The 57671-nt window shown below is 38.9% G+C and carries 48 protein-coding genes, 2 tRNA genes, 1 pseudogene and 1 CRISPR repeat array (1 of these 52 only partly in view); of the genes and pseudogenes, 22 read left to right on the top strand and 29 right to left on the bottom strand.

Features of this window, described 5'->3' with window-relative positions:
• Window positions 1-251 carry the 5' portion of a DUF3144 domain-containing protein gene (locus tag E0H82_RS05410; protein WP_116762576.1) on the bottom strand. The gene continues 139 nt to the left of window position 1, outside the view, so only the first 251 of its 390 coding nucleotides appear in the window; it begins with the start codon at window positions 249-251; its stop codon lies off the left edge, out of view.
• 110 nt (window positions 252-361) lie between these two features.
• On the opposite strand from E0H82_RS05410, the gene E0H82_RS05405 reads away from it, so the two are divergent.
• On the top strand, window positions 362-994 hold the full coding sequence (locus tag E0H82_RS05405) for a hypothetical protein (protein WP_131263694.1): 633 nt from the start codon (window positions 362-364) through the stop codon (window positions 992-994).
• A 7-nt stretch (window positions 995-1001) separates the two neighbouring features.
• Here E0H82_RS05405 and E0H82_RS05400 read toward each other — a convergent pair whose 3' ends face one another.
• Window positions 1002-2462 (bottom strand): CHAD domain-containing protein, encoded by a 1461-nt coding sequence (locus E0H82_RS05400; RefSeq protein WP_131263693.1) that lies wholly within the window; start codon window positions 2460-2462, stop codon window positions 1002-1004.
• Window positions 2463-2638: 176 nt separating this feature from the next.
• Window positions 2639-4102 (bottom strand): inorganic triphosphatase, encoded by a 1464-nt coding sequence (locus tag E0H82_RS05395; RefSeq protein ID WP_131263692.1) that lies wholly within the window; start codon window positions 4100-4102, stop codon window positions 2639-2641.
• A 380-nt stretch (window positions 4103-4482) separates the two neighbouring features.
• Here E0H82_RS05395 and E0H82_RS05390 point away from each other — a divergent pair, with 380 nt between their 5' ends.
• Window positions 4483-4866, top strand: a complete 384-nt coding sequence (locus tag E0H82_RS05390) for a DUF962 domain-containing protein (RefSeq protein WP_131263691.1) — start codon at window positions 4483-4485, stop codon at window positions 4864-4866.
• Between the two features lie 508 nt (window positions 4867-5374).
• On the opposite strand, the gene gloB is transcribed toward E0H82_RS05390, so the two are convergent.
• Window positions 5375-6106: a hydroxyacylglutathione hydrolase gene (gene gloB, locus E0H82_RS05385; RefSeq protein WP_131263690.1), complete on the bottom strand. Its 732-nt coding sequence runs from the start codon at window positions 6104-6106 to the stop codon at window positions 5375-5377.
• Window positions 6107-6248: 142 nt separating this feature from the next.
• On the bottom strand, window positions 6249-7679 hold the full coding sequence (locus tag E0H82_RS05380) for a pyridoxal phosphate-dependent aminotransferase (protein ID WP_131263689.1): 1431 nt from the start codon (window positions 7677-7679) through the stop codon (window positions 6249-6251).
• A gap of 229 nt (window positions 7680-7908) precedes the next feature.
• On the opposite strand from E0H82_RS05380, the gene msrB reads away from it, so the two are divergent.
• From msrB to E0H82_RS05360, 4 genes are read left to right on the top strand one after another with little or no spacing between them, the layout of a single operon-like run.
• The gene (msrB, locus tag E0H82_RS05375; RefSeq protein ID WP_131263688.1) at window positions 7909-8328 is read left to right on the top strand and encodes a peptide-methionine (R)-S-oxide reductase MsrB; all 420 of its coding nucleotides are present in this window, start codon (window positions 7909-7911) and stop codon (window positions 8326-8328) included.
• Window positions 8325-8807: a glutathione peroxidase gene (locus E0H82_RS05370; protein ID WP_131263687.1), complete on the top strand. Its 483-nt coding sequence runs from the start codon at window positions 8325-8327 to the stop codon at window positions 8805-8807. Before msrB ends, E0H82_RS05370 begins: the two co-directional genes overlap by 4 nt.
• Before the next feature lie 20 nt (window positions 8808-8827).
• Entirely contained in the window at window positions 8828-9697 is an 870-nt protein-coding gene (locus E0H82_RS05365) for an AraC family transcriptional regulator (protein ID WP_213073957.1), read from the top strand.
• Window positions 9698-9739: 42 nt separating this feature from the next.
• Window positions 9740-10354 (top strand): LysE family translocator, encoded by a 615-nt coding sequence (locus tag E0H82_RS05360; protein WP_131263686.1) that lies wholly within the window; start codon window positions 9740-9742, stop codon window positions 10352-10354.
• A gap of 379 nt (window positions 10355-10733) precedes the next feature.
• Here E0H82_RS05360 and E0H82_RS05355 read toward each other — a convergent pair whose 3' ends face one another.
• The 6 genes from E0H82_RS05355 to E0H82_RS05330 form a co-directional block, all read right to left on the bottom strand.
• A complete protein-coding gene (locus tag E0H82_RS05355) occupies window positions 10734-11429 on the bottom strand; it encodes an alpha/beta hydrolase (protein ID WP_131263685.1) in 696 nt (231 codons plus the stop codon).
• A 434-nt stretch (window positions 11430-11863) separates the two neighbouring features.
• Window positions 11864-13033 carry a succinyldiaminopimelate transaminase gene (dapC, locus tag E0H82_RS05350; protein ID WP_131263684.1) on the bottom strand — a complete coding sequence of 390 codons (1170 nt, stop codon included), beginning with the start codon at window positions 13031-13033 and terminating at the stop codon, window positions 11864-11866.
• Between the two features lie 25 nt (window positions 13034-13058).
• Window positions 13059-15725, bottom strand: a complete 2667-nt coding sequence (gene glnD, locus E0H82_RS05345; RefSeq protein ID WP_131263683.1) for a [protein-PII] uridylyltransferase — start codon at window positions 15723-15725, stop codon at window positions 13059-13061.
• 26 nt (window positions 15726-15751) lie between these two features.
• Complete coding sequence (purT, locus tag E0H82_RS05340) at window positions 15752-16966, bottom strand: formate-dependent phosphoribosylglycinamide formyltransferase (protein ID WP_171458261.1); 1215 nt, start codon at window positions 16964-16966, stop codon at window positions 15752-15754.
• A gap of 238 nt (window positions 16967-17204) precedes the next feature.
• Window positions 17205-17552, bottom strand: coding sequence for an L-valine transporter subunit YgaH (gene ygaH / locus E0H82_RS05335; protein ID WP_131263681.1), 348 nt, complete (start codon window positions 17550-17552; stop codon window positions 17205-17207).
• Window positions 17542-18300 (bottom strand): AzlC family ABC transporter permease, encoded by a 759-nt coding sequence (locus E0H82_RS05330; RefSeq protein ID WP_131263680.1) that lies wholly within the window; start codon window positions 18298-18300, stop codon window positions 17542-17544. Before E0H82_RS05330 ends, ygaH begins: the two co-directional genes overlap by 11 nt.
• 101 nt (window positions 18301-18401) lie before the next feature.
• Between E0H82_RS05330 and E0H82_RS05325 the strand changes: the two genes are divergently transcribed.
• Together E0H82_RS05325 and E0H82_RS16520 are read left to right on the top strand one after the other, a co-directional pair.
• Window positions 18402-18887: a hypothetical protein gene (locus E0H82_RS05325; protein WP_131263679.1), complete on the top strand. Its 486-nt coding sequence runs from the start codon at window positions 18402-18404 to the stop codon at window positions 18885-18887.
• 178 nt (window positions 18888-19065) lie between these two features.
• Complete coding sequence (locus tag E0H82_RS16520) at window positions 19066-19239, top strand: hypothetical protein (protein ID WP_165492922.1); 174 nt, start codon at window positions 19066-19068, stop codon at window positions 19237-19239.
• An 89-nt stretch (window positions 19240-19328) separates the two neighbouring features.
• Here the strand turns inward: E0H82_RS16520 and E0H82_RS05320 are convergent, their stop codons facing one another.
• Window positions 19329-20030, bottom strand: coding sequence for a Crp/Fnr family transcriptional regulator (locus E0H82_RS05320; RefSeq protein ID WP_228258627.1), 702 nt, complete (start codon window positions 20028-20030; stop codon window positions 19329-19331).
• A gap of 94 nt (window positions 20031-20124) precedes the next feature.
• Here E0H82_RS05320 and E0H82_RS05315 point away from each other — a divergent pair, with 94 nt between their 5' ends.
• Window positions 20125-20664 (top strand): DUF962 domain-containing protein, encoded by a 540-nt coding sequence (locus E0H82_RS05315; protein ID WP_131263677.1) that lies wholly within the window; start codon window positions 20125-20127, stop codon window positions 20662-20664.
• A 200-nt stretch (window positions 20665-20864) separates the two neighbouring features.
• Here E0H82_RS05315 and E0H82_RS05310 read toward each other — a convergent pair.
• From E0H82_RS05310 to E0H82_RS05270, 9 genes and pseudogenes are all read right to left on the bottom strand, one after another.
• Window positions 20865-21023: pseudogene (locus tag E0H82_RS05310) on the bottom strand (Fe-Mn family superoxide dismutase); the annotation flags it as partial.
• 116 nt (window positions 21024-21139) lie between these two features.
• Window positions 21140-22231, bottom strand: a complete 1092-nt coding sequence (gene ychF / locus E0H82_RS05305; RefSeq protein WP_131263676.1) for a redox-regulated ATPase YchF — start codon at window positions 22229-22231, stop codon at window positions 21140-21142.
• A 113-nt stretch (window positions 22232-22344) separates the two neighbouring features.
• Window positions 22345-23004 carry a methionine ABC transporter permease gene (locus E0H82_RS05300; RefSeq protein ID WP_131263675.1) on the bottom strand — a complete coding sequence of 220 codons (660 nt, stop codon included), beginning with the start codon at window positions 23002-23004 and terminating at the stop codon, window positions 22345-22347.
• The gene (locus E0H82_RS05295) at window positions 22985-24055 is read right to left on the bottom strand and encodes a methionine ABC transporter ATP-binding protein (protein WP_131263674.1); all 1071 of its coding nucleotides are present in this window, start codon (window positions 24053-24055) and stop codon (window positions 22985-22987) included. Before E0H82_RS05295 ends, E0H82_RS05300 begins: the two co-directional genes overlap by 20 nt.
• Window positions 24056-24066: 11 nt before the next feature.
• Window positions 24067-24909, bottom strand: a complete 843-nt coding sequence (locus E0H82_RS05290) for a MetQ/NlpA family ABC transporter substrate-binding protein (RefSeq protein WP_131263673.1) — start codon at window positions 24907-24909, stop codon at window positions 24067-24069.
• 9 nt (window positions 24910-24918) lie between these two features.
• A complete protein-coding gene (locus E0H82_RS05285) occupies window positions 24919-25761 on the bottom strand; it encodes a MetQ/NlpA family ABC transporter substrate-binding protein (RefSeq protein WP_131263672.1) in 843 nt (280 codons plus the stop codon).
• A 31-nt stretch (window positions 25762-25792) separates the two neighbouring features.
• On the bottom strand, window positions 25793-27208 hold the full coding sequence (locus tag E0H82_RS05280; RefSeq protein WP_131263671.1) for an LLM class flavin-dependent oxidoreductase: 1416 nt from the start codon (window positions 27206-27208) through the stop codon (window positions 25793-25795).
• Window positions 27208-28431: an SfnB family sulfur acquisition oxidoreductase gene (locus tag E0H82_RS05275; RefSeq protein ID WP_131263670.1), complete on the bottom strand. Its 1224-nt coding sequence runs from the start codon at window positions 28429-28431 to the stop codon at window positions 27208-27210. Before E0H82_RS05275 ends, E0H82_RS05280 begins: the two co-directional genes overlap by 1 nt.
• 10 nt (window positions 28432-28441) lie before the next feature.
• Window positions 28442-29644: an SfnB family sulfur acquisition oxidoreductase gene (locus E0H82_RS05270; protein WP_131263669.1), complete on the bottom strand. Its 1203-nt coding sequence runs from the start codon at window positions 29642-29644 to the stop codon at window positions 28442-28444.
• A gap of 372 nt (window positions 29645-30016) precedes the next feature.
• On the opposite strand from E0H82_RS05270, the gene E0H82_RS05265 reads away from it, so the two are divergent.
• Together E0H82_RS05265 and E0H82_RS05260 are read left to right on the top strand one after the other, a co-directional pair.
• Entirely contained in the window at window positions 30017-30787 is a 771-nt protein-coding gene (locus E0H82_RS05265; RefSeq protein WP_131263668.1) for a glutathione S-transferase family protein, read from the top strand.
• 255 nt (window positions 30788-31042) lie between these two features.
• Window positions 31043-31513: an Lrp/AsnC family transcriptional regulator gene (locus E0H82_RS05260; protein WP_116762633.1), complete on the top strand. Its 471-nt coding sequence runs from the start codon at window positions 31043-31045 to the stop codon at window positions 31511-31513.
• A gap of 107 nt (window positions 31514-31620) precedes the next feature.
• Here E0H82_RS05260 and E0H82_RS05255 read toward each other — a convergent pair whose 3' ends face one another.
• Window positions 31621-32370: a YebC/PmpR family DNA-binding transcriptional regulator gene (locus tag E0H82_RS05255; RefSeq protein WP_131263667.1), complete on the bottom strand. Its 750-nt coding sequence runs from the start codon at window positions 32368-32370 to the stop codon at window positions 31621-31623.
• 116 nt (window positions 32371-32486) lie between these two features.
• The gene (locus E0H82_RS05250; RefSeq protein WP_131263666.1) at window positions 32487-33047 is read right to left on the bottom strand and encodes a 1-acyl-sn-glycerol-3-phosphate acyltransferase; all 561 of its coding nucleotides are present in this window, start codon (window positions 33045-33047) and stop codon (window positions 32487-32489) included.
• A 659-nt stretch (window positions 33048-33706) separates the two neighbouring features.
• Here E0H82_RS05250 and cas1f point away from each other — a divergent pair.
• The 5 genes from cas1f to cas6f are packed head-to-tail and all read left to right on the top strand — an operon-like array spanning window position 33707 to window position 40225.
• On the top strand, window positions 33707-34666 hold the full coding sequence (cas1f, locus tag E0H82_RS05245; protein WP_131263665.1) for a type I-F CRISPR-associated endonuclease Cas1f: 960 nt from the start codon (window positions 33707-33709) through the stop codon (window positions 34664-34666).
• The gene (locus E0H82_RS05240; protein WP_131263664.1) at window positions 34663-37611 is read left to right on the top strand and encodes a CRISPR-associated endonuclease Cas3''; all 2949 of its coding nucleotides are present in this window, start codon (window positions 34663-34665) and stop codon (window positions 37609-37611) included. Before cas1f ends, E0H82_RS05240 begins: the two co-directional genes overlap by 4 nt.
• A gap of 15 nt (window positions 37612-37626) precedes the next feature.
• Complete coding sequence (cas7fv, locus tag E0H82_RS05235) at window positions 37627-38607, top strand: type I-Fv CRISPR-associated protein Cas7fv (RefSeq protein WP_131263663.1); 981 nt, start codon at window positions 37627-37629, stop codon at window positions 38605-38607.
• Between the two features lie 11 nt (window positions 38608-38618).
• On the top strand, window positions 38619-39629 hold the full coding sequence (gene cas5fv, locus E0H82_RS05230; protein WP_131263662.1) for a type I-Fv CRISPR-associated protein Cas5fv: 1011 nt from the start codon (window positions 38619-38621) through the stop codon (window positions 39627-39629).
• Between the two features lie 8 nt (window positions 39630-39637).
• Window positions 39638-40225, top strand: a complete 588-nt coding sequence (cas6f, locus tag E0H82_RS05225; RefSeq protein WP_131263661.1) for a type I-F CRISPR-associated endoribonuclease Cas6/Csy4 — start codon at window positions 39638-39640, stop codon at window positions 40223-40225.
• 131 nt (window positions 40226-40356) lie between these two features.
• Window positions 40357-45425: a CRISPR direct-repeat array (repeat unit 28 nt; unit sequence GTTCACTGCCATGCAGGCAGCTTAGAAA).
• Between the two features lie 95 nt (window positions 45426-45520).
• On the opposite strand, the gene E0H82_RS05220 is transcribed toward cas6f, so the two are convergent.
• The 3 genes from E0H82_RS05220 to E0H82_RS05210 form a co-directional block, all read right to left on the bottom strand.
• The gene (locus E0H82_RS05220) at window positions 45521-46939 is read right to left on the bottom strand and encodes an NAD(P)/FAD-dependent oxidoreductase (protein ID WP_165492924.1); all 1419 of its coding nucleotides are present in this window, start codon (window positions 46937-46939) and stop codon (window positions 45521-45523) included.
• A 32-nt stretch (window positions 46940-46971) separates the two neighbouring features.
• The gene (locus E0H82_RS05215; RefSeq protein ID WP_131263660.1) at window positions 46972-48297 is read right to left on the bottom strand and encodes an APC family permease; all 1326 of its coding nucleotides are present in this window, start codon (window positions 48295-48297) and stop codon (window positions 46972-46974) included.
• Between the two features lie 209 nt (window positions 48298-48506).
• Complete coding sequence (locus E0H82_RS05210; protein WP_131263659.1) at window positions 48507-50003, bottom strand: APC family permease; 1497 nt, start codon at window positions 50001-50003, stop codon at window positions 48507-48509.
• A 673-nt stretch (window positions 50004-50676) separates the two neighbouring features.
• Between E0H82_RS05210 and E0H82_RS05205 the strand changes: the two genes are divergently transcribed.
• The 3 genes from E0H82_RS05205 (at window position 50677) to E0H82_RS05195 (ending at window position 53456) form a co-directional block, all read left to right on the top strand.
• Entirely contained in the window at window positions 50677-52113 is a 1437-nt protein-coding gene (locus E0H82_RS05205) for a gamma-aminobutyraldehyde dehydrogenase (RefSeq protein WP_131263878.1), read from the top strand.
• 63 nt (window positions 52114-52176) lie between these two features.
• Window positions 52177-52653: an ester cyclase gene (locus E0H82_RS05200; protein WP_131263658.1), complete on the top strand. Its 477-nt coding sequence runs from the start codon at window positions 52177-52179 to the stop codon at window positions 52651-52653.
• A 347-nt stretch (window positions 52654-53000) separates the two neighbouring features.
• On the top strand, window positions 53001-53456 hold the full coding sequence (locus E0H82_RS05195) for a DUF2147 domain-containing protein (protein ID WP_131263657.1): 456 nt from the start codon (window positions 53001-53003) through the stop codon (window positions 53454-53456).
• 583 nt (window positions 53457-54039) lie between these two features.
• Here E0H82_RS05195 and E0H82_RS05190 read toward each other — a convergent pair.
• The gene (locus tag E0H82_RS05190) at window positions 54040-55314 is read right to left on the bottom strand and encodes an integrase family protein (protein ID WP_131263656.1); all 1275 of its coding nucleotides are present in this window, start codon (window positions 55312-55314) and stop codon (window positions 54040-54042) included.
• Between the two features lie 160 nt (window positions 55315-55474).
• Here E0H82_RS05190 and E0H82_RS05185 point away from each other — a divergent pair.
• Window positions 55475-55551, top strand: a tRNA-Ile gene (locus E0H82_RS05185).
• Window positions 55552-55837: 286 nt separating this feature from the next.
• Window positions 55838-55909 (top strand) — tRNA-Arg (locus tag E0H82_RS05180).
• Window positions 55910-56189: 280 nt separating this feature from the next.
• Here the strand turns inward: E0H82_RS05180 and E0H82_RS05175 are convergent.
• Complete coding sequence (locus tag E0H82_RS05175; RefSeq protein WP_131263655.1) at window positions 56190-56480, bottom strand: hypothetical protein; 291 nt, start codon at window positions 56478-56480, stop codon at window positions 56190-56192.
• A 295-nt stretch (window positions 56481-56775) separates the two neighbouring features.
• Between E0H82_RS05175 and E0H82_RS05170 the strand changes: the two genes are divergently transcribed.
• On the top strand, window positions 56776-56973 hold the full coding sequence (locus tag E0H82_RS05170) for a hypothetical protein (protein WP_131263654.1): 198 nt from the start codon (window positions 56776-56778) through the stop codon (window positions 56971-56973).
• 99 nt (window positions 56974-57072) lie between these two features.
• On the opposite strand, the gene E0H82_RS05165 is transcribed toward E0H82_RS05170, so the two are convergent.
• A complete protein-coding gene (locus E0H82_RS05165; protein WP_131263653.1) occupies window positions 57073-57558 on the bottom strand; it encodes a hypothetical protein in 486 nt (161 codons plus the stop codon).
• Between the last annotated feature and the right edge of the window lie 113 nt (window positions 57559-57671).

Genomic DNA, 57671 nt, shown 5'->3' with positions numbered 1-57671 from the left:
TGTTCTTTGGCATCACGCATTTCATTGCCATCTTTGAAGTTATTCGCTGCAACCCAAGTATTGAAACGTGCCGTTGCAAACAGCATAGAAGCGCTGACTTGACCACGAATTTCATTGGGTTTGACTTGTTGTCCTTTGGCTGGGCGACAAAATTCATTGGCATGTTTAATAAATTCATCTGCACGTTCAAAAAAAGCAGCATTCAAAGCTTCTTCTTCGGTGACATCAGTAGCGTCAATCTTTTGAACCATGACTGTTCCTAGCTAAAATTTCATTCTGCATTATAGGCAAAGCCTTGCAGAAACAAAACCTTTGACTTAATCTAAAAATAGCCTAAGCATTATTAAAATTGGAACGCGTTATGTCAGATGCTATTGCAATTCAAAATCTTAAACATGATATTGCACTTTTGCGCCAACAAATTTGGCCACCCCAATCTTTGGCAAATGTCGAAGGATTACCCATTTATTATGGTTCGGCAGAGGATGTCGCACACTATTATCAACAATGGCAAGACTTAATTGAGCGGGCGCAACTGTTGAGCCAACCTTTTTTAAGTGATGAGGTCGTGGATGCTATTCACTTACCCAGTCATCTTAATTTACCTTTGTTTTATTTTCATGTAGACCGAATTCGGATTAATAAAACTCGGGCTAAAGAATCAAAGACTTTTAGAGGAATTGCAAGTTTATTAGATAAATGCGGTGAATTTTCTGCCGAGCAAGTCGCTGTAATGCAAGCTTGGCTGAATAGCGATGAACAAGCAGCATTGGTCGCACACCGTGAGTTTATTGATTTAAGAACCTATGTGTTTCAGCATGGGCAAAGTGAATATACGCGAACCCGATTTTATGTGAATGGTATTGTATTAAGCACCGAAGAACACTTTAAACTGGTCGATGCACGGGATAAGCCACGTAAGCAGCGTAGCGATAGTTATAGCGACCCACTTGCAGACAACGAGGTATGGAAGGTTTTTGGAAAATATCGCTAAGCCCGTTTTATGCCCAGAATGGTTTGATTTTTTTAAATGCTTTCAACTGTTTATCGATGTGTTTGAGTTGTTGTTTTTCCTGCTGTTTAAGCCAGTGTATGGCACATGTGATCTCTTCATTTTCGGGCAGCTCATGGAAGAATTGCTCGGCAACCAAGAGGTCATTATATTGTCCTAAAATCTCTTGAATGGGTTTAATGGCTTGTAAATAGTGCTTTACAGCTTTATTATGGTATAGACTACGCACAAATTCAATGTTGTAACGTAAGTGTTTAAAACGTTTACGCAGTTGGTGTTTTTCTTCATCTTCTAGCTGCGAAAAATGTCCAATGTCATCTGCAATGCGCTGATGGGTTTTATTTAAGTTTTTTTCTGCATATTTTAGAAATGGTTTTTTCTTTTTATTTTTAAGATTCGGTTCAGATGTCATGTAGTCCATAAGTTCCAGTATCAATTGATTGGTTTCTACGGATTGGAAAATCCACATGACTTGATTGTGAAAGTTCTCTGCTGTAGGAAGGTCTAAATGTGTACAACCTGCCTGTTGCAGTTGCGGGAGTAAAGTTTCACGAATAGCATCGGTATCTCGTGCATGACCTAAAGATTGAAAAATAACACGGAGCTGAGCTGCCCAGTGTGGAGAGACATTATCTACTAAGTTGGTATAACTTTTTAAAGCACTACGCATACGCCGTATTGAGACACGTGCTTGATGTACATGTTCGCTATGATATGACCCACTAGCGAGGGCAGTAGCATTGGGTAAAAAATGTTTAAAGGTGTTATTTAAGATGATCTGTACAGCACTATTGGTTGTCATTTCCTGATCTAAAAGAATCGGTTCAGCATACTGTGGTAATAACACATCTTGTTGTTGTAGATGCAAATCGCCCCGCTGAGACTTGCTGCGAGTATCCAACCAAAGCTGGTATTTATTCATCCATGGTTCTATACAGCGAATTAAGTCATGAATGGTGCCTTGTACCAGTTCAAATTCAAGTTCAAATATTCTTAATTTTTCATTTTGAAAAACCAAATGACCAATGTCCAGACAAACCTCAATTTCAGATTGATTAAACAACAGTATTTTGGAGACGCGTTCTACATCGGTAGAAAATTTAATTTGAAAGTTCTGAGCAGCATCAGGAGTAGTTAATAAGGTGGGAAGTTCATCAAAATGATCTTGATATACGCCTAAATTAAGTTTGGGCTGCTTTTTTTTGCCCAAGTCAGATTCAAACTCAAAACGTTCAATATGCTGCTCGGTTTTATATTTTAAGGTTTGAATCCAGTGACCTTGCTCCAAACGTAATCGGAGTGCAATGGATTGCTGTGCCAATTGAAAATCTTCGGTGTCGTAATAATGGGCGAGCAAACGTTGCTTATAGACTTTGGAAGCACAGAAATCTTGATAAATCATGTCCTGAAAAGCTTCTGGAATTTGAAATTTGAGTTCAATTTCTGACATGTTCTAGCCCTCGCACTGGAGTTTTTAAAATTATTTTAATGGCGCTAAATTTATATCTTGGCTAAAGTGACTGAAGAAGTCCAGTAAAAATATAATTTGTCTATTTCTAGATGTGGCAATGAGGTACATCCACAAACTGAATTTGTGGATGTAGATGTATTGGGGTATCAAGCAGCTTAGAATTTAAGGAATTTACGACTTACCATAAATTGTTCAGTCGCATCTAAAAGTGCTTGAGCATACACTTCTTGTTTCGCGGTCAACCAACCCAAAATAAACCAGTCGCTTGCTTCTAATTCGGTTTGCTGAATATAGGCAGCAGATGAACTGAGCGTTAAGTATTCTTCGGCAGCTTGATGTGCTTCATTTAATGCCTTGCTATATTTTTGCAGATTTTTCACATCGTAAATTGAGGTGAGTATAGGGAAGCTAAATTTGAGTTCGCGAATACGTTGCGAAAGTTGCTCAAGGCTTTCAAATTTTGTGACTTCAGTTTCTAAAAGCTGCTCGTGGATCTGTTTATATTGCTGTTGCAAGGTATTTTGTGCATAAGCTTTTAAGTCCAACTCTTGTGTAGCAGTGCTACTTTGCAAGCTAAACATTAAAAGCTCTAAAAAATGATGGACATTGAGTGTTGAGCGCACCAAATTATTTAGCTTTTCTTGTGCATATAAAATATCTTGGGTTAGGCTAGCGACAGTTGTTGGGTTTTGAAGTAATGCGCCCAAAGTACTTTGCATGTGCTCAAGCTGCTGTAAATTTTCAAAATGATGTTTAAAAGCCGCCAACTGATATGCCCATTTATCTGAAACGTCTTTGCTCCACGTTTTAAATAAGGCAGAAGTTAAATAGAGGTGATCCAAAGCCAAATAAGCTTGTTCAAGATGCTCTTTTTCGGCAACGCCTGCAGAAATGGCTGCAATATTTGGAAGTAGGTGCTGTAACTGTTGCGCGATGAGCGAGCGGACATTACTGTCAGCACTGTCTTTTTTGACTAATTGAAAAGTTTTGCTCTGTTGAGCAGGGCTAACGTGTTGCTGAGTAGAGAGTAGATGTCCCATTTCTGCTTTACTGCGTACATCTAACCAAAGTTGATATTTTTTAACCCACTCAAAACTAAAGGCAAGTAAAGACTGAATAGAACCTTGTTTGAGTTCAAATTCAACTTCATGAACTTCTCTTTCTTCAGTTTCAGTGGCTAAGCGACCAATATCGAGGCTGACTTCAATTTCAGCATCTTCGAAGTGAATCACACGATAAGTACGCTGAATATCAGATTCAAACTGTAATTTTAATGAACTAAGTTGATCACCCAAAGCATTTTGCAAAATGGCTCGTGCTTCGGGTTCATGTTCATAAATCGTTAAATCTAAAGCAGGGGCATGTTCAGAAATACCGAAATCATGATTGTGCTCGAAACGGTGCAAATGGCTTTTTCCAGCCGCTTTTAAGGTTTGAACCCAATGCTCACCCTCAAGGCGCAAGCGTAGGGCAACGCCATGTTGTGAAAGTCGTTTATCTGGTGTGTCGAAGTATTTTGCTTGCAGCTGAATCAGATTTGATTTTTTTGGGTCTAAGGCTTTAAGAAGCGTTGTTCTTTTTGCTGTAGGAATTTGAAATTTTAATTCAACTTCAATCATAAATTTGCCTTAGATTATGGTTCAAAAAAGGGGAAGTCTTGTGCAGCTTTTGCTCAAAACTGATGTGACGCTTTAATATTAAATTCTAGCTGAAAAATTCTATGCTGTACGCGTTGATGAGTGAAATTATCGGCAGTTAATGCATTCTAAATTTTGAGTGCTGATGAAATGCTTCTAGCAAACCCATAGGAGATGTTTTTGCAGTACGAGACCTGATCTGATGTTATAGGTTGATCATTAAATCGTAAGGACCAACATTATTTTGCCAACTTAAAAGCTTGAACATAAGCAAAAATGTAATTGACCCATTTAAAGTAAAGCACAATGATATGGGTGCAAAATCAAAAGTTATAATTTAAAACAATCAGGATAATTTAAATATGAATGCAACTATTCAAACCACTGAAAATTTGGAGCATGTTCAAGCACCGCAATTACCCATTCAAAATTATAATGAATTTTATCGTTTTTATTTGACCGAGCACCGTAATATTACGAGTCGGCGTCTACATGTTTTAGGCAGTACTATTGGCGCATATTGGATAGCGAAAGCCATTCGCCATCGTAAACCTAAATATGTATTGTATGGTTTAATTCCAGGTTATGCATGTGCATGGGTCGGACATTTTCTGTATGAAAAGAATAAGCCAGCATCTTTTAAACAGCCACTTTACAGCTTTATTTCGGATTGGCGTATGTTGTCTGATATTGTCCGCGGCAACTTAAGTTTAAAATGCCGTTCATTCGATAAAATTCCAAGTTAATTTTTATCCAAATTAAAGTACACTTGTCTAGTAATATTAGGTCATAACGCTTATATATGTATTTGTTATACATGATTTTTAATTGTGCAATAAAGTGTAATCTTCAAATATATTCATGAAAATGGCTAGGATGTTCAATCCTTCTGATGTAGTATAAGTTTCAGAATTTTAGATGTTCTTGGGTTTACTCAAGATACAGCAAGTTTCCAATGCCTAGAGTGACCTTTCTCTGGGCTTTTTTTATTTGAGATGTAAATAAACAAATACCTATAATTAAAAATTGGGATGATGAATTGAAAGACTCTCTAATTTTTTGCCCACATTGCCCGTGTGGTTAGTGCAAAAAATTAGAGAGTCATGTTTATTTTCAGTTGTTATTATAATTATTGAAAATAAACGAAATCTTTCAGTTTTATCGTTGTATTTTATTGCTTTTGTGTCTTTATTAAACCGTGATTTTGGTACTTGCTCTATCCCCAGAACTAGGGATTTTTGTTAAATGCAAAAATTAAAAGTTATCTTTTAATTCACGTAATTTTTGAAACTCTTCGACGCTTTGTACTCTTAAAAAGGGGTTGGTCTCTAGTTCAATGGCAATATTGCTAGGGAGTGTGGGTTGACCAACCATCCGCAAGGCTTCAACTTGTTCAAAGCGTTGCTGAATTTCTAGATTATCGGGTTCTACATGTAGCGCAAATTTGGCATTGGAAAGGGTGTATTCATGAGTACAATACACTTGGGTTCTTGGGGGTAATGCCGCTAAGCGATTCAAGGAATGGTACATCTGTTCAAAAGTCCCTTCAAATACCCGACCACAGCCCATTGCAAATAAAGTATCCCCACAAAAAACCAGATCAAGTGCATCACTAAAATAGACAATATGACCTAAGGTGTGTCCTGGAACGGCAATCACATCTATACGAATATCATGAAAATTAAAATGCTCACCATCTGCGAGTGGGTGGGTAATAAACGGAATTTTACTTAGTTCATCACGAGGGCCATAAACTGGAATATTGCGATTGACCAATAAACCGTGTACACCACCTATATGGTCTTTATGCCAATGTGTAAGCCAAATTTGATTAAGGTGCAATTGATGTTCTTGACAATAATCTTCAACCAATTGTGCTTCGGTTGGGTCTACGGCAATTACTTCATGGGTTTCGGTATGTTCAAGTAACCAAATATAGTTTTGTAATTGATTTTTTACATCAATGATATGTACTTGATAAGTCATGTTATTCGCTCGTTATCTCTTGTTATCAAGTTTAGCATTGAATGCCTTAGGCTCACTATTTCAACGTTGTAATTAAAAAGTCATGGGTGTGAGAGAAATACAAAAAAGCCGCATCAAAATGCGGCATTTTCAAATATTAGAATTAACGTAACTTTGCCAAGAAACGACCCACTCGGGTAATGGCTTCGCGCAGTTCATTTTCTGCTGGCAAGAACACTACACGGAAATGATCTGGCGTTGGCCAGTTAAAACCAGTACCTTGAACCAATAAGACTTTCTCTGCGCGGAGTAAATCGAGCATGAGTTTCTCATCATCTTGAATTGGATACACGTTTGGATCAAGTTTAGGGAAGCAATACATTGCACCTTCAGGTTTGACACAAGACACACCTGGAATCTCATTCAGCATTTGCCATGCGATATTACGTTGCTCATACAAACGACCACCTGGGCGAATTAAATCATTAATCGACTGGTAGCCACCTAATGCAGTTTGAATCGCATACTGCGCTTGATGATTGGCACATAGACGCATAGACGCAAGCATGTCTAGCCCCTCGATGTAATCCATTGCGCGTGATTTATCACCAGTAATGGCCATCCAACCTGAACGATAACCCGCAATACGATAAGCTTTTGATAAACCGTTGAATGAGATACACAGTTGATCACCTGCTAACGCAGCAACGGAAACATGTTCGATACCGTCATAAATAATTTTGTCGTAGATTTCATCTGCAAATAAAATCAGGTCATATTTTTTGGCTAAAGCGACAATTTGCTCTAAGACATGGCGTGGATAGACTGCACCCGTTGGATTGTTTGGGTTAATAATGACAATACCACGCGTATTTGGCGTGATTTTACTTTCCATATCTGCGATGTCTGGATACCAGAAATTTTCTTCATCGCATTTATAGTGAATTGCTGTACCACCCGATAAGTTTACTGCCGCAGTCCACAGCGGATAATCTGGCATTGGCACCAGCATTTCATCGCCATCATCCAATAAACCTTGCATTGCCATGACGATGAGTTCAGATACGCCATTGCCGATATACACATCATTGACATGCATATCGAAAATGCCTTTTTGCTGGTAATACTGGCAAATGGCTTTACGTGCAGGGAAAATTCCTTTTGAGTCGGTATAACCTACAGCATTGGGCAAGTTTAATGCGACATCATTAATAATTTCTTGTGGGGCTTCAAAGCCAAAGGGAGCTGGGTTGCCAATATTTAGTTTAATAATTTTATGGCCAGCTTCTTCCATCTCGATGGCCGCTCGTAACACTGGTCCACGGATGTCGTAGCATACATGCTCGAGCTTAGACGATTTTTTTATTTCGCGTGGGGTTTGGGTAGTGTTCGGCATTTTGATGTTCTCGGAAAGAGTGGGGGTCACTTTTGCATAACGGTATAAATAACTTTTAAATGTTTCAGTTGTTACCAAATCGAGATCATGTTCATCTCGGAGTAAAGCAACAATTTTTTCATGCGTAAATCCCGCCTGTTGATATTCTTTAATCACAGGCAGTAGATGTTTAAAAATAACGCTCTTTTTCTGCGACATTTTTTAATCCTAAGTAAGCACGTTCACAAGAATAACACCAATTTTGCTCACAAAAAAGCATTGGATTAATAAAAATGCTTACTATGTTTTAAGAATTTGCTTACTTTTTGCTTTTGTTGAAATTATAAGTCTTTTGTAAATTGTTAAGTAAAGACTAGAAATTTTAGGATGAATGACGTAAATATAAGATTATCTTATTTTAAACAGCAAGATAGAAAGGGAAATAATCATGGGAAAACTCAGTAAAACAGACCGAGAATGGCAAAGAGAGTTATCACCAGAAGAATTCCGTATAACTCGACAAAAAGGAACAGAACCTGCTTTTACGGGGAAATATTGGAATACCAAGCAAGAAGGAACTTATGTGTGTCGTTGCTGTGGTACACCGTTGTTTTCGTCTACGACGAAATTTGACAGTGGTTGTGGCTGGCCAAGTTTTTTTAAGCCAATTGTTGGAGGAGCAATTGATGAATTACAAGATAGCTCACATGGTATGCAAAGAACTGAAATAGTTTGTCATCATTGTGACGCTCATTTAGGGCATGTTTTTGAGGATGGTCCGCAGCCGACAGGATTGCGTTATTGCGTAAATTCGGCTTCATTAGAACTACAATCACAAGAAAAAAATGATGAGGAAACCTATCCATGACCAACATTTATCAGTTTGAAGCTGAGTTGTTAGATGGAAAAAATAAAGCTTTTACCGATTACGAGGGTAAAGTTTTATTAATTGTAAATACAGCAAGTAAGTGTGGTTTCACACCGCAATTTGCTGGTTTAGAAAAATTATATGAAAAATATAAGCCGCAGGGGTTAGAAGTACTTGGCTTTCCTTGTAATCAATTTGGTGGACAAGACCCAGGGTCGAACGACCAAATTGGAGCTTTTTGCCAGAAAAATTACGGGGTCACTTTTCCTATGTTTGCCAAGGTCGACGTAAAAGGACCAGAAGCCCATGCCATTTTTCGTTATTTAACCAATAACAGCAAAGGTATTTTAGGCAGCGGCATTAAATGGAATTTTACCAAATTCTTAATAGGTAAAGACGGAACGGTTTTAAACCGTTTTGCGCCAACAACTAAACCTGAAGCCTTAGAAGAAGAAATTGAAAAGGCATTACAAAAATAATTGTAATGTTAAATGGATTAATGACGCAGCCAAATTCTTCTGAAATTCAGGTCGAATTTTGGAGTAATCCGAATATGCCTTATGTGGAAACACGTAGGGCATGTAACAATCGTACTTGTTATAAAGCACATAGCCATCCGACCTTTTCTATTGGTGCAGTAGATGTTGGTCGAAGTATTTTTAATAGTCATTTTGTGGGGACACAGCCCATAGAATCGGGAACCCTTGTTCTTATCCCAGCGCATGTTGAGCATTCCTGTAATCCTGAACCCAATCAGGCGTGGAGTTATCAAATGATGCATCTGGATATGCTCTGGTTACAACAGTTGCTGCATGAAACTAAACAGGATTTTCGTTGTAATGCAGTTCCGCAATATCAGCCTAAACTCTATCAATCTGAGCAACTTTACCGCAATTTTTCTCATTTAAATAGAAACTTATTCGATCACTCAATGTCGTATTTGCAAAAAGAGCAATTACTGATTCAAACGCTGACTGAGTTATTATTTCCGAATTTGCAACTAGAGTTACTCGCAATAAATAGTTATGCACAACAGGAGTTTCAACAACTCCTTTGGGAAATAAGCACAAGTGAAGAATTACTCTCCTTACAATATTTATCTGAGCAAAGTGGGTTAAGTCGTTACGCCATCATTCGTTTGTTTAAGACCAATTTGGGGTTAACACCTCATGCATATCAACTGAATTTAAAAATTAATCAAGCGAGAAAGCTCTTAAAGCAGGGTAAGGATATTGCCGAGATGAGTTATCAATTGGGTTTTAGTGATCAAAGTCATTTTCAACGTGTGTTTAAGCAGTTGACAGGTACTACGCCGAAGTTCTATCAAAAGCAGCACCGCCGCGCAATTTTATACAAGAATTCAATTTAAGTAGGCTCTAGGCTGATCTCTGTTTTTTAGCCGAGCTTAGTCATGGAGTTATTCTTTTTTATTGCAGTTACACATTTTATTGCTTTGCTTTCTCCAGGACCTGATTTTTTCCTTATCTTAATTCATTCAATGAAATATGGTTCAAAATTAGCACGTTATACTGTATTGGGAATTGCGGTTGGAAATGCACTGATTTTGTTGTTGATCTTTGTATTGTTGTGGGGCTTAGGTCAAATTCATCCCATTCTATTACAACTCCTACGCTGTTTAGGGGTGGCTTATTTACTTTATTTGGCGTTGCAATGTTTTCGTTATCGTGACAAAGAAAATGAGCATTTAACAGATCATGATGAAATCCAAATAAAGACATCAAGCACTTTATGTTTCGCTCAAGGTTTGCAATCTAGTTTGCTTAATCCGAAAAATCTGATGTTTTATAGCAGTTTGATTTTATTGGTCTACAGTCAATTTAGTGTTAAACAACTCTCTTTGATTTGCTTTTGGATGGTAAGTGTCGTTCTATTTTGGAATTTATTTCTGCTTAAATTATTCAATTTTAGTGGTTGGAGTGCGTTTTTAAAAAGGAATACGAAGACATTATATCGACTCACGGGCTGCTGTTTTTTGGGTTTTGCCTTTGTTTTGGCAATGCTTTAAGTGATGAATTTACAGATTTATTTTATGTTGCGATGAATTTAACTAAGAGTTTGTTTATTGCTATTTTGATACAGAAACAACTGTAGATTTATATGTAACTTATAAATGGTGCGTTATCCCCAAAAATAGATAATTTCAAATCAAGGGCATTTTTAGATGCCCTTGATGTTTTGTAAGAGTCCTTTTATGAAATCTTCTGCTTAAATTTCTTAATGGATTGCCAAAAATGTTCCCTATACGGCATGTCTTAAGTTGATTTTGCACTGTTTAAAATAGCAATATAAAGCTTGGTTTTACATGGCATAGATCTCTTGTAAGCTCGTTAAAATTAAACTGCGGCACAGCAATAAAATTCAATTTTCTTCAAATATATAAACCATTAACGGGCAAGAAATGTAGCCGCTTCATCAATTAAATCAGCAATTGCTTTGGGTTGAGATGCTAAAGATGCATGGCTGGTATTTAAAGAAATGACCTTTTTAGCATTTAAACGAGAAGACATCATGGTTTGATTTTCTGGATGAATCATGCGGTCTTCGGTCGAAATTTGATACCAAGAAGGTTTTGTTTTCCACGCAGGAGTCGAAATCGTATCGCTAAATGTACCCGCTACAGGCGCTTTTTGAGTGATGCCCATCACCAGACCATCATTGTGACTTAAATCCTGACAAAAGTTTTCATAATATTTATCGACTTTTATCCAAAGATAACCATCGCTATCGGGCTCTAAATCTGGTGCACCTGCAGGTAAATGTTGTTGGGTAATGCTGCCTGGGCTTTCACCCGTGTCTGGTGCAAAAGCTGCAATATATACCAGCCCTACAACATTGGGTTGGTTGCCAGCTTCGGTAATAACAGCACCACCATAAGAGTGACCGACTAAAAGCACATCTCCTTTCACTTGAGCAATCATTTTTCGGGTGCGTTCAACATCATCGGCTAAAGAAGTGAGGGGAAGTTCAACAGCACGCAATGCTGTATAGCCTCGGTCAAATAAATCGATAATGACTTTAGACCAATGGGCAGCACCGCCCCAGAATCCGTGGACTAAAATAATGGTAGGCTTATTCTTCATCTTCTATTCCCTTGAGTAAAATATCATCTTAGCGTTAAAAATATGACTGTGCCAACTTGGTTTAGATGAGCTGACTCCAAGTTATTTTATTTTGTAAGTTCAATCGAGGCATTTACTCAAGCAAGTCAGATTTCACTTCAGTTGATCGATTTACCATTTAAACTACAGGCTATTGTGGCTAGTCTATGAAATAAGCACTTCTACGTATTCATGTTTGGTCAATAAGAAGAGAGCCATAAAATACTGGATGTAAGATGCATGCTTTTAAGTATTCGTGTTGGATTCTAAAATCCAGATAAATCGTATTGAACTACTTTAAGCTTAATTTCTTGAGAATATTTAGCCATAGAAAAGCACCCTTTAAATTAAACAAAGACGCGTTCAACTTTCGGGGTGCAGTTCAAAATATAGATTTTTTATGGTCTAAAAGATGATTACAGAATCTGTTTTAAACGTGCGATAACTTGCTCACACTGTGCAATATCTGCAACGAGAGCAAGACGCACATGGTTTTCACCAGGGTTACCCGTCGCCGTATCACGCGATAAATAGCGCCCCGGGAGCACTTTTACATGGGCCTTTTCCATCAGCATTTTGGCAAAAGTTTCATCATTATCTACTTTAAGCCAATAATAAAAGCCCGCATCAGGTTTTTGTAATGGTAAAAGATGTCCCAATTCATTTTGAAATAAATCAAACTTGGCACGGTACTGCACGCGATTTTCTTCTACGTGTGCTTCATCATCCCATGCCGCAATAGAGGCCAACTGATGTTGAACAGGCATTGCTGCACCGTGATAAGTACGATATTGCAAATATGGTTTTAATAAGGCTGCATCGCCCGCAACAAAACCAGAACGCATACCCGGTAAGTTTGAACGTTTTGACAATGAATGGAACACGACACAGTTTTTATAGTCATCACGCCCAATTTCAGCACAGACTTCTAATAGTCCTGTTGGTGCTTGATCAAACCAAAGCTCTGAATAACATTCATCTGATGCAATTACAAAACCGTATTGATCGGATAGTGCAATCAGCTTTTTAAATTGTTCTTTAGAAAGCACTGCACCTGTTGGGTTACCCGGTGTACAAACAAACAAGAGTGCCGTTTTTTCCCAGACTTCAGCAGGAACCGCATCAAAATCACCTAAATAGCCATTTTCTTCGGTACAGTTGATGAAATAAGGTTCAGCACCTGCCAATAAAGTTGCCCCTTCATAAATTTGATAGAACGGGTTTGGCATCACCACATACGGTTTTTCATCACGATTAATCAGTGCTTGTACGAATGAAAAAATTGCTTCACGCGTCCCCGAAACAGGCAAAATTTCCTGTTCAGGGTTAATTTGATTGAGATGAAAACGTCGTGTTAACCAGTTGGCAATGCTGAGGCGTAATTCAGGTAAACCTTTACTGTTTGGGTAGGTCGATAGATGCTGGAAATTATCAATAATCGCCTGTTTCACAAACTCTGGTGCAGGATGCTTTGGTTCTCCAATTGAAAGAGGAATCAAAGGTAAATCTGCTGGTTGTACATCCTTAAAAAGTTTATTTAACTTTTCAAATGGATAAGGATGTAATAGGGATAAACTAGAGTTCATGAAACGGATACCCGAACGTTAAAAATTAATGTTGACCACAGACCTGATTAGAGGCTTCATCCAATGCTAGCTTCAGTTGATTGGCAAATAATACCGTTTCTTCTTCCGTCATTGGTGAGCCATCTTTTTTGGTCACAAAGAAGATATCTTCGGCGCGTTCGCCTAAAGTGGCAATTTTAGCAGAGTGAATGTCTAAACCTTGCATCATAAACAGACCACCAATTTTCGCAAGTAATCCTGGATGGTCAAGTGTAGAAATTTCAACCATATTTTGCTGTAACGCTTCATTCAAGGTTACATCTACAGTATTTTCAATATCAAAATGGCGAAGTTGGCGTGGAATACGGCGCTGCATTAATCCCGGATATTTATCGGATTGGCTGAGTGCTGAGGTGAGCGAATGAATGACCGTCGCCTCACGTTCAGGATCTGTTAATAAGGTGCCAAAACGGTCTAGAACCAAATAGGTATCCAAACTAAATGCTGTAGTCGCAGTAATAATTCGCGCATCCTGAACATCCAGATTCATTCGATCTAAAATGGCCACAGTGGTTGCAAATAAGTTAGGTTGGTCGCGTGTATAAATAAAGATCTGTACCGCATCTTGTGCAGAAATACGGTGTGCACGCATTAACACTAAAGGTGCTGGATTTTCACCGTGTTCTAATATTGCACGGGTATGCCAAGCAATTTCATCAGCCGATTCTTTGATGAAATATTCATCACCGAGTTCTTGCCAGACTTTTTCTACATCAGCCAAAGAAAAATCGTTGACCAACATTTCACTGGCTGCAAATTTGGTGTCTTCTATCAGCATTTGGTAGTCGACGGGACGACCAAGACCGGTACGAATAATGTCACGAGCATGCGTGTAGAGTTGGCGCATGAGTGATGCACGCCATGAATTCCATAGTTTTGGGTTGGTCGCATTAATATCAGCAACAGTGAGGGTATAGAGATAGTCTAAATGCTCCATATCACCCAGTTTTTCTGCGAAATCTTTCACCACATCGGGGTCGGAAATGTCTTTTTTCTGGGCCGTCAATGACATCAATAGATGGTTTTGAATCAACCAAGCCACCAGTTTGCATTCGCGTTCGGTAAATCCGTGTACCCGACAGAATTCAATCGCATCTTCTGCGCCAAGTTCACTATGGTCACCGCCACGTCCTTTGGCAATGTCATGGAACAGAGCGGCTAAAAATACGATGTCACGTCGCGCTAAACGTTGGAAGACTGAACTGACGACAGGGAAATCTTTGGCAAATTCAGGTTCTTTAAAGCGATTTAAGTTACGCAACAATAATAAAGTGTGTGCATCGACCGTATAAATATGGAACAAATCATATTGCATGAGTCCCATAATTTGCCCGAATGCAGGAATATAGTTGCCCAAAACGCCATAACGTTTCATGGCGACCATGGTGTCATATAAGCGGTAAGGTGAACGGATAATTGCCATGAACAAGGCTTGGTGTTCAGGATTATCGCGATAAGCCTGATCAATGCGTTTCGCTGCTAATATGAGTAGACGTAAGGTGCGCGCGCGAATGCCTTCGATTTCTGGACGGTTCGCGAGTAAATAGAATAATTCTAAAATTGCACTAGGCTTTTCAGCGAAAATTTTATGGTGTTGGACTGCTAATTTACCATCGACCAATTTGAAATTATCGTTAATTTCTACAATTTGACGTTCATATTGTGGCAGTCGAGGGGTAATAACGGATTCACTAAAATATGCCAACAACATTTCATTCAGGGTAGACACCTGTTGTGCAGTACGGTAGTACCGTTTCATGAATTGTTCAATTGGATAGTTGGGTGACTTATCTTCTTCACGTACATAACCAAACATACCAGCAATGTCACGCTGATAGTCAAATAATAAACGGTTCTCGTCACGTTTGGTTAGGCGGTGTAAATGATGGCGAATTTCCCATAAGAAACTTTCAGCTTCTTCCAATACACCAAGTTCAAACTCAGAAATAAAGCCCAAATGTACCAAGTCATAAATACGGTTCACTCGGAAATGACGTTTAGCAATCCAGCCAATCTGGTTAATATCCCGGATACCGCCTGGAGCATTCTTAATATCGGGCTCTAAGTTACTTTCAGTATTATTGTGTTGTGCGTAACGGCGGTGTTGCTCTTCCATTTTCGCGTCATAGAAAGTTTTATCTGTCCAAGTTTGCGAAACAATGCGACGCGGCCAACGTGCGAGATGTTCATAGCCGATAATTAGACGTGCTTCAATGAGGGTGGTGGCAACGGTTAAATCGTTAGTGGCTTCTTCGACACATTGGCGAATACTGCGAACACTGATGCCGGGCTTAAAATTACCAACATCCCAAAGCGAAGAAATAAAAGTGGAAATCAGTTTTTCTTGATCTGCCGTAATTTCATCTTCCGACAAAATCATAATGTCGACATCTGAATATGGCAGCATTTCATGGCGACCGTAGCCTCCGACCGCAAACAGCCCGAGATTGGTTTGATCTAACTCAGCATGCTTCCAGAGAAATTGCAGTGCTTCATCGATTAGATTAGAGCGCGCTAAAATAATTTCACGAATGGGCTGTCCATGTTCAAAACTTTCTTGTAATTGCTTTTCTACATCGGTACGCCATTGGTTAATCGCTTGAATATCATGGTTACTTTTGACGTAATTCAACAATGGTGAAGTATTGATCATGAACAGGAGTCCGTAATATGTATAAGTTAGTTCTGATTCACAATGACTTGATCCGCAGCGTGTTTTGCCAGTTCACGAGCTTGATCGGTGGTTTCGGCGCGTGCAGTAGTAACACCCATACGGCGGCGTTTAAAACCTTCAGGTTTTCCGAATAGACGTAAATCAGTATTTGGATTTGCCAAAGCAAGATTTAAGCCAGAGAAGGAAAGATTGGTATCATCCGCACCTGCGTAAATGACAGCACTAGCAGCAACACTGTGGCGAGCGGTATTTACAGGCAAGCCTAAAATAGCGCGCGCATGCAATTCAAATTCGCTTTGATATTGGGAAGCTAAAGTCACAAGGCCTGTATCGTGTGGACGAGGTGAGACCTCACTAAACCACACTTTGTCACCTTTGACAAACAATTCCACACCAAAAATACCGCAACCACCTAAGGCTGTAGTAACTTTATGAGAAATACGTTTTGCTTCTTCCAAAGCCACTGCTGTCATGGGTTGTGGCTGCCAGCTTTCCACGTAATCGCCAGAATCTTGACGATGACCAATTGGGTCGCAGTACTGGGTTTCAATTTCACCAGTCTCTGCATTTTTGGCACGAACAGTGAGTAAGGTGATTTCAAAATCAAAGTCAATTTGTGATTCCACAATGACGGTACCTTGATTTACACGGCCACCTGTTTGTGCATATTCCCAAGCTGCATCGACTTCAGCAAAGCTTTTCACGCGCGATTGACCTTTGCCCGAAGAGGACATGACCGGTTTCACAAAGTTTGGGTAACCAATGTCATCACAAGCAGCGCGGAAAGATTCAAGAGAGTCGGCAAAACGGTAAGCAGATGTGGGTAAGCCGAGTTCTTCCGCAGCCAAACGACGGATACCTTCACGGTTCATGGTAAGGTTCACGGCTTTGGCAGAAGGAATGATGGTCGCGATTTGTTGTGCTTCAATTTCGACCAGAACTTCAGTCGCAATCGCTTCAATTTCAGGAACAATAAGGTTGGGTTGAACTTGAGTAATGAGTTGTTTTAATTCTTCAGGATCTGCCATATTCAAGGTGTGTTGATAATGTGCAACTTGCATGGCAGGAGCATGGTCGTATCGGTCAGCAGCGTGTACTTCGACACCCAAACGTTGCAGTGAAATCACCACTTCTTTTCCGAGTTCACCAGACCCTAATAGTAGAACTTTAAATGCAGAAGATTGAAGGGGAGTACCAATAGTCACGCTCATGTGATTCATCCTTGCGTAAATGGGGTTTTAGCATAGCAGAACTCAAGGTCATGTTCAGGTCGCTTTCACATAAAATAATAAGATTGTCGAACAATTTTTTGAGCAGGTTATTCTGACAGGAACATTTATGGTTTTAATCAAAATGCTTTAACTTTCATAAAGTAAGTTTATTTCATATTTTTAGTTAATCACCTGAAAATTGCTCTCAAGTGATTAACTAGGTTATGAATCATCCGTTCAAAATAAATTAAAAATGAAAAGGGATGTAGGTATAAACCAGACCATAGGTCAACGCAGCCGTTAAAGTTGCGGGTACAATTTTCTTGAACTTAAAATATAAGCCTGTAAGTACCAAAAACCCAATGAGCATTGCCAAACTTTTATTGGGTGTTTCTAACAACGGCGGAAGAGTCGCAACCACAAGCATGGAGCTAATGGCAGAAATACCAATTGAGCCTAAGGCAATTTTTAACCACAAGGCACCACGTTTTTGCGAGTTTTGTTGAAATTTTTGAATGACAAAAAAAGGACCAAAACGTGAGATAAAATTAGCAATACCAACCACAATTCCTACCAATATGATTTCAAGATTCATGTGATGCTCCTGTGTGTTCGGCATCTTGTTGTTTGAGGACATAGTGCTTAAACAAACCTGCAAATATACCTGATGAAATACCAATGAAAATTGCCGCAGAGAGATCAATGAAATAGCAGGCAATCGCAGAGACTATAATGGTCACGCTCACCACAAAAGTATGTTTCTTTTCGAAGGCAGCCAGCAAGAAACTGAGGAATAACGCAGGTAACAAGAAATCGAGTGCAGCCTGTAAAAACTGCGGTAGATTGCTGACTTGATCGGCAAACAGTCCACCCAAGAATGAGCCAGTTGCCCAAGATAACCAGCTAAATAAACTCAGTCCTAACATCCAAGATTCAGACCATTCTTGGCGTCGTTGTGAGAGTTTGATCATGCCTGAAGCAAAGACTTCATCAGTCAGTCCCCACGCCCAAATCGCGGTTTTTTTTAGGTTTAATCGGTCTTGAATTAGGTTTTGTAAGGCTGGACCGTACAGTAAATGACGAATATCCAAGGCAATGACAGTCAGCGCTGTCATCCAAATAGACGTCCCACTGCCTAAAAGTGCAACCACCAGAAATTGGCTGGCACCAGCATACATAGTACAAGAAAGAAACAAGGCTTCCCAAGCACTGAAGCCAAACTGCGTTGCAGAAACCCCAAAGGCAAAAGAAACAGGTAAATAGGTAAAGATAATCGCTTGGCTATCTTTGGCGCCTTGCCAAAAACCAGCCGTTTGCGTGGGTGTTAATTTGTGTTGTGACACGACACACCTTGTTAGAGTTAAACGATAGGTCAAATAAGATTGTGTATTGTAGCCGAATTTACTAGCATAGTGCTTACTAGATTGTTGCGGTGATTCCCTAAATGCGAATACTTAGAGCGCCTGTTCTTGTTGTTTCTGTGTTGAGTAGTGCTGTGTTATTACAAGGTTGTGGTCAATCTTCAGATCATGCTGAAAAGAAAGCTGAAATTAAGGCTGCGCCTAAATTAACCAATGACGCAACCACCTATGCACATGAAGCATGGCGATTCATGAACGAGGCAGATCCTTATGTATACCGTAAACAACGGAATTTAATTGAAGAGAATGTACGTAAACCTGCGCGTAAACTGAGTACAGATTGGCGTATTAACGTCAAAATGACAGACTCTGTGACTGAAGGAAAATATGCGTTGTGTCGAAAAGCATTGACTGGTTTAGATGTTTGGGCGCGGGAGACCATGGAGAACTCAGCGACAGTATCGCAGAAAAAAGCGGATTATGAACGAGACAAAGCGCAATGCAAAGATGCCCTTGAGCATCCAGAATTAGGCAATACTGACCCGAAGAAAAAAGCATTTAGTTCATAAAGTTTGCATGTTTAAAGCTGCATTGTGGTTTATAAAATTACAATGCAGATGCACGAACAGTAACGCCGATAATAGAAAATAAGACTGACTTGATTAATTTAATACATTATTTTTATGTGATAAAAAACTATATAATTTACATGAAAAGTCACATTTATTGTCGTGAGGTTATCGTTCTATGTTGAAAACATCTTTGCTTGCTTTAGGTCTTTTCTGGGTATTCAGTTCAACTGTGAATGCTCAGATTGAACAGCCGAAAGTACACACTGCTTTATATTTTTCTGTTGCACAAGAAGTTGCACCTTGCACCAATGGTTTTGATGAGGTCAATGTCTGCCAATTAAACTCTTAATTGAGTTGCTTTTTTGGTGCATATATTGAGGTGTGCACAGTTATGGTGAAATTTTTCGCACCATGACAACGCGGCAAGTTACTTTGGTTTTAGCTGTGTAGGGTATACGCCAAATGATGTAATTGCTCTTGATCTATAATTTCAATTTTTTTAAACGCAAGTTTTAATACACCGAGTTTCTCCAAAGCTTGTAATTCCTGATTCACCGTTTGTCGTGAACAAGTCAGCATTTGTGCCAGTTGTTCCTGACTCAGTTGGATGGCATTTTTTTCAATCAGCACATGATTGCCATAGCCTTGTAAAATCAGCATTAAGCGTAGAGCAAGCCGTTGCCTGATGGTCTGAGTTTGAATTGAAATCAGCTCTAAAAAAGCAATACGTAATTTTTGGCTGGTGAGTTGAGCAATATGAAACCAGAACTGAGGTTGTTCAGCGAGTAGCGTGTAAATGGCAGCACTTGGGATATGCAGGATGCGTGTTTTTTGAATCGCAATGGCATCGTGGGAACGCGGTTGCTGATCAATTAAAGAGATTTCACCGAACCACATGATGGGTTCTGCAATTGCAGCAATAGATTCTGTACCTTCAATATCGACATAACCTAAGCGTACTGCACCATCGAGTACCGCATAGATTCCATCAAAAGCATTTCCAGAATAAAAAATAGCTTGTTCTTTCTGATAGTGCTGTATAAGCGCATGTTCCTGAATAAACTGCTGAAAAGGAACTGGTAGCTCAGAATACCAACGGTTATTGGCAAGATGTTGAAGATCATCCATTTGCAGTGTCATGGGCATCCTTATTTTTTGAATTGTCGGCTAGGTGACAACTATAAAAATGATTTTTTTATATAGTGAGTTTATACATCTTACAAGGACGATCCCAATGAGTAAATTAGAACAACTTTTAAGCCAGTATGCGGCTTATCATCTTGATCATAAAAATATTTTAACGCATTTTGTGGGGATTCCGCTGATTGTGTTCTCTATTATGTGTTTGACTGCACGGGTAGGGTTTCACTTTTCAGGATTTGAAATCACCTTAGCATTGGTCTTGATTATATTGAGCTGTGGATATTATTTGAAATTAGATCTATGGTTTGGCGCGATCATGTTGTTACTTTTTGCGACGGTCTATCCTTTGGCGTTAAAGGTTGCCAGTCTAACTTTGGCAGTATGGTTGATGCTGAGTATGGGTATTTTTGTGGTGGGTTGGATATTTCAGTTTGTTGGGCATTTTTATGAAAAGAAAAAACCAGCCTTTGTCGATGATTTGGTCGGTTTGATCATTGGTCCCTTATTTGTGTTAGCAGAAGCAGTTTTTATTCTTGGCTTGAGAAAAGAATTGCAACAACACATTCTTGAACAAGCCAGAAAACAAAGGGCTGCAATGGATGCAAAACCTGTGGATGCCACGACATCTTAATACCATTTAAATCTTTATATATTTTAATCCAATGCTCTACCATATGGAGCATTGGACACAGTTTCTCAAAAGTTAAAATACATATACGGATGTAGCCACTTTATCAATGCAAAGTAGCATACCGCTCAACAGAATCCCGAGTCCAAATATGTAGCGTAGTCGATGAAATGATGACATAGGCAATTCAACCAGCACATGCATTATTGGATTGCTTGTTCATAACGACGGTTGATTTCCTGCCAATCGACAACATTAAAAAATGCCGCGATGTACTCAGGACGATGGTTTTGATATTGAAGATAATAAGCATGTTCCCAGACATCCAACGCCAAAATTGGTGTATGACCTTGCATCGAGGGGCATAATGTTCGTATGTAGATGGTGCAAGAAATACAATAATGAAGGTGTTACTGTTGAATATCGGCAATAAAAAAAGCCAGTGTAATCACTGGCTTTTTGAAACATCTAAATGTAATTAGACATTGAAACGGAAGTGTAAAACGTCGCCGTCTTGTACCACGTAAGTTTTACCTTCTAGACGCCATTTGCCTGCTTCTTTAGCACCTGCTTCGCCGTTGTATTGAATGAAGTCATCATAAGCAATACATTCAGCACGGATAAAGCCTTTTTCAAAGTCAGTATGAATCACACCCGCAGCTTGTGGCGCAGTTGCACCAACTTTTACAGTCCAAGCACGTACTTCTTGTACGCCTGCTGTGAAGTAAGTTTGTAAGCCAAGTAATGCATAACCCGCGCGGATTACCACGTTAAGACCAGGTTCTTCCATACCCAGAGCTTCAAGGAATTCAGCACGGTCTTCATCTTCAAGTAACGAAATTTCAGCTTCGATTTGGTTGCACAGTGGAACCACAATTGCATTTTCTTCCGCAGCAAGTTTTTTCACTGCTTCTAAATGTGGGTTGTTTTCGAAACCATCTTCAGCCACGTTAGCGATGTACATGGTTGGTTTTAAAGTCATTAAACCAAAACCACGTACCAATTTGCGCTCATCATCATCAAGCGTAGCAGCACGAGCTGGTTTGCCTTCATCTAATAAAGGTAGAATTTTGTCTAAAACGGCTTTCGTTGCAATGGCTTCTTTGTCACCACTTTTCGCTGATTTTGCTAAACGTGTAACGGCTTTAGTTACAGTTTCCAAGTCAGCAAGCGCAAGTTCTGTATTGATGGTAGAAATATCATCTAACGGGTCAATTTTACCGTTGACGTGAATCACGTTTTCATCTTCAAAACAACGAACAACGTGTGCAATGGCATCAGTTTCACGGATGTTGGCAAGGAACTGGTTGCCTAGGCCTTCACCTTTAGATGCACCTGCAACCAAACCAGCAATATCCACAAATTCCATCGTGGTTGGAAGCACACGTTGTGGTTTTACGATTGCAGTTAATTTGTCTAAACGTAAATCTGGAACAGGAACAATCCCTGTGTTTGGTTCAATGGTACAGAACGGGAAGTTTTCTGCCGCAATTGCTGCTTTAGTTAACGCATTGAAAAGGGTAGATTTACCAACGTTCGGCAAGCCGACAATACCGCAATTAAAACCCATGAAATGACTCACAACGTATTATTTAAAAATTGGCGCTGATTTTACATGAAAGCCATGACAAAGTCAGGTCATGGCTCGTATCTTTCTTTTTGGCATCTTCAAGTGCATGATTGTTAAACTTTTCGTTTGTCTAGTTGTTGTGCAAGCGCATCTCCAGTTGCCTGCACCAACATGACCAGAATCACCAATACCACAATGACCGCGAGCATCATTTGCATATCAAAGCGTTGATAACCATAACGATAGGCAATATCACCTAATCCACCTGCGCCAATGGCACCTGCAATCGCTGAAGAATTAATCATGGTGACAATGGTGACGGTAAAGCCTGCCACAATCCCGGGTAATGCTTCGGGCAGTAATACATGCCAAATGATTTGTTTACGGTTACAACCGATCGCTTGTGCTGCTTCAATTAAGCCTTGATCGACTTCACGTAAACTGACCTCCGCAATTCGTGCAAAAAATGGCGTTGCGGCTAAGGTCAGAGGCACAACGGCTGCCCAAACGCCGTAACTGGTGCCGACAATAAAACGCGTTAAAGGAATCAAGGCTACCATTAAAATGAGGAAAGGCACCGAACGGGTGATATTCACCACCCAACCCAAAGCTTGGTTAATTGGTTTTGAGGGATAAATGCCATGTTCACTGGTATTCACCAGTATGACTGCCATAGGTAAACCAATCAGGAAAGCTAAAATCGCCGATACACCGACCATAATTAGCGTATCAACAGTTCCTGTGAGCAAGAGTTCAATGAGTTGGTCGTGCATAGCCCAATACCTCAATTTTGGCAAACTGGTGTTGCAGTTGTTGTTTAAGCTGATTGAGATCCAGATCGTGGTGTGGCACAGCCACCACAAATTTTCCAATCAAATGTTCCTGAATTGAATCAATATGACTTTGATATAGATGAACAGGGCGATTGATAGCCGAGAATATAGCGTTCAAATCGGGTGCATGTTGCAGGGGAGAGGCATAGCTTAATCGCAAGATGACATGACTCGATTCTGTTGTGGGTTCTGCGTGTAACTGAAATGGCAAATCTAATTGTTCTAAATTCAGCAACTCTTGGGTAATTTGCTGCTGAGGTGCTGAAAAGACCGACCAGACTTGTCCAGACTCTACAATTTCCCCATGTTCAATCACTACAACTTGGTCGCAAATTTCTCGAATCACCTGCATTTCATGGGTAATCAAAACAATGGTAATGCCAAGTGTTTGGTTGATTTCCTTGAGCAGCGATAACACCACTGAGGTACTTTCTGGATCAAGTGCAGAGGTCGCTTCATCACATAACAATATTTCAGGATGATGTACCAGCGCTCGGGCAATGCCAACTCGTTGTTTTTGCCCACCTGAAAGTTGTGCAGGATAGTGTTGGGCTTTATCGGCTAAACCAACCAATTGCAACACTTCACTGACGCGTTGCTCAATTTCTGTAGCGTTGTAATGGGCAATTTTAAGCGGTAGTGCAACATTGTCCCACACGGTTTTGGCAGACATTAAATTGAAGTGTTGAAAGATCATACCAATGCGTTGACGTAGCTGAATCAGTTCGGCATGATTGAGTTCGGCTAAGTTGTGTTGATGGATATGAATGCTGCCTTCACTGACTTTTTCTAGGCCGTTGAGTGTGCGTAACAGGGAGGATTTCCCCGCACCACTTTTACCAATAATGCCGAAAACCTTGCCTTTGAGAATGTCCAAATCAATATTTTTGAGTGCATGGACGTGTTGATTTTGTACTGCATAATACTTGTTCAAATTGCGGATTTTGATATGTGGAAGGGAAAAATCCACATGAGAACCAAAACTCACCATTGTCTTTCTCCTTATTTCCAGCCTTCAAACCACATCTTGCTGCCAAAATCTCGGTCTAAAATCTCTTGAACTTTTTTAGAGTTTTGGAAAGCTTTAACGAAAGTGGCTAGTTTTTGATTGTGATCGCTGTAGTCTTTACGTGTGACGAACAAAATTGCATATTTCTTATCGATAGGGTCGAGAAACAGAGCGCTATGCGGATTGGTTACTTTCGCCATGTTTAAGTAATGTGGAAAACCAAAGATGAGGTCGGCATCGTTATATGCATGTGCAGTTTGTGGTCCTTCAACTTCAATAAATTGCAGTTGCTTTGGATTTTGAACGATGTCCTGCACAGTCGAAAGTTCGTTATTGATATCTTTCAATTGAATTAAACCTGCGCGGTGCAGCAAAATCAGCGCGCGGGCAGAGTTCACTGGATCATTCGGAATGACCACACGGGCTTTGTTTGGAAGTTGCTGTAAAGACTTATATTTCTTTGAATATAGTCCAACATGACTGCCTGTACCCGTGGCAAAGGCATGGAGGTCATATTGAGTTTCACGAATTGCATTGCGTAAAAAGACGCTTTGCTGGAAAAAGTTGGCATCAATATCGCCGTTTTGTACTGCGACATTGGGTGCATGCCAGTCAGAGAATTCGACCAGTTTGACCTGAATTCCTTGTTTTTTTACATCATCTGCAACACTTTGTAGAAGTTCTGCATAAGGTGGGCTGATGCCAATGGTTAAAACATCTTGTTGGGCCTGACTTTTGCTGTAGCGGTAAACCGCTACAGCAGCAATCAAGATCACAACTGTCAGTCCAATCAGCCATACCTTAGGATTTTTGGGCTTAAAAACTGAATCTGTCATCGCTCAATCTCACTTCCAACCCGGGAACCAAAGTTTTGAGCCAATCTCATCATTCAAAGTTTGTTTAACTTTGGCAGAAGTCTGATAAATTTTGATAAATTTTTCTAATTGTGCTGCTTTCTCTGGATGTTGCTGTTGGTAGTCATCGCGCACCACAAATAAAATCGAATAACGAGTATTGGTATTGTCATCTAAAATCAGCGCATCATTCGGGTCAATGGTTTTGGCAAGACGTAAATAATGCGGGTAACTAAATACTAAGTCAGCATCATCCACTGCACGTGCCGTTTGTGGGCCTTCAACTTCAATAAATTGCAGCTTTTTAGGATTGGCAGCAATGTCTTGTAAGTTAGATAAATGATTCTCTGGATTTTTTAAAGTAATCAGTTTGGCTTGTTGTAACAGCAACAATGCACGACCTTGATTCACTGGATCATTTGGAATGACCACGCGGGCTTGATCTGGTAGTTCACCCAGTGAATGGTATTTCTTGGAGTATAAGCCGACATGCGTTGTGACGCCTTTGTCCAATGCTTTCAGTTTGAATTGAGTTTCTTTGATGGCATTGTCTAAGAAGGGTTGATGCTGGAAATAGTTGGCATCAATATCGCCATGATTCAAGGTAATATTCGGTGTATTCCAGTCAGAAAATTCCACCAGTTTGACATTGATGCCTTGTTGTTTTGCTTCTTCGACTGCGACTTTTAACGGATTGGCAAATGGTGGGCTAATACCAATGACCAATTCAGTATTACTGGTCTTTTTATGGTAGCTCCATGCCACCAGCCCAATCACCAGTGCAGCGACAATCACCCCCAAGAAGGTAAATTTATTTTTTGCAGTTAAAGCCATGTTATCTCTCGTATTTTTAAATTTACAGCAGTTAAGCTGTCTGTTTTTCTGAATGTGTGGTTAAGTCTGGAGTCGAGTTTGAGCTTAAACATCGGAACTGCTGCACAGGATGATGGGCCGCAAGATGGTCGCCTTGTTGAAACAGTTTGTGTCTTAAACTGCCTTCGCTGTAGCTTGTTTTGTAGCGCCCACGTTGTTGTAATTCAGGAATAACATAACGAATAAAGTCTTGATGCGATTCTGGGGCAACCGTGCGGGTCAGATTAAAACCATCAATGCCTGTTTCATCGATCCACTGAATCAATTGTTCTGCCACAGCCGCGCCACTTCCAATAATGAGGGGATAACGCCCACCCAAGACATGCTGTGCTTTTAAGTCATTGCGGGTAATGGTTTGTTCTTTAAACTTTTGATTGACCGAGGCAATGCTATTGGTTTTTTGATAGGGAATTGCTTCATCATCAGCAAATTTGGATAAATCAATGCCTACAGAACTGGAGTAATGTGCTAAACCCGCTTCAGGACTGGCATAGCGGATATATTCAGCCAATTTTTCTTGTGCCAATGCATCCGTTTCGGCGGTCACAACAGTAATCCCGACAAAGATTTTTACCGTATTGGCATCTCGACCTTGAGCAACCGCGAGAGCACGAATTTTATCGACCTGTTGCTTAATCTTCTCTGGTCGATCTCCACCAATAAAAATACCTTCCGCATGTTGAGTCGCAAAAGCTAAACCACGTGGCGAAGCGCCAGCCTGATATAAAACGGGGGTACGCTGTGGTGAGGGAGAGACTTGAAACACGCCCTGACTTTGATAAAACTGTCCCTGATGCTGAATGGCATGTACTTTAGCGGGATCGGTAAAAATACGCTGTGCTTTATCTTTCAGTACCGCGTTATTTTCCCAAGAGCCTTCCCAAAACTTATAGCAAAGCTCAAGAAATTCTTCGGCTTGGGCATAACGCAGGTCGTGTTCTTTTAGACCTTTTTGTCCCACCAAACGTTCCGCGCTGTCCAAATAACCCGTCACAATATTCCAACCGATACGGCCTTGGGTTAAATGGTCTAAACTGGCAAAACGACGGGCAAATTGATATGGATTTTCATAGCTTAAATTAACCGTAACACCAAAACCCAAATGTTGCGTTGCAGCAGCCATAGCTGAAACCAAGGTACTTGGATCATGACTAGGCAACTGGATCGATTCTTTCAGGGTTAAATCAATACCATTCTGATAGACATCATAAACACCTGTAATGTCGGCAATAAATAGACCGTCAAATAAGCCTTGTTCTAAGGTTTGTGCCAATTCAGTCCAATAACTGAGTTCATTAAAACGGTGCGATTGATCTCGCGGGTGTGTCCATAAACCATGATTGATATGTCCAACCGAGTTCATATCAAAGGCATTTAAAATAATCTTTTTCGGCGTTTGTTGTGTCATTACAAAGTCCCCCGACGTGGAGGGCGAATGCCGTTGAGGGTGTAATTAGCAATGAAGTAATACTTCCAACGTGCCGCATCGTGCAGGGTATGTACGCGGGCGTTACGCCAGAATCGGTCTAAACCATCTACGCGCTGGCTACCACGGCTACCTGCCAGTTCAATCAGTTTGGACGATGCTTTAAGTGCTGTTTCACTGCTATGTGCGCGCACTTTGGCAACATCTAAAGACGCTTGAGTAATGTTGTCTTCGGTGGGTTGCGGTTTGGCGGCATCGATAGAGCGAGCGGCTTGTTTTAATAACACTTCGCTAGCGCGAACGTCTGCCACGACACGACCTAATTCTAATAAGGTCAGTGGGTCTTGGGTTGCAGCATCGACACCTGAATCAATCCAAGGACGGGCTTGATGCACACGAATCAAGGTCTCTTCAAAAGCAGCACGGGCGATGCCTGTTTCAATTGCCGCATGCATAATTTGGGCAAAAGGTCCAACCAAAGTAGGCTGTTGAAAGGTTTGATCGAAAGGAATCACATCTTCTGCAGCAACAAAGACTTGATGGAATTTGACTGTACCACTGCCTGTAGTGCGTTGTCCAAATCCCGACCAATCATCAATCAGCTCTAAGCCTTCACTGTTACGCGGAATAAAGGCTAAAAACTCACGGTCATGTGCATCTTTGACCAAGGTTGGAATACGATGTGCAAACAAACTGCCTGTGCAATAGAATTTTTCACCATTGACGATAAAACCATTCGCTGTTGGGGAAATTGCGGTTTGCTTTTGTGCGGCATTCTTGGTTTTAAACTCTGCAAGCGCATTACCAAAGCGCGCACCTTGCAATACTTCCTGATACAGTTTTTGTTTTTGTTGCTCTGACCCTGTATTACGTAAAACTTCCAAGGCATAGAAATGATTTTGTGGGATTTGCCCGATTGAACCATCCACACCACTCATAAGGGCAATAATCTGCGCCACGGTATAGCTCGAAACTTCAGCACCACCATATTGTTTAGGTACCGTAATGGCCCAAAGTCCAGACTGGCTATATGCTTCAATTTCATCAAAAGGCAAAATACGCTCAGCATCGCGCAGAATCGCATTGTGCTTGAATTGTTCTGCCAAGGTGTGTGCAATTTCTAAGGCTTCGGCATCGGATTGAATAATATGTGCAGGTGCAAGTTGCGCTGCCTGTGCAGGGGAAATACTTTGAAATGAGGTCATGTTATTCTCCTTAAATCCATGCATGGCGGGCAGGTAATTGATGATTCAGGTAATAATTACCTAGCGCATGAAGTTTCCAACGCACTGGATCATGTAAGGTGTGCACACGTGCATTACGCCAGTGCTGATCTAAATTGAATTGACTTAAACTTGAACGGCTGCCTCCGAGTTCGAGCAGTTTTTCAGAAATATTCAGTGCTGCATCATTGGCATAAATTTTGGCTTCAGCGACGAGAATAGAGGCTCGTGCAGCTTGCTCATCGGTTACACCATCGAGTTGATCTAACTCATCTAAATACTCTGCGGCTTCATCGAGCAGTAAAATAGCGGCTTCAAGTTGAATTTGCAGTTTGCCTACTTCTTGTAGGGTGTAATGTTCAAAGCTGGCTTTTTCGACTTGGGCATCGACAATTGGACGCGCTTTTTTGACGGTTGCCAACGTATCTTCAAAGGCAGCCTCAGCAATGCCGACATCAATCGCAACTTGTAACAGTTGCGAATAAGCCCCGCGATAGGTTGGTGCTGCCGTTAAGGGACGTTCATCAAAGATCAGGAAAGGATCAATTTCCACATGGTTTAGACGGACTGAGCCACTCGATGTAGTACGTTGTCCAAAACCATCCCAATCATCAATCACTTCAATGCCTTGAGCTTCACGATTTACGATGACGAGTACTACATGACCTTCTGGATGAATGGCTTTAATGGCTAACCAATGCGCGAAGCTACTGCCCGTTGAATAGAATTTTTCACCTTGTAAGTAATAGTGACCATTCTCCAAACTTAATGTGGTGTTGAGTGTTTTAGAATCTTTGGTATGGCGTTCTGGTCCACCATTGGCAAGGCGTTTACCCTCTAAAATTTGCTGAAAGATAAACTGCTTTTGCGCTTCAGTGCCCATCAAGTCAATGAGATACAGCAAGCTAATTTGATTCTGTGGGATTTGTCCTACACTAGAATCGGCTTTATTTAAAATACGGAATACACGTGCCAGTGTTTTATTGGACACATAAGCACCGCCATATTGTTTGGGAATTCTTAAACCGCCTAAGCCTTTTTGGCTAAATTGTTCAATTTCTGCAAAAGGTAATGCTCGGTTTTGATCGCGAGCATTGCGACCTTCAAGGGCAAAATCTGCAACCTGATAAGCGGCATTAATTGCATCCTGATCATTTTCGATGATCTGTATGTTTTTAGAATTGATATAAGCCATGATGACACCTTTGAAACAATGTCAAAACGTTAATCGGTCTGTTATAAAAAATTAACTGACTGATTTCTATGTACTTATGAAAAACAATGTTTAAAACTTAAAGTGGTAAAGTTTGAATAAATATAGATAAGTTAAATGTTTGATTTTCATTGATAATTATAACTTTAAGGTTTTATGGGGTGTTCCCAAAATGGAGGGTTATCTTGTTTAAAGATATTCAAGACAGAAAATTGTATAACCGGACAAGGTTAAGTCGTATTTATTTTGGGATAAAAAGGACATTGTGTTTCTGGCTTTGACTGACTAAAGTAACAGACTAAAAGCGTTGGTTTTCTGAATAAATCAATGTTCCTCTCATCTTTTGGAGTGTTTATGCGAATTTTATACCAGTTTCCTTTATCTCATTATTGTGAGAAAGCTCGCTGGTTACTCGATCATAAACAACTTGATTTTGTTGCACACAATTTAATCCCTGGTGTACATCGTGCTTTTGCACAACTCAAAACAGGGCAGAATAAACTGCCAATTTTACGAGACAATGAGTATTGGGTTGCCGATTCAACCCAAATTGCATTGTATTTAGATCAAACTTATCCTGAACATGCTTTATTACGTGCAGATTCACATTTAAGAGAAGTTGCATTAGAAATTAATGCCTTGGCGTCAGAGCTTGGCTTACATGTACGCCGTTGGGGGTTAGCACAAAGTTTATCGGAAAGTGATGAAACCTTAGACATTATGATTGGTGAAAAAGGTTATCTACGCCAATTTGAAAAATTTTCTAAACCCATATTAAAAACACTGGTGTCTAAGAGCTATCAGCTTGATGCTGAAAAAGTTGCTTATTCTAAGCATCAGATGGAACAACTGATTACCGTATTGAATCAGAAATTATTAGAAAATGATGGGCGTTATTTTGTGGGGGAGCGTTTGGGGCTTGCAGATATTTCGGTCTGTTCCATGCTTGCACCTTTATTAGAAATAGCTGGAACCCCTTGGGAGCGTGAAGAAGACTACATTTCGGGCAGTTCTGAAGAGTTTTATGCCTTCAAGCATCAACTTTTAGATTTACCTTTGGGACAATATGTACAGCGTATTTATTATACCGAACGCAATGCACGTGTAGACTGGCGCGGTATGTAACCTTTTAAGAACCACTCAAGTAAAAAGTAGTTAAATATTACCTAAGAGTGACATTTAATTTATATTCAGGGCTATTTATTGCATTGAATTTCTGTAAATCTATGGATTGATAAAAATAAGTAGCATACGCGACTTTATTTTTAGTGGAATAAACGAAATAATCATTCTCGGATGCTGAGCACGTATCTTGCATAATTCAAATAACTCATACGTGGTTTTTATTTACACCTTATTATTTTATTTTTGGAGCCAGTGATGGAATTAGACCGCTTTGACAAACAAATTCTGGAAATATTAACCCATGAAGATGTGAACCTCAATGAACTGTCAGAGCGAATTAATCTTTCGGTCAGCTCGGTTCATCGTCGCATTAAACACTTAATTGATACCAATGTCATGACCAATGTACGTCGCGACATTAATTATCAAAAACTCGGCTTTAGCTTACATGTATTACTGCAAGTTTCTTTAAGTAAGCATGATAGTGATACTTTTTCCAAATTTTTAGAAGAATTAGAAAGTATTCCAGAAGTCATTAATGCTTTTTTGGTCACAGGGCAGTCGGCAGATTTTATTGTGGAAGTGATTGCACGTGATATGGAAAATTACAGTCAGATTCTCCTGAATCGGATTGGGAAGATTGAGCATGTGGTTGCATTACATTCCAGTTTCGTTATTAAGGAATACAATGTATTTAACTGTCGCGGTTTATTGAATAAGGTTTAGATACTAAGTTTTAAAGTCAGACCAATTGCGAATCTAAGCAAGGTCATCACTTACATACAGCAATAAAAAAACGCGCTCATAGGCGCGTTTTTTTATTTTTTGAAAGATTACTCATCTAGCTGAGCTAAAACTTCTTCTGTAAATTCAACGTTGGTATAAACGTTTTGCACATCATCTAAATCTTCAAACATATCAATCATTTTCACGATTTTTTTCGCTTGATCTACATCGGAAATCAATGCTTTAGTTGAAGGATTCATCACGACTTCAGCATTGTCAGATTTTAAACCTGCTGCTGTTAGCGCATCTTGAACTTCACCAAAAGTCTCAGGTGTTGTGATGACTAAAATTTCGTCTTCAGCCACTTCAATATCTTCAGCGCCAGCTTCTAAAGCCACGTCCATGATTTTGTCTTCTAAAGAAACGTCTTCAAAAGTAATTTCACCGCGTTTAGTAAACATATAAGCCACTGAACCAGCAGTACCTAAGTTACCATCGGTTTTAGAAAAACAGTGACGAACATCTGGCACAGTACGGTTTAAGTTGTCAGTCATTGTTTCTACGATTACCGCAACACCACCCACGCCATAACCTTCGTAAGTGACTTCTTTTAAATCAGCATTTTCTTCACCGCCAACACCGCGCTGGATTGCACGGTTGATCGTATCACGTGTCATGTTTGCGACTAATGCTTTCTCAACGACAGCACGTAAACGTGGGTTAGATGCAACGTCACCACCACCTAAACGGGCAGCTGTAACGATTTCACGAATGAATTTTGTGAATACTTTAGCGCGGCTCGCATCTTGTTTTGCTTTACGATGCTTAGTATTAGCCCACTTGGAATGACCCGCCATGCGAAATATGCTCCTTGTAGATTGGCCTTATGCCAAATCAAATTGAGCAGATTCTACCATAAGCCCTTTTTTTAGAGAAAGGGCTTAAGTTTGAGTTTTTAAACAATTGAACAATGCTATTTGGGTTCAGGAATAATAATGTCCAATCCCACATTTTCTTTATACAACTTTTGCATAAGCGCTAGGTCGTGATGAAGCTCAGTGGGATAAATTTTGCCAAAAATACCGCCTTGTTTGGTTTGCGAGTTGGCATACATTAAAACAATAGGGACATTGGCAGCTTTGGCAATATGCCAAAATCCTGTACGGATAGGTTTGCGGACTTCACCATCTTTTGCACGAGTTGCCTCAGGTGCAATCACCAAATTAAATTTTTCGTGAGAGGCAAAGAGGTCGACCATTTGTCCCACAATATCTTGATTAGATTTACGGTCAACTGGAATTCCGCCAATAGCTCCTAGCAATGGCTTTAACGGGCCCTTAAACAATTCTTTTTTGATGAGGGTATGGATTTTAATATCGTAAATTTGGAACAAGGCGAGAGATAAAACAGCATCCATCATTGAGGTGTGTTCAAAACCCACAATCACTTGTTTGTTTTCGAGGGTGTTGGGTTCTACGTGATATTGCCAGCCCGCAAGTTTAAATGCGGATTCGCCAATCATTTTTTTTAACATAGCGGATCTTAATGTTATGGGGTTAATTAAGCTTGCTAATGTCTGCTTATTTCAAAATAAGGTCAATAGCTGGAATGATGTAATTGCATATATAAAATACAAGTGTATATTTGGTTTTTTTGTTTTGTGATGGTGTCTCGGTTATAGCAATAACCTGCCATATTTATTAGTTTTATAGATCAACTCATTGAAAAAAAGTCTTAATTTATTGGAAAAATCACTATTCATTGCATTTAAACCATATTAGACTTTTGTCTTAGATGAAATGGAACTTCATTGAATATCTGTCGTTTTACTAAAGCAAGTTTAGGATTGAACAATATGATGTATTTTTCCGCTTTTCTGTTGGTCTTTTTCTTTTTTTTATTGGTCGTGATTTGGTCTTTAATCGAATTCTATTTAGATTTTCGAAAAAATAAATCAGTTAAATCATAATGAATTCGACAATTTACTGTATTTTTTGTTGATCTATTGAGTTTGATTTTCATACACAAAGCATGAACTTTACGCCCAACGCTTTAAGTTGAAAATAAGAATTCTGTTTAAGCTAAAGCGTGAAATAAACGTCAAAGTATGTCGTTTTAAACTCAAGTTTTATATATTTTTCCCATAATTTTTTTATACTCATTTTAATTATTATATTTATAGTTTTATAAAAAATGGAACAACTGAATCCATCAGACTTAAAAGCAATTCTTCATTCAAAACGCGCCAATGTCTATTACCTTGAACATGCTCGTGTCATGCAAAAAGATGGTCGGGTGCTTTACCTCACCGAAGCCAAAAATGAAAACCAATACTGGAATATCCCAATTGCCAATACCACAGTGATTTTACTCGGCACAGGTACGTCGATTACTCAGGCAGCGATGCGAATGCTCGCCAGTGCAGGGGTATTGGTTGGTTTTTGTGGTGGAGGTGGAACGCCACTTTTTATGGGTAGTGAAATTGAGTTGATAACACCGCAAAGTGAATACCGACCAACAGAATATATGCAGGGTTGGATGCAATTTTGGTTCGAAGATGACAAGCGTCTAGCGGTGGCAAAACAATTTCAACATGCGCGTATCGATTTTATACGGAAAGTTTGGGACAAAGACCGTGATTTAAAAGAGCAGGGTTTTTATTTAGATGATCGGGATATTCAAACTGCATTGGATGGTTTTGAAAAGAAGATTCCTAACACCACAAAAGTCGGTGATTTGCTTTTGCATGAAGCGGCAATGACCAAACAACTTTATAAAATTGCTGCAACACGCAACAAAATGAGTTTTGAGCGTAATCATGAACAGGGAGATTTAGCCAATGATTTTCTCAATCACGGTAATTATTTGGCCTATGGATTGGCAGCGACGACACTTTGGGTTTTAGGCATTCCACATGGTTTTGCTGTGATGCATGGCAAAACCCGCCGCGGGGCTTTGGTCTTTGATGTAGCGGATTTAATTAAGGACGCTGTGGTACTTCCTTATGCCTTTATGTGTGCAAAAGAAAAAATGACTGAGCAGGAGTTTCGTCAACAGATACTTCAGAAATTTACGGAGCATAAATGTTTAGATTGGATGTTTGATCAGGTGAAGGAAGCTACTTTATCTTCTAAAAATGGAGATGAAGCATGATCGTGACTTTCGTTAGCCAGTGTGAAAAGAAAGCTTTAGCTCGGACGCGCCGTGTATTGGATGCTTTTGCTGATCGAATTGGAGATAACACTTGGCAAACAGTGATTACCGAAGATGGTCTAATTGCAGTTAAAAAATTATTACGTAAAACGGTGACTAAAAGCACTGCGGTAAGCTGTCACTGGATTCGGGGCAGACGTAGAAGTGAATTGCTGTGGATCGTGGGGAATCGGAATAAATTTAATGCACAGGGCATTGTGCCTGTGAATAGCACTCAAAAAGAAGTATTTATGGATGTGACAACAATGAAAGCTAAACAAGATCAATTTTATGCGAATACAAAATTACAGCCTTTAGCAGAACATTCTTTTGCAATTGGATATATTGCACAGAAACTTTTTGAACGTATATTAGATAATGATGAACATCAAAATTTATCGAAAGTCGCTTATTTGGCAGGGTGTTTACATGATTTGGGGAAGCTAGATCCACATTTTCAAGATTGGGTGAAAAAGCAAAAACAGAAAGATCCTGATGAGGATGGGCAGCATATTGATGTTAAATTCACATTTGATAAACATCCGAGACATAATGAAATTTCTCTCTTACTGTTTAACTTATTAGAGAAGCAATGCGTAGGTTTAAATAATCCTCAAAAAGAAAGCTTGCAACATGTCATTTATTGGCATCATGCCAAGCCCTACCGTCAGAAAGATGATTTTACAGGTGTTATTAAGGTATATGAGTACTTAACAAAAAATCTGAATGATGATGCATTTGAAAATTTGGTTAAAAATGCAGTTTTAATGCTCAAAAAAATACAACAATCTGCAAGCCATTATTCAAGTGAATTTACACAGATTGAAAAACACTTACTTTGGTCTGTTGAGTCTTTTAATGATCTGATTGAAAGTTTTCAATATGACTTTAAAAGTGCTGAATTCCCTGAATTTAAACGCTACTTGATCACAGATACTTTAGCAAAGACAAGACAGAAAATTTCATATAATGCACAGCATAATTTACTGCGTGCCTGTGTTATTAGTGCAGATCGTTTAGTATCTTCATGGTCAGCAGATGAGTTAATTGAAAATTTAGCACAACAGTGCTTGGATGATTTTATTGAAGATACTCAAGAAGAAATTTCAACATTAATGTCTTCTTTAGAGGGGGTAGCACAAAAATTTCCAAATAGTGAGCGAAGTCAAAAACAAAACGAAATTGCACAAAAACTTGCGGATGTTCGAGATATTTCTGTGCTTTCAGGTGCAGCAGGATGTGGTAAAACCAAAATTGCACTAGAGTGGGCGAAGTTAAAAAATGCACAAAAAATAATTTGGGTTTGCCCACGTGTACAAGTTTGCCAAGGTATTTTTGAGGAACTGACAACTGATTATTTACCCGATGCAAAAATTGAAATATTTACAGGTGAGTTTAAATATACCAATTCATGGGAAAACCTAACACCTGAAAATGAATATTTTTCGGGTGATGTGGTGGTTACAACGATTGACCAGATTTTAGGATCAATTACAACCCATTCCAAAGTAAACAGCTTATTACCTTTTATGAATGCTCATGTGGTCTTTGATGAATACCATGAATATATTGGTATGGAAATTTTCAATTTATTATTTGCAGAGCTCATTGCCAATAAAAATATGCGTAAAGCTTATGAAAAAAATACGTTATTGGTTTCGGCAACGCCACATTACTTATATTTAGAAGAAATTCTTGGTATTGGAAGCGATGATGTTATTGAAATGCCATCATTTAATCAGAGTCATTACCAAGTTAATTTTATTGATTATGACGATGCCGATAAGCTCAACAGTCCATTTTTTAAAAAATATGATACAAAAACTTTTGTTATTAGTAATACTGCATTAACAGCACAACAAAGTTTTATTTATCATCAACAACACGAAAATAGCATTCTATTCCATTCAAAATTTAAGCGTAGTGATAAGAAAAAATGGTTTGGTGAAGTGTATGAATCATTCAAAAAAAATGGAACAGCACAATATGATGTTTTGAGAAGTGGACCTATTGTTCAAGCATCTTTGAATATTAGTTGTAATGCAATGTTAAGTGAAATGACGCATGCTGAAAATATTTTGCAACGTCTAGGACGTTTAGATCGTTTTGGGGAAAATAATACTGTAAATATTCTAACTATTGCAATTACCGATGATATTAAACAAGGAAAATCTAAAGGTTCATCTGCAAAATTTTTAAACTCATTGCATGGTTTGCAATCTGCTAAAGTTTGGTATGAGTTTTTACACCATCAGCTTGCAGATCAAACTTTTACTTTACCCAAGTTGTATAAACTCTATAAAGATTTTTATTTATCTCCTGAGAATGGAAAAAGTCAGCAATTACTTTTGCAAGATCTAGAAAAAGCAATCAAGAGCAGTATTCTACAATTGAATAATAAAGTGACTGAACCTGTGAAAGTAGTCAAAAAATCAATAATAGAGCGTAAGTCTAAAATCAGTAAAAACTCATTACGGGGAGATAGTCGTTTTGTACAATTAGCAGTGCTGAATGTAAATGATTATAAAAATCCAATTTTTGAGAACTCTTACGCTTATCAACCACCTTTGGATGATACAACTGAGTTTGATAATTTGACAGAATCACTAAGCATAATTCGAGATTTAGGGTTAATCACTTTTATTGCACAAAAGCATGGAAATATCGATGTTACACATCCTGTGCAAGGTATTCCCGAAAAGAAACAAACTACAAGATGTACAGTTTTAGAAAATTATGCACGAGATGCAGAATATCCACTTTATTTAAGTTACATCGAAGATGATTTAAATAAGGTTGGAGGGACGGGGGTAAGACATACAGAGGCAATTTATTATGCAGTTTGTGATAAACAACCAATTGGTGCAATTTCATTAAATAAAATTCAAGTTTTAACTACAAACTAAAAAGAGGGTAAAAAAATGTCAAAAGTTACAGGAATTAAAAGCGTAGATTTTAAAATTACGGCATATGGTTATGGCGTTGTGAATTGGAATGGTCCAACGACATTAACGGGTGATGATGGTACGACTGTGGATAATCATAGTTTGCCTAAATTACGCGGCTATTCTAATTTAACAGGTAAAATTAAAGAAGAAACAGGCTATAAATATAAGAAAGAAGCTTCAGATATCGACTTTTCGAAAACGCCTTTATATATCAGTCAAAACTGTATTCGTCATCATTTGTTCCGTGACCAAGCATATGATTTACATTATGCCAAAGATAAAAACTTGATTGATGTACTAGCATCAATCACAGGTTTAATTCGTGGTTATGTTGTGCCATCAAGTCAATGTAAACGGACTAGCCCATTATTAATTACAGATTTTATTGATCAGTTGGGTAATGGTAATTTTGAACAAATGGGGCGTTCAGGTTCCAAAGAAAAAGGTAAAGATGATAAAGGGAAAGATGTAGCGAGTAATTCATTTTATTCAAAAACAACTTTTGGTGATACTGAATATGTGGCTTATGGTTCAATCAGTATTGAACAATTAGAATTCATTTCATTGGATAAAAAATTTGATCGTGCATCAATGATTATTAAAGAGGGTGAAGGCGAAAAAATTGCTGAAACTGTGCAAGAATTTATTCAAAAATTGGACCCAAGTCGTCAGCCTAAAGCAATTTTTCATGCGAATTATGTACGTAAAGGCACAATCTTTGAAGAAGGTGAAGTCGGCATTTTATTGGATAACACTGCGATTGATATTTTAGTAAATGAAACATTAAGCTTATTACGTGAACTCAGTATTAAGCAGGCAAAAGGTTATATGTACGTTGAATCTGTAGAAGTTGATTATAACGATAGTAATAAAATGATGCGTATTAAACGTTCGCCGGAACAAGCAAATTTAGAACCGCAAATGGATTATGCCGTTTACTTCGAAGCACAATAATGGGGTGATTTATGCAAATCATTATTGAATATGAGTCTTCATGGCGAAATTCATTTTTGGATGGTGAAGATAATACAGTTAAAAGAAATTTTATCGGTTCAATGACTGCTTTGGGTGATAAAAAAGCGAATAATTATAAGGCAAGGGCTATTACTAAAAATACTGTAATGGGGATATTGAATCGTTTGATTGGTGATCAACGAAAATTATATCAAGCTAGAAATGAACCTAATTACTATTTTAAAGAAATTGAAGAAATCTTGAATGAGAGTGATATTAAAGATACTGCGGTACTTGATCAGGAAATGATATTTTTGCGAAATATCTCTGGAAGTACTGATCAAAATGCATTTACAGGAATGATCAAAGCTCAGGATAAAGCTTTTACGTCTGAATTTTCATCTAGGCTTTGGGGAATACTTTTTCAGGATATTGATACTGTTGTCCAATTTATATTAGATGAAAACTATCGATTCCCATCATTTGATGAGGTATTAGATCCTTTGATTGTCATTAATCAGTTAGAGGAACTGAATGCCTTAAAGCCAATTGAACTTGTAGATGAATTACAAAAAGCATATGAGTATATTGTACAAAACTTTCCTGATGTTGATTTCAAATTGACAGCAAAAGGTTTGTTCACACCAGTTAGTTTTTATACTTCGGCTTTATATATACAAATCTCTAGGCTTGCTCAGCATTATGATCTTTCAGAAATTTTGACAAAATCTGGTGGGTTAAGTGGTATTTCAAAAAGAGGATTTACGAAGAAAGACTTTATGGATCGTTATACAACTGGAAATAAAAAAATCATTTGGGGAAATCCATATATCAAGAATGATTTTTTAGCAGGTGAAGGTAAAGTTAAAAACTTCTTAACAAAAGCGAGTGGTCGTTTGGAAATTACGCTTCATCTTTCTAAAGATCAGGCACGAGATTTGGAAGAAAAAATTGAGAATGCAGGCGTATCATCTTTTTACTTAGGTAAAAAAGGTCTTGCTTATGTCATAGATATTCGATGAGGTGATCGATGAAATATTATATTGAGGTGACCTTAATCGAAAATCCTGAATTGGTGACTTATCAATTATGGTCGAAACTTTATACACAATTGCACATTGCTTTTGCTGAAGTAAAAGACATAAATGATAAGGTAAATATTGGCGTATCTTTTCCCCAATATCGTTTTAATCAGGAAAAAAGTATTGGGTTTTTGGGTACAAAGCTTCGAATTTTTGCTCAAAATGAAGCTGATTTGAAAAAACTTGATCTTAAAAAATGGTTAGATCGATTCACTGATTATGTTCATATCACTTCTATTCGAGAAGTCCCAGAGAATATAAAAAGTTATGCCATCTATAAACGTAAGCAAGTGAAAACCAATGCCGAACGTTTGGCGCGCCATCGCGTAAAACGCGGTGATATTGGTTTTGATGAAGCTTTGGCTCGTTATAGCAATGTTGTTACAACAACGGATCTGCCATTTGTCCAAATGAAAAGTTTAACTTCAGATCAAATGTTTAAACTTTTTATAGAAAAGAAAAATGCTGAACAATCTGAAAGTCAGGTTTTTAGTACCTATGGTTTAAGTTCACAGAGTTCTGTACCTGAATTTTAACCCAATATTTTTAAACTCTTTAACAGCTTAATAAAATCAATAGGTTATAAACGTGAGTCAAAACTTGGGTCTTTTATAGATTTTTAGTATTAACTCACTGTTATAACTTTATTTTTTGCTATAAAATTACTGTTCACTGCCATGCAGGCAGCTTAGAAAAAGATGTATCCTCATGGAAATATCCAATACGTGTTCACTGCCATGCAGGCAGCTTAGAAAAACGTACTGACACCATCCCCAGCCTTGGTTCCGTTCACTGCCATGCAGGCAGCTTAGAAAGAATAGAAATTAAAGCACAAACATATAGCAAGGTTCACTGCCATGCAGGCAGCTTAGAAAAAATGATATTCAGCAACCGTGTACTTACTACAGTTCACTGCCATGCAGGCAGCTTAGAAAAATGACCATTGCATAACAAATACCACATTCCAGTTCACTGCCATGCAGGCAGCTTAGAAATGGCGTGAATGCATAACTCTTTAGCAATACTGGTTCACTGCCATGCAGGCAGCTTAGAAAAGAAAGCGGTTACGTTTAGAACGTAGTGTTGGGTTCACTGCCATGCAGGCAGCTTAGAAAAATCATCACACAATTTACTCATTGTTTTAGTTGTTCACTGCCATGCAGGCAGCTTAGAAATATCAAACTATCAAGAAGCATTGATTGAAGAAGTTCACTGCCATGCAGGCAGCTTAGAAATATCAAACTATCAAGAAGCATTGATTGAAGAAGTTCACTGCCATGCAGGCAGCTTAGAAAATCGAAGGGATGCTAAAAAATTCATCATGAAGGTTCACTGCCATGCAGGCAGCTTAGAAATGTAATTTCAGCAATTGGCGTGTCGCCTTCCTGTTCACTGCCATGCAGGCAGCTTAGAAAATGACACAAATTTATGCATCAATGATTCAGCCGTTCACTGCCATGCAGGCAGCTTAGAAAGTGGAAGGAGTAGCAATAGTCATTAACTTATTGTTCACTGCCATGCAGGCAGCTTAGAAATGCATCTCTTGGCTTCGGTCTAGACTTTATTGGTTCACTGCCATGCAGGCAGCTTAGAAACGGTGGCATTGTCATCAAGAAGTAAATTTGAAGTTCACTGCCATGCAGGCAGCTTAGAAAATATGCTGTCAAATTCGAGCAAGGAGCGGTTAGTTCACTGCCATGCAGGCAGCTTAGAAAAAACAACGGAATAAGCACAGCGCCCAAAACAAGTTCACTGCCATGCAGGCAGCTTAGAAATTTTAACTGACAGCGTAAAGAGCGTGGACTATGTTCACTGCCATGCAGGCAGCTTAGAAAATGCTTTAAACCCCTTACTGTACGTTAATTGAGTTCACTGCCATGCAGGCAGCTTAGAAAATTTCAAGATAGCTTAGACGGGGTGAGTGATGGTTCACTGCCATGCAGGCAGCTTAGAAAAACAGACACCCATTTTGTTACTGCCTGCAGTTGTTCACTGCCATGCAGGCAGCTTAGAAAATTGAAATAAATCTGAGCGAATTTGTATTTATGTTCACTGCCATGCAGGCAGCTTAGAAACAATATCGCCGCTTGCATATTTAAGCCAATCTGTTCACTGCCATGCAGGCAGCTTAGAAAGATGAAAGGCTCGAGAAAAGCCTAGATAAGGTGTTCACTGCCATGCAGGCAGCTTAGAAAAAGTGGTGACCGTGGCGACAAAACCGTGGTGAGTTCACTGCCATGCAGGCAGCTTAGAAATTCTGGTGCATTCTTTTTCAGCGCACGATTGAGTTCACTGCCATGCAGGCAGCTTAGAAATGAACCAATTGCACTGACGTACGCTCATTCTCGTTCACTGCCATGCAGGCAGCTTAGAAACGTAAGTAGTAATGGCGAATCAAGCGTAATGAGTTCACTGCCATGCAGGCAGCTTAGAAATGTTTGTTGGTCTTGATTCACTTATGCCACCTGTTCACTGCCATGCAGGCAGCTTAGAAATTTCTGTCGTGATGGGTATAGCAAAAAGTTCCGTTCACTGCCATGCAGGCAGCTTAGAAACATAACATTGAAACTGGACATGCAGCCATAAAGTTCACTGCCATGCAGGCAGCTTAGAAAAGCTTTTGGATCAAAAGAATGCATACAAGAAGGTTCACTGCCATGCAGGCAGCTTAGAAAAAGCTGCTTGAACTTCAAATCCGTTTGGAGTCGTTCACTGCCATGCAGGCAGCTTAGAAATCTTTTTCTGTTTCAAAAAGGCTATTTTTATGGTTCACTGCCATGCAGGCAGCTTAGAAAAATCTGATTTTGCTCAACAGGCAAAACGAATCAGTTCACTGCCATGCAGGCAGCTTAGAAATAATGCACCTGCACGTAATGCAAGCCCAAAGCGTTCACTGCCATGCAGGCAGCTTAGAAAAAGGCTCAATTACATGTTTGCGGTAATAAGTGGTTCACTGCCATGCAGGCAGCTTAGAAATTATTTAGTTAAAGCATTAAAAGGATAAGAACGTTCACTGCCATGCAGGCAGCTTAGAAAATATAACTACTGAAAATATTAATTTTTTGCATGTTCACTGCCATGCAGGCAGCTTAGAAATGCAATCATTCCTCCTTCTGCCATAGCTTTAGGTTCACTGCCATGCAGGCAGCTTAGAAATTTGGGGTGAAGTGGTACCAGAAGGCTCAGCAGTTCACTGCCATGCAGGCAGCTTAGAAAAATTAAACCCAAAAAACAAAGAAGATCGAGAGGTTCACTGCCATGCAGGCAGCTTAGAAATGCATGTGAAATGGCAAAGGTTTGTCGTGTGTGTTCACTGCCATGCAGGCAGCTTAGAAATTAGTAAAACAAGGTGGGCGACATGCAAACACGTTCACTGCCATGCAGGCAGCTTAGAAAAATTAAGTTTAGTGCCTGATTGCAGATAGCTAGTTCACTGCCATGCAGGCAGCTTAGAAATTAGGTTCTGTTTCAGGCTCAGGATTTGCAGAGTTCACTGCCATGCAGGCAGCTTAGAAATTACTGTACATTAATTGAAGCAATGTTAATCGGTTCACTGCCATGCAGGCAGCTTAGAAATTGCTGAATGCGACTGATACCAATGCTGACTTGTTCACTGCCATGCAGGCAGCTTAGAAAATAAGGAACCTTGGTCCCCGCGCTGTCTTCAAGTTCACTGCCATGCAGGCAGCTTAGAAATTGATTGTTTAGAAGGTTAAGAGCTCTTTGTAGTTCACTGCCATGCAGGCAGCTTAGAAATTCTGTAACTGGCGGTAACTGGGAAACATTGGGTTCACTGCCATGCAGGCAGCTTAGAAATTAAAAATACAGAATTCTATGATGATTTGCTCGTTCACTGCCATGCAGGCAGCTTAGAAATAGATATTGAGGTGTATCAAAATCAAAGTAATGTTCACTGCCATGCAGGCAGCTTAGAAAAAGAGGAATACTAAATGGATCTACAAACACAGGTTCACTGCCATGCAGGCAGCTTAGAAACCAGATTGATCAAATCAATAATAGAGTGACTGGTTCACTGCCATGCAGGCAGCTTAGAAAACGCATAGGGATAATACGGCTCACTGAAACAGGTTCACTGCCATGCAGGCAGCTTAGAAAAAGATCATGCGAATAATGTCGGTTGCTGTTGCGTTCACTGCCATGCAGGCAGCTTAGAAAAATACAATTCGATATAGTCATCCTTGTTCAGCGTTCACTGCCATGCAGGCAGCTTAGAAAACGGTAAATAGCTGCAATTGCACGTGATTTAGGTTCACTGCCATGCAGGCAGCTTAGAAATATACGAATGTTTTTGATTCAAACACCAAAGTGTTCACTGCCATGCAGGCAGCTTAGAAATTTTATAAAGAATCAGGTTGGTCTCTTGGTTTGTTCACTGCCATGCAGGCAGCTTAGAAATTATAGGAATACAACTTGAATTCTCTTGCAGTGTTCACTGCCATGCAGGCAGCTTAGAAAATAAGTATATTCATAACAATATTTTGTCTTGAGTTCACTGCCATGCAGGCAGCTTAGAAAATACGGTATCCACTAGCCAAAACCTGACGATAGTTCACTGCCATGCAGGCAGCTTAGAAAACCGTTTCTTTGATCTTAATGATCGCAGTTTGGTTCACTGCCATGCAGGCAGCTTAGAAATTTTTCTGATACCTTACAAGCAATTCAAGAAAGTTCACTGCCATGCAGGCAGCTTAGAAATGAAACACTGTCTAGAAATTGTTTAGTTGCGTGTTCACTGCCATGCAGGCAGCTTAGAAATTCCGTTCATCATCAGGCATGTTATCATCGTTGTTCACTGCCATGCAGGCAGCTTAGAAAACATGAAGATAGGCCTGAGCCGAAAGGTGGTAGTTCACTGCCATGCAGGCAGCTTAGAAATTCAGGACTATGAAGCGAATGTGCTCATTCAGGTTCACTGCCATGCAGGCAGCTTAGAAATTCAACAGTTACCTTTAAAGATGTAAGTGATGGTTCACTGCCATGCAGGCAGCTTAGAAATAAAGGGTAAGGTAATGGAGCAAATTACCCTTGTTCACTGCCATGCAGGCAGCTTAGAAAGAAACAACACCAGATACCGTGATGATTTTTGCGTTCACTGCCATGCAGGCAGCTTAGAAATTCTCCGCCCACGCGTCAATCTCGTCTTTCATGTTCACTGCCATGCAGGCAGCTTAGAAAAACTAAAAAAGATTCACGCCTACGCATTCACCGTTCACTGCCATGCAGGCAGCTTAGAAAGGCCGTCTATCGTTGGGGCGTCAGGGGATTACGTTCACTGCCATGCAGGCAGCTTAGAAAAAAAGATCGACGAGGGCAAGCGCTTAATTCAAGTTCACTGCCATGCAGGCAGCTTAGAAATTACACAACGCCACTTGTCTGGTACGTAATATGTTCACTGCCATGCAGGCAGCTTAGAAATCAACAGTACTTTCACCATTTGCCTGAGATAAGTTCACTGCCATGCAGGCAGCTTAGAAAGTATAGAAAAACTTGATAATAAATGATTCACGGTTCACTGCCATGCAGGCAGCTTAGAAATGATCAAAGCGAGGCGAAGTCCAGTATTGTTTGTTCACTGCCATGCAGGCAGCTTAGAAAACGCTCTCAGATTTTCGTTTTTCGTGCTGTTCGTTCACTGCCATGCAGGCAGCTTAGAAAAGATTGGCGTCATTGAAAGCGTTCGCATTGATGTTCACTGCCATGCAGGCAGCTTAGAAATCTTGGCTTCTAGCCACGGCACCGCAGTCGTTTTTCATTACCACATAAGCAAAAAGGCTGCACATAGGCAGCCTTTGAACTGATCTAAAAATGAATTAGAACGACACCATTTTTCCTGGATTAATCATCGCGCCAATGCCATACATGCTCTTAGCAATTGGAATTACAATAGGCGCTAACGCACGACCCATCGGAATATTCATATGTTGAATTTTGGTCAGCATTTCAAAATCATCCGATTGACCGCAAAAGTCATCTGCAATCGCTTTACCAATTCGTACAGTTTGTGCCACACCATGTCCACTCCAACCATGTACCGCATAAATAGGGAACTTGTTGCCAGACTTACGGCTATCAGTAGCACCATTCACGGTTAAGTCAGTTTTACCACTCCAAACAAAGTCAATCTCAACCTGCTTTAATTGCGGGAATACATGCTTAATACGTCCCAGCAAATAGTCGTGAGTTTGCTGTGCATCCCAGCAAGAACCTGTCCCTTCACCCCCAAACAACAAGCGGTTTTGAGATACGCCACGATAATAGTCAATTTGGAACTGCGTGTCATACACTGGCATATCCGTTGGGAGTAATTCTTTTAAATCAAGCTCTAATGGTGCCGTGGTACATACATAAGTATAAAAAGGAATGGTGGTTTGTTTACGTTCTTCCAATAGTGTAAACGACGCATGATGTACCGCCATCACCACACTTTTACGTGCTTTAATCACACCGGTTGCAGTGGTGACATAAATACCATCGGCACGCTCTTGAATCAATTGCACTTCAGTTTGTTCATAAATTTTGCCACCATTTTGACAAAAACCATAAGCCAAACCGCGGGTTAAGGCTAGGGGATGAATATGACCCCCTAGGTGATCTAACAAGCCGCCAAAATAATTTTCAGAACGAATATGCGTACGCAATTCATCTTGGCTGAGCATTGCTGTATTTTTTTCTTCTAAATATTCACGTGCTTGCATACCATCACGCAAAGCATCTAAATGTCCAGAATGCACCGCAGCCGTGATATGACCACGTTTACGTTGCAAATGTAAGTCATATTTTTCACTGATGCCGTCAATTAACGACATGGCTTCAGTAGAAGTAAAATGCCATAATTTTTTCGCATCTTCAAAACTGAAGTGCTCCGCCATGGTTTCTGCTTCCCAACGCGCCAAACCTGGAGTCAGTTGTCCGCCATTACGCCCAGAAGCAGCACTGCCAATGCGGTTTTTTTCAACCAGAACGGTGTCTACACCTTGTTCAGCCAAGTGAAGTGCTGTTGAGGTCCCTAATAGTCCACCCCCAATCACAAGCACATCACACTCGATATTTGCATTCAGCACATCGAAAGTATGCCAATCTTGCAATGAACTTTCATAGTAGTTGGCAGGATGTTCGAACTGACCGCGTGAAGCTGCAATCCAGTTCCATTCTTTACCAGTTTGTTGATATTGACTGGCTTTAAATGCGACATCATTGAGTAAAATGGGTTTAGTCACTTCGATAGACATTTGGAACTCTCTTTTAAATTTGGTAAATAAGCTTAAGCATTACTAAGCACGATGCTTTGTTTGCGAATTTTCTTGTACACAAACAACACGATGCCAACAGTTAGCCAGCCAAGACCAAAATGTAATGCACTGGATTCTAGATTGAGCCACATTGCAACAAGGGATAGTACAGATAACACAGGTAAACAAAGATTTAAGAAGAAAGCTTTAAAACCTGCACGTTGCTTTTCATGCACATAAAACTTCATAAATACCGAGAAGTTCACGGCTGTAAAAGCAATTAAGGCACCAAAACTGATTAAATTCAGAACGGTAGATAAATCTAGGAACATTGCTGTCATAGACACCACACCAATGGTAATCACTGAATATAAAGGTGTACCTAATTTTTGGTTGACTGAACCAAAGATGCCTTTATGGAAAATACCATCGCGGCCCATGATATGAATTAAACGTGCAGCACTTGCATGAGAAGCCAATCCAGATGCAACGGTATTCATGATTTGTCCAACCAAAAATAATGCTTGGAATAATGCGCCGCCCACATATAAAGCAATTTCTGGTAAAGCTGCTTCGGGGTCTTTAAAACGCGCGTTATCTGGGAAATAAAGCTGAATAAACCACGATGCAGAAATAAAGATGAAACCACCTATAAATGTGGTCAACATGACAGCACGAGGAATGGTCTTTTTCGGGTCTTTGGTTTCATGAGACAAGGTGGTTACAGCATCAAAACCCAAGAACGAAAAACACAGAATAGATGCACCCGTAATTAATGGCACAATGCTGGTATCGCCATTAAATAATGGTTTTAAGGTCAATACATGTTCATAGCCATTCGAACCAATGCCACTAATCACTAAATAAATAAAGACAACCAGTAGAATTAAAGGTACGAATACAAAGATTAGGGAAAGGTTTGCAAGAATATGAATTCTAAAGCAATTGACTAATGTGACTAATCCTGCCGCAACAAATACCCATGCAGCATAAGGCACTGCTGGCATTAAAGCATGGAGGTAAATTCCCGCCAGTAACGCATTAATTAACGGAAGCAGAATATAATCGAGTAATGAACACCAACCAACAAAGAAACCTGCAGAAGAGCCACAACTTTCAGCTGTATAAGTATAGGCAGAACCCGGACGGTCAGTTTGCTTACTTAATCGAGCATAACTAAATGCCGTCAGTAACATGGAAAAAAGTGCGAAGATGTAGGCGAGGGGAACTCGACCATTGGTGATGTCCGATACAATACCGAAAGTGTCAAAAACAGTCATCGGGGTCATATAGGCAATGCCCACAATAATCACTTGCGCTAATGTGAGTTTGCGAATGTTAGTGCTGCGATTGTCCATGTATTAAAACCTGTAAATCGTTTTAAATCATTTGGAAAAGTCATCCATGACTTAAAAAGCTGTAAATAAGGTATAAATGTCTGTAGAGCGCAGTACACAAAGAACTCAATTCTTTAGGCACCACGCTCTTAACATTTGTTTTTCAATGATATGTAAAGGCAAGCTTTACCGTTGAATGATAGATTTACCTTGCTTCTTATGAAGAGGAATTAAGCTGCATTACGCTTTTGGCGCAGTTCAGCAGCATGTGCAATTGCATCATTTTCAGGTGCTTGTGACTTGCCATAAGGTTTGGCAGTAAACATGTAAAGCAAACCACTTACAATCACAAAACCTAAACCAATGAGTACAATCCAGCGGTCAAAGAATGAAGGAACGTCTGCAGGTTGAGCAAGCAAATAAATTGCAACCAAACCATAAGCAAGAGCTAGTGCATTGATAGGTAAACCCCAAGCACCCACACTCCACTCACCAGCAGGTTTCCAACCTTTTAAGCGGTTTTTCAACGCGGCAAATACAACCATTTGGAAAGAAACATAAATACCGATGACAGCAAAAGCCGTGATTCGCGCTAAGTTATCTGGTGAGAAATAAACCACAACACAGAAAATTAAAGGCAACAAGCAGCTTAAAATCATGGCGTTATCAGGTACATTTTGCTTCGATAATTTAGCAATCCATTTATTTCCAGGCAGCATTTGGTCACGTGCGAAAGAAAACAAAAGACGGCTAAGAGCAGCTTGTAAAGACAAGATACAAGAAAGCATCGCGATAATAGCAATCACAATAAAGAGATTTGCACCATTTGTACCCAACGTATCACGTAAGATAAATGGAATAGGATCAGTCACTTGCCCATTTACAATTGCTTGTAAGTTTGGTGATGCAAGTAAATAACCTAATACCGAGACCATTGCAGAGATACAACCGAATACAATACTCAAAATCATTGCCACTGGAATTTGGCGGCTTGGATTTTTAACTTCTTCAGCGACGTTACCGCAGGCTTCAAAGCCGAAGAACATGAATAAACCAAGTAGTGATGCAGAGAAGAATGCTGTTGTATATGAACCGTCTTGTGCAAGAACGCCCATGGTATCAAATACAATCGAGAACGGTTGAGCACGATGGAAAATCAATAAGTAGATTCCCAACGCGATTACGCTCACAATTTCACACCAGAAACCAATTTTAGCAACACGTGCAAGGTTTTTGGTACCAGACATATTCACAACCATACATAAGATTAACAATACGATGGTCGTGATTAAACAATTCATTGCCGTTGGTTCATAATGGAACAACGAAGCCACAAATCCTGCACTATATTCAGCAATAGACGTTACGGTAACGACTAAAGCCCAAAGATAAATCCATGCAGCCATCCAAGCATACTTTCTTCCCCATAGACGTCTAGCCCAAGGGTACAGTCCTCCAGTAATTGGATACTGTGACGCGGTTTCGCCAAATACGATTGCGACCAATAATTGACCAAAAGCTGCAACCATAATCCACCAAATTGATGGTGGGCCAGCAAGCGTAATAGCAAGCGCAAATAATGAATAAACGGCTGTTAATGGTGATAGATAAGTAAAACCAAGTGAGAAATTCGAGATCAATCCAATTGATCGTTCAAACTGTGAATTTTGGACAGACGATGAATTCGTCTCTTGTCCTACATTTTCACCTATAGGAAGGTCATTCATGCAATTTCCTTATTTAGCAATAAAGTTCAATACATAAGTATTAAAATTTTCCCAATCCTGCTTTGGGAGCGTGGGGTATTCTGAGTATAAAAGTCTTCGATTTGAACGCAGAAAATTTAATTCCTTGATGCAGAACAATAAATTTCCTGTTTTGAAATGAAATTCCTTTTTCACGATTTGAGATTGAATATCATTTATTTTTTGATATGAATGATTCAAATCGCTATACATTTACATAGCCTAATTTGTCTTTTTTTATAATTACAAACGAGAGCCAATTTATTAATTTGAGCAGGAGCCAATTTTTTTTAAAATAAAATTTTTGCCATTATATTATGTGTTTTTTTATTTATTTCCGTTATGTGTTGTTATTTTTAAAATTAATTTTAATTGATGTAAAACAATAACTTAAAATATTTAATATTATGTAAAAATGTAAATTTAAAATAAAAATGTAAAGTTAAAATTAAAAAATGTAAATATATTAATTATAATTCTTGGGCGGCTTTGTTCCGACTTGGTTTTAAAATATTCTTGACAAAAAAAATAATAAATAATAAATAAGCAATTGTGGTGAATAGATAGATATTTTATTTGAATTGCTGAATAAGGAAATTGCATGACAGACCTACATATTGGTGAAAATTTAGGACAGGCGAATGGGTTTGTTCAAATGCACGTTAAACAATTAAAGCACTTTATTAATGGTGAATTTGTTCAAACAACAGGGGTTGAATTCTTTGATTTAATTAGCCCTGTAAACGGTCAAATTTATGCACAATCGCCAAATGCAACACAACAAGATGTAGATTATGCATATGGGTGTGCAAAAGCTGCGTTCAAAGTTTGGAGACGCTCAACACCTTCAATACGTCAAAAAGCATTATTGGATTTTGCAGAGGCATTAGAAAAAAATGCAGATCAACTTGTAGATACACAGAGTGTAGAAACAGGTCAGCTTAAACACATGATTGCTGCTGAAGAAATTAAAACTTCTATTGATCACATCCGTTTTTTTGCTGGTGCGGCCCGCTGCTTAGAAGGAAAGGCAACTGCTGAGTACTTAGAAGGTTTTACTTCAAGTATCCGTCGTGAACCTATTGGTGTTGTTGGTCAAGTTGCGCCTTGGAACTACCCATTATTAATGGCTGTTTGGAAAATTGCTCCTGCTTTAGCAGCGGGTAATACAGTGGTATTAAAACCAAGTGATACAACACCAAATAGCACGTTACTACTTGCTGAAATTGCTGCCCCGTTTTTCCCTAAAGGTGCCATTAATGTCATCTTAGGTTTGGCTGATGCAGGTTCAAAAGTTGTTTCTCACCCTGTACCTGCAATGGTTTCAATTACAGGTTCTGTTCGTGCAGGACTGCAAGTGGCTGCTTCAGCGGCAAGCAATTTAGCAAAAGCGCACTTGGAACTGGGCGGTAAAGCGCCTGTAGTTGTATTTGAAGATGCGGATCTTGAAAAAGCAACAGATGCAATCAGCATCGCTGGCTTCTTCAATGCAGGACAAGACTGTACTGCTGCGGCACGTGTTTTAGTCCAAGAAAGCATTTATGAAGAATTTGTGGAAAAAATGGTTGCAAAAACCAAGCAAATTCACTGTGGTTTGCCAGATGATGAAACAGCTTTATTTGGTGCACTCAACAACCAACGCCAGCTTGTACATGTGAAAGGCTTCTTAGACCGCTTGCCTGCACATGCCAAAATTGTGACTGGTGGTAAGCAAGTGACTCAATACGATGGTTACTATTTCGAGCCGACCATTATTTGTGGTTTAGAACAGCACGACGAAGCCATCCAAAATGAAATTTTTGGCCCAATTGTCACCATCCAAACCTTCAAAGATGAAGCTGACGCACTAGACAAAGCCAATGATGTTGAATTTGGTCTCGCTTCAAGTGTTTGGACAAATGACCATAGCCGTAGCATGCGCTTTAGCCGTGATTTAGATTTCGGTACGGTTTGGACGAATGCACATATTCCGCTTACTGCCGAAATGCCGCATGGTGGCTTTAAAAAGTCAGGCTATGGCAAAGACTTATCAAGCTATGGCTTTGAAGAATATACCCGTATTAAACACGTGATGAGTGCTTACGAAGATTAATCTTCGGCATGATGCACCTGCAATCATCATTTAACTAACATATTTTTTCTAAAGGGAATACACATGAAAAATATTTTACAAGCACTTATTTTAGTTCCTGCAATGGCGGGTGTCACAGTTGTTCATGCGGCTGTACCACCTAAGCAAGTTGTTACATCATATATGCAAGCTTGGAATCAACATGATTCTAGCAAAGCAGCCTCTTATTTTGCTAAAGATGGCGTATTTTATGATGCTGCTGTAGGTACGCCACAAAAAGGGCAAGTTGCAGCACGTGATAACGTTATCAGTGTATTTATTAATGCTGTGCCTAATTTGAAATGGGAAATGACGAGTGCTCCAATTGTAAGTAAAGATGGCATTTCTTTCCAATGGCGCTTTACAGGCAATAATACTGGTGCATGGAGCAAAGATACACCTGCAACGAATAAGCCAATTAACTTTGAAGGTGTGAGTTTTGTTCGTGTTAAAAACGACAAAATTGTTTACCAAGGCGACTACTACGATTCTGCGACTTTAAATAAGCAGTTAGGCTGGTAATCCGCTACACATAAGCCCAGACTCTACTGCATGTCATTTATGTTGCTATAAATGAGTAAAGTTGGGTTTGGGCATATGTTTTTTATGGTCGGAGAATTCAGCTTTGGGATATGGCTCGCACTATTTGAGCGAGAGAAGATAGTAAAAACAGCAATACAGCATTTGCAAGACCTCAGGAATTTAGAGGAATTGCTATACGCTATGACACGATCAAGCAGACCTATAAAAATTCAAAAAAAATGAAGCTGGATATGATTTCAGCAAACTATGCATATGATTTAAATTAATAATTCTATAAGGGGTGTGCTTTGCTATAATCCCGATGCTTTTTAATATATGACAATTTTATGAAATTTAGAACTTTATTTGCTTCGACTTTATTGTTAGGTTCAACTCAATTCTTAGCAGCAATGCCCGTGGATCAACTATTAGGCTCATGGAAAGTAATTGATGATAAATCTGGAAATTACATTACAGAAGTTGCTATTCGTAAGAATTCAAAGACTCAACAATATAGCGCAGCCATCACTAAGTCATATGCATTACCAGGTACAGTAGCGACAGATGTCTGTACCAAGTGCAAAGGTGCATTAAAGAATCAAAACTTATTCGGTTTAGAAATCCTTACGAATATGCAGGCAACATCAAAAAATAAGTTTAATAATGGGGTATGGGTTAACCCACAAAATGGCCTTGTTTATATTATTAATGCAGATCTCAGTAATACTGGTGAGCAAATGAAGGTTTTTGGCAAGTCAAAGTCTGATAACACTACGACAATCATGACTTGGAAGAAATTATAAACAAGTCTCCGAATGTGACTTTAGGAAGTCACTTTTGTTGATTTCTAAAAAACCATCAATTGATGGTTTTTTACATGGATATTGGTGCGAACGAGCATTAATCCATGAGATGTATATTGTGATAATGTCTGCAAGATTGAACAGCTAAAACATATAGAACATTATCAATAATGCCAAAAAATTTCTCTATTGTTCGACGATCTTCTTTTAATTGAACTTCAGTTTTGTCGCATAAGTATTCATCATTAAACAGTACTGAATAGCTGTATCTGAGCCAGTTTGATTTCGTTCTTGTATGCTTCTTGCTTGTGCATACCATTGAGTATGGTGATCAACCCAGAGCAATATATTGGCTTGATTTAGCAAAGTTTGATGATAAGAAAATCAATTGGTTGAGCGATAGATTGTAGATGTAGGTTTGTTTATCTGAGGAATATATGACTGAATAAAGCATTATGGACAGCTTTGTGTAACAAAGCCAAGTAAAAGTAGAAAATTTTATTCAGACTTATATGTTTTTATTTAAAAACAAAAATAGAATATTTTGCTACGATGAGTTTGAAAAAATATTGGAAATATCAAATCAAGTATCAAATTCTAATCTATCAGATTTGGTGCCAAGAGAAGACAGCATAGCTTCTTCTTCTAAGCTTGTTTTATAAGTCCCTAAAACAATGTCTTCAATAGCATTCATTGCTTCTCTTAATTTCCTTTCGCCTACAGTTATGTCTCGATCATCATCTTTTGGGTTCAGTAGGCGTTTAATTGTGTATTGTCCATAATCAAGATTTTCAGCAATAGTAGCAAAGGTTCTACGCAGATCATGGAAGCTAAACTCAATGCCACAGGATTTATTGATTTTTTGGCGTACTTTGGAAATATTCACAATATGACCAGAGGTAGATTTGGCAGAAGGGAATACCCATTCATTTTTGGCTTGAGCATAACGTTTTTTCATGAGGGTAAATAGGAAGTCGCCCATAGGCAGAGTGTATGCTTCACTATACTTTGCATCTATAGAGGTGATTCGACCATGCTTTAAGTCAATATTGGTCCAAGTTAAAGATTCACATTCTTCACGTCTGAATCCTGTAAGCACTAAGGTAAGTAGAAAATCTCGATTGGTTTCTCGCTGTTGACCACGGTCTTTATATTCAAATACTGCTTTAATCCAGTGAGGTAGTTGCTCTTCATTAATATAGGTTTTGCGGCAGCAAATTTTATTCCATGCTTTTTTAGCATCCAGCGTCTTGGTTGGATTATGAGTATCTAAAATAGGTCTGCTATTTTCATCCAGATAATGCTCAACCGAGTAATTATAGAGGGCTCGAAAAACACGCATTGCCATATTTGCTTGAGCCAAGCTTCGTTGTGATAATTCAGAATGCTTGGCGTGAATCATTGATCTGGAAATTTTATCCAGTGTTATGTCATTCCAATCTTTTAGGTAGTCATCAACCACCAGCGTGTAATCTTTGATTGATCTAGGTTTGAGGGTTTTATATAAAAGGTAATGATCAAATGCTTGTTTTAATGTTGGTTTAATTTTGCGTAAATCTGATTTTGTTTTTCCTTCAGCAATTATTTTTCTTTTGGTTTCATTTGGATTGATGCCTTGAGACATCTGGGCAAGTTTGTCGCTGGCAATATCGCGTGCTTGGGAGAGGGTTAAGTTTCCATGTAGACCAATTGTAGACCGTACAGTCTTGCCAAGGACTTTTTTCTCAACGATATAGGTTTTACAAGTAGTATTGACCCGAATAGCAAAGCCGATCAAGTCACTGTCTCTATAGATAGCAGGCGTCATTTCGAGTTGATCAATAAATGTCTTTGTTAGCTTTACTCTTTGAAATGACATCGCTAGAATCGCTATCAATTGCAATATTTAGCAATATAGCACAATATTTTCTAGCGTCTACTATGCGTCTACAAGCAAAAAATACTTGCTCAATAGGGAAATGTTAGATAGTATTGCTGCACAGCCAAACTGTTGAATATAATAGTTTTGCAATAGTATAGGGCCTATAGCTCAGTCGGTTAGAGCAGCGGACTCATAATCCGTTGGTCCCCAGTTCGAGTCTGGGTGGGCCCACCAAATAAAACGACCACTTACATGTACTAATTGTGAGTGGTTTTTTTGTACTCTAATTTTAGAAAAACAAAATTTTACTTTCCATTCTGCACTAAATAGAAATCTAAAGCTTTAATGTTACTTCCTAATAAACAATAGCCAATTAAGCTATAAGCCTGATTAGGCATTTCTCTTTATATCCATTTCAATTAGCGCTTTACTCTTAGCACTTGCTTTGGAGCTTAAGCAATATCAGGGCACCGATGGAAGCACTTTTTATTCATTTAAATTGAATGTCGCTACTCAAACTGCCATTAGCTCAGTTGGATAGAGCCTCCGTCTTCTAAGCGGATAGTCGTGGGTTCGAGCCCTATATGGCGCGCTAATGATAAAAAGCAAATATAAAAAGGATCATAATCTTTGAATTTTTTACAATTAAGTATTTTGGAGCTTAAATAGGCGTGCTCATATCGAGAAAAGAAAAATTGAAAAGTTTGACACTTTAAGTCTAAGGCACTGTAATAATTAGAAATAGTGAAGTACTGCGGTGTTGTTGAGTTTAGATTTTATAAAATAGTATAGACCATAAAAAAGGAAACCCTATACATGAGCATTTCCTTTTCATTCTATTGATTGTGGTGTTTGGTGCTGAAAATAACGCATCACATGAGCCACTTATCTTTAGGGCCATTATCTATATATTCCCAAAATTGATGCACTCCATTATCGTGAAATTTGAGGGTAAAAGGTTTATCCGTGACTAGCTCGGTTACACAATTTTGATATGAAACAACAACTTTAGCAAAAATTTCATTATCCTTATTTTGATAAAAGTTTATTGTTGGACTTAGGTTTTCTAGGAAATAGCAGTTCTCTGGCAAAAATACCATTTGCTTTGCAGTATCAATCGCTTCATGGCGATCTTTGTCAGTAAAGAATACATCGAAATTCATGAGCTTTGAGCCTCTTTTTCTTATTCCTTTCTTTATTTTAGAAGCATATGTGTAAAATGCAAACTAAATCACACTAAATTAATATAATGATACATTAATTGCGTTAATAGATTTATAAGTTGAAATTATAGGCATCTTTTTCATGTAACTTTATGAAGTTATAATTAACAAACTTTATTTTTCAGTTTGTTTTTCTTTATAAAACAGTGATGTATTTATCGTTAATTTATCATATGTTGATAAAAGTCAACATATGTGTTAAAATTTGAGCTAATTTAGGTAGTTCGAGGTTGTTATGATCTTTTTTGACGGAGAACAAGTTTTCCCTGATCAAGCAAATAACTTTAAAACTTTCTTAAAAAAATATCTTAGTGAACAAGATGGCGAATACTTATTAGAAGAAAAATCTTTTGTTTATGATGCTGAAAATGATGAATTTCTTGAATCCGATATTCAGGCATTCTATTCACTCTGGTCTGCAATTGTAGACTAGTAAAAACCGCCTTTCAGGCGGTTTTTTATTGGGACTATAGAATGTGATATGAATTAGCAGAGGTAAAATCTTAAAATTGTGAAATTCTTTTTTTGGGGGTTATAACGCACCAAACTGCTGCCAAGTCTCACCGTTATGCAAAGAATGATAATAATTTTGTAGTTCAACCAAATCATAATATTGGCTATAAGCTACAAGCAGTAAACCGAGAATGAGTCCAATTTTAAGATAAACAAGTTTGGTTGGGTTTTTATATAAATTATCCAGTCCAAAAAAAGTCAAAATTAAAGCTGGAATCAGCACAATCGCTTTTAAATGGTTTAAAAAATCGAGTCCATGGGTATACATTAGCCCAATAATCAGTAGTACAAGCCCTAGACTGGCATAGATACGGCTGTCGAGTGAAGTCCGTAAAGCAAAAATACATTGAAGCGTCAAAATAAAACTGGCAAACAAATAAAAAGTGGTTCCGCCAATGATGACCGTATAAATGGCATTGAATATACAATACGCCAATATAAGAAAGATCATTAAAAAGTAAATTAGCGTATAAAGTCGATGGGTCAATTCGGTTGTTTTTGCCATAAAAATCAATCCTTATCCTAACTCATTACGCATAAAATAAGCATAGGCATATTCTCTGTAAGCTTCTATTTTTCTGTTGTAAGTATTGTATATTTCTCATGACTTAATGGTGT

Source organism: Acinetobacter sp. ANC 4910, assembly GCF_004331035.1.
Taxonomy (GTDB): domain Bacteria; phylum Pseudomonadota; class Gammaproteobacteria; order Pseudomonadales; family Moraxellaceae; genus Acinetobacter.
This window is presented reverse-complemented; position numbering and strand designations above follow the sequence as displayed.

Excerpts from the sequence above, each read along its gene's own strand:
- E0H82_RS05275 (WP_131263670.1), bottom strand. The coding sequence starts at position 28,431 with ATGACCTCATTTCAAAGTATTTCCCCTGCACAGGCAGCGCAACTTGCA.
- E0H82_RS05255 (WP_131263667.1), bottom strand. The coding sequence starts at position 32,370 with ATGGCGGGTCATTCCAAGTGGGCTAATACTAAGCATCGTAAAGCAAAA.
- E0H82_RS05190 (WP_131263656.1), bottom strand. The coding sequence starts at position 55,314 with ATGTCATTTCAAAGAGTAAAGCTAACAAAGACATTTATTGATCAACTC.
- glnD (WP_131263683.1), bottom strand. The coding sequence starts at position 15,725 with ATGATCAATACTTCACCATTGTTGAATTACGTCAAAAGTAACCATGAT.
- E0H82_RS05195 (WP_131263657.1), top strand. The coding sequence starts at position 53,001 with ATGAAATTTAGAACTTTATTTGCTTCGACTTTATTGTTAGGTTCAACT.
- E0H82_RS05170 (WP_131263654.1), top strand. The coding sequence starts at position 56,776 with ATGATCTTTTTTGACGGAGAACAAGTTTTCCCTGATCAAGCAAATAAC.
- cas7fv (WP_131263663.1), top strand. The coding sequence starts at position 37,627 with ATGTCAAAAGTTACAGGAATTAAAAGCGTAGATTTTAAAATTACGGCA.
- E0H82_RS05175 (WP_131263655.1), bottom strand. The coding sequence starts at position 56,480 with ATGAATTTCGATGTATTCTTTACTGACAAAGATCGCCATGAAGCGATT.
- E0H82_RS05250 (WP_131263666.1), bottom strand. The coding sequence starts at position 33,047 with ATGTTAAAAAAAATGATTGGCGAATCCGCATTTAAACTTGCGGGCTGG.
- cas5fv (WP_131263662.1), top strand. The coding sequence starts at position 38,619 with ATGCAAATCATTATTGAATATGAGTCTTCATGGCGAAATTCATTTTTG.
- cas1f (WP_131263665.1), top strand. The coding sequence starts at position 33,707 with ATGGAACAACTGAATCCATCAGACTTAAAAGCAATTCTTCATTCAAAA.
- E0H82_RS05210 (WP_131263659.1), bottom strand. The coding sequence starts at position 50,003 with ATGAATGACCTTCCTATAGGTGAAAATGTAGGACAAGAGACGAATTCA.
- E0H82_RS05390 (WP_131263691.1), top strand. The coding sequence starts at position 4,483 with ATGAATGCAACTATTCAAACCACTGAAAATTTGGAGCATGTTCAAGCA.
- purT (WP_171458261.1), bottom strand. The coding sequence starts at position 16,966 with ATGAATCACATGAGCGTGACTATTGGTACTCCCCTTCAATCTTCTGCA.
- E0H82_RS05405 (WP_131263694.1), top strand. The coding sequence starts at position 362 with ATGTCAGATGCTATTGCAATTCAAAATCTTAAACATGATATTGCACTT.
- E0H82_RS05205 (WP_131263878.1), top strand. The coding sequence starts at position 50,677 with ATGCACGTTAAACAATTAAAGCACTTTATTAATGGTGAATTTGTTCAA.
- E0H82_RS05200 (WP_131263658.1), top strand. The coding sequence starts at position 52,177 with ATGAAAAATATTTTACAAGCACTTATTTTAGTTCCTGCAATGGCGGGT.
- E0H82_RS05370 (WP_131263687.1), top strand. The coding sequence starts at position 8,325 with ATGACCAACATTTATCAGTTTGAAGCTGAGTTGTTAGATGGAAAAAAT.
- E0H82_RS05240 (WP_131263664.1), top strand. The coding sequence starts at position 34,663 with ATGATCGTGACTTTCGTTAGCCAGTGTGAAAAGAAAGCTTTAGCTCGG.
- ygaH (WP_131263681.1), bottom strand. The coding sequence starts at position 17,552 with ATGAATCTTGAAATCATATTGGTAGGAATTGTGGTTGGTATTGCTAAT.
- msrB (WP_131263688.1), top strand. The coding sequence starts at position 7,909 with ATGGGAAAACTCAGTAAAACAGACCGAGAATGGCAAAGAGAGTTATCA.
- E0H82_RS05325 (WP_131263679.1), top strand. The coding sequence starts at position 18,402 with ATGCGAATACTTAGAGCGCCTGTTCTTGTTGTTTCTGTGTTGAGTAGT.
- E0H82_RS05270 (WP_131263669.1), bottom strand. The coding sequence starts at position 29,644 with ATGGCTTATATCAATTCTAAAAACATACAGATCATCGAAAATGATCAG.
- E0H82_RS05290 (WP_131263673.1), bottom strand. The coding sequence starts at position 24,909 with ATGACAGATTCAGTTTTTAAGCCCAAAAATCCTAAGGTATGGCTGATT.
- ychF (WP_131263676.1), bottom strand. The coding sequence starts at position 22,231 with ATGGGTTTTAATTGCGGTATTGTCGGCTTGCCGAACGTTGGTAAATCT.
- E0H82_RS05355 (WP_131263685.1), bottom strand. The coding sequence starts at position 11,429 with ATGAAGAATAAGCCTACCATTATTTTAGTCCACGGATTCTGGGGCGGT.
- E0H82_RS05315 (WP_131263677.1), top strand. The coding sequence starts at position 20,125 with ATGAGTAAATTAGAACAACTTTTAAGCCAGTATGCGGCTTATCATCTT.
- E0H82_RS05260 (WP_116762633.1), top strand. The coding sequence starts at position 31,043 with ATGGAATTAGACCGCTTTGACAAACAAATTCTGGAAATATTAACCCAT.
- E0H82_RS05400 (WP_131263693.1), bottom strand. The coding sequence starts at position 2,462 with ATGTCAGAAATTGAACTCAAATTTCAAATTCCAGAAGCTTTTCAGGAC.
- E0H82_RS05285 (WP_131263672.1), bottom strand. The coding sequence starts at position 25,761 with ATGGCTTTAACTGCAAAAAATAAATTTACCTTCTTGGGGGTGATTGTC.
- E0H82_RS05265 (WP_131263668.1), top strand. The coding sequence starts at position 30,017 with ATGCGAATTTTATACCAGTTTCCTTTATCTCATTATTGTGAGAAAGCT.
- gloB (WP_131263690.1), bottom strand. The coding sequence starts at position 6,106 with ATGACTTATCAAGTACATATCATTGATGTAAAAAATCAATTACAAAAC.
- E0H82_RS05320 (WP_228258627.1), bottom strand. The coding sequence starts at position 20,030 with ATGACACTGCAAATGGATGATCTTCAACATCTTGCCAATAACCGTTGG.
- E0H82_RS05365 (WP_213073957.1), top strand. The coding sequence starts at position 8,828 with ATGACGCAGCCAAATTCTTCTGAAATTCAGGTCGAATTTTGGAGTAAT.
- E0H82_RS05300 (WP_131263675.1), bottom strand. The coding sequence starts at position 23,004 with ATGCACGACCAACTCATTGAACTCTTGCTCACAGGAACTGTTGATACG.
- cas6f (WP_131263661.1), top strand. The coding sequence starts at position 39,638 with ATGAAATATTATATTGAGGTGACCTTAATCGAAAATCCTGAATTGGTG.
- dapC (WP_131263684.1), bottom strand. The coding sequence starts at position 13,033 with ATGAACTCTAGTTTATCCCTATTACATCCTTATCCATTTGAAAAGTTA.
- E0H82_RS05380 (WP_131263689.1), bottom strand. The coding sequence starts at position 7,679 with ATGTCGCAGAAAAAGAGCGTTATTTTTAAACATCTACTGCCTGTGATT.
- E0H82_RS05165 (WP_131263653.1), bottom strand. The coding sequence starts at position 57,558 with ATGGCAAAAACAACCGAATTGACCCATCGACTTTATACGCTAATTTAC.
- E0H82_RS05295 (WP_131263674.1), bottom strand. The coding sequence starts at position 24,055 with ATGGTGAGTTTTGGTTCTCATGTGGATTTTTCCCTTCCACATATCAAA.
- E0H82_RS16520 (WP_165492922.1), top strand. The coding sequence starts at position 19,066 with ATGTTGAAAACATCTTTGCTTGCTTTAGGTCTTTTCTGGGTATTCAGT.
- E0H82_RS05360 (WP_131263686.1), top strand. The coding sequence starts at position 9,740 with ATGGAGTTATTCTTTTTTATTGCAGTTACACATTTTATTGCTTTGCTT.
- E0H82_RS05280 (WP_131263671.1), bottom strand. The coding sequence starts at position 27,208 with ATGACACAACAAACGCCGAAAAAGATTATTTTAAATGCCTTTGATATG.
- E0H82_RS05215 (WP_131263660.1), bottom strand. The coding sequence starts at position 48,297 with ATGGACAATCGCAGCACTAACATTCGCAAACTCACATTAGCGCAAGTG.
- E0H82_RS05395 (WP_131263692.1), bottom strand. The coding sequence starts at position 4,102 with ATGATTGAAGTTGAATTAAAATTTCAAATTCCTACAGCAAAAAGAACA.
- E0H82_RS05220 (WP_165492924.1), bottom strand. The coding sequence starts at position 46,939 with ATGTCTATCGAAGTGACTAAACCCATTTTACTCAATGATGTCGCATTT.